Source organism: Pseudomonas sp. JE3303, assembly GCF_056312565.1.
Window position 1 is genome coordinate 55,860 of sequence record NZ_JBWGIF010000006.1, and the last position, 56,479, is coordinate 112,338.

A 56,479-nucleotide genomic window follows, 5' to 3' on the forward strand; every position below is an offset into this window, starting at 1 on the left:
TTAACGGGGTCTTCTGCCGTCAACCGCCGCGATCCAATACTTCCTATGCCGTTTATCCGTCATCCGCTGGCTTCATCGCGCGTGCTGCAGCTCCTGCTGGCAGTGGTCGTGAGCGTGGGCCTGCTGGTGCCAGGGCTCGCCGAGGCACGGCTGCCGGGACCGCAGCAAAGTGTGCCGGCCAGCAAGGCCCGCGACCTGGCGCAGATCCGCAGCAGCAAGGTGCTGCGCGTGCTGGTCAACCAGAGCCGCAACAGCTCCGGCATGGTGAAGGGCGAGCCGGTAGGGGTGGAGCATCACCGCTTGCGGGCGCTGGAGCACTATCTCAATGCGCGCCTCCCTGACAGCAAGCACATTCGGGTGAAGGTGATCCCCCGGGCGAAGGAGCAACTGCTTGCCGCGCTGCAGCGCGGGGAGGGCGACCTTGCCGCGCCAGGCGAGCTGCTCGACCCCACCTCACTGCGCGGCTTGAGTGCTACTGCGCCGCTGACGGCCCCTGTCTCGCTGACACTGGTGGGGCGCAAAGGCGAGCGCGGCTTCGCTCGGGTAGAACAGCTTTCCGGGCGGACCATCGCCCTGACCACGGCCAGCGCCGCCGGCCCGGTGCTGGAGGAAATCAACCGCAAGCTGGCCCAGCGCAAGCGTGCCCCGGTCAAGGTGGAGTGGGTCGATCCGACCCTTGCCGTCGAGGACGTGCTGGAGATGGTGCAGGCGGGCATCTATCACCTCACCGTGGTCGAGCAGCCGATTGCCCAGCGCTGGTCGCGGGTGATGCCGCGCCTGCGCCTGAACACCCGCTTGCAACTGGCCCCGCCGGACGCCATGCACTGGTACGTGCGGCGCGACGCCAGTGTGTTGCTGGTGACCGTGGACCAGTTCCTCAAGGGCTACCGTGCGCCGGCCAACCAGGACGCGGCCTTCGAGCGCATCTACCGGCGCCAGTACCGGGTCCACAACCCCTTGGCGCGGGTCGAGCGCAAGCGGCTGGAGTCGGTACGGCCAGTGTTGCAGAAGCACGCCGCGGCCCAGCAGATGGACTGGCTGAACCTGGCGGCGCTGGCCTACAAGGAATCGACGCTCAACCCCAAGGCGCGGGGCATGGGCGGCGCCCATGGGCTGATGCAGATGACCCCGGCCGCCGCGCGCCGGGTCGGGGTCAGCAATACCGGCAACGTCGATGGCAACGTGCAGGCCAGCGCCCGCTACCTGGCACTGATCCGCCGCAAGTTCTTCGCCAGTCCCCAGCTCAACGAGCGCGAGCGCATGGCGTTCATTCTCGCGGCCTACAACCTTGGTCCCGAGCGGGTCCAGGCCATGCGCGCCGAAGCGCGGCGGCGCGGGCTGAACAGCAACCAATGGTTCTTCCAGACAGAGCGGATCGCCATGGAGCAGGTCGGCATGGGGCCGGTGAACTACGTCAACAGCGTCAACAAGTACTACCTGGCCTTCAATCGCGAACGCGGCAAGCTGGAGCGCACGACCAGGCGCAGGTAGCAGGCGTGCGGTTTTTGCCCGTGTCTGGTTGACAGTCCGCCCGCGCCTTCTCTAGGATGCTGCTTGCGCCGATTTAAACAGCTACTTGCGGGGCGCGGGATAGGCCTCGGGGCCCTCCGAAATACCGCTAAAGCGCTGGTTCGGTGACGCCTCCCACCGCTGCCCAGCGGGATTTGCGAGGCGGAGATTCCCCCATGAGTTGCCCACGTACCAGTGTCTGCCTGAGCCCCCTGACTGCCGCTCAGTCCTCGCGCACCCCGCGCATCCTGCTCGGCGGCCTGCACCAGCCCACCTTGTTGCGCCATCTCGATGGCTGGTCGCGCCGCAAGGGCCAGGCCCGGGCCTTTCTGATCCAGTTCACTGACAACGCCGCCCGCCTTGACCAGTACGCCAATGATCGATTCGATCTTGCGGTGATCCAGTCCCCGGCAGCGGCCGAGGCCGCCGCCGTGATTGGCCAACTGACCCGTGTCGCGCGCCAGGGCCTGATCACGCTGCGTTGAGGCTGAGGAGACAGCAGGTTGAGCACCAACATCATCACCACCGAAGGCCACTTGGCGCTCAAGACCGAGCTCGACCATCTGTGGCGCGTCTATCGTCCGGAGATCACCCAGAAAGTCGCCTGGGCGGCGTCGCTGGGAGACCGCAGCGAGAACGCTGACTACCAGTACAACAAGAAGCTGCTGCGAGAGATCGACCGCCGCGTGCGCTACCTGCGCAAGCGCCTCGAAGACGTCAAGGTGGTGGAGTACTCGCCTGAGCAGGAGGGGCGGGTGTTCTTTGGCGCCTGGGTCGAGATCGAGAATGAAGAGGGCGAGGTGAAGCGCTTTCGGATTGTCGGCTATGACGAAATCTACGGGCGCAACGACTACATCTCCATCGACTCGCCCATGGCTCGCGCCCTGCTCAAGAAAGAGGAGGGCGACGAAGCCGTGGTGCAGACCCCAGCTGGCGAAAACCTCTGGTGGATCAACCGGATATCCTACCCACAGCCCTAGGGTCTGCCGTACCTCAGCCCTCCCGCAACACCGTCAGCGGGCTGGCGTTGAGTGCCCGGCGGGTGCCGTAGACGCCGGCTCCGCCCACCAGCAGTGCCCCGATCAGTGGCAGCACCAGCAGCCACGGGTGCGGACTCCACTCCAGGGCGAACGCGTAGCGGTACAGCACCCAGGTGATCAGCTCGCATCCCAGTGCGGCGAGCAGGCCGCTGGCGGCGCCCAGCAGGCCGAACTCGATGCGCCGCGACTTGACCAGCAGTGCCCGCCCGGCACCCAGGGCGCGGAGCAGCGCACCCTGGCGGATGCGTTCGTCCAGCGTGGCCTGCAGGCCCGCGAACAACACCGCCAGGCCCGCTGCCAGCACGAACAGCAGCACATATTCGACCGCCAGGGTGACCTGGGCCAGGATGCTGCGCAGCTGCGCCAGCAGGGCGTCGACCTGCAGGATGGTCGCAGCCGGGAAGGCTCGTGACAGCGCGACGATCTCCTGGTCGTGGCCGGCGCCCAGATAGAAGCTGGTCAGGTAGGTCGTGGGCAGTCCCTGCAGCGTGCCGGGCTGGAAGATCATGTAGAAGTTGGGCTGGAAGCTGTCCCAGTGCACCGAGCGCAGGCTGGTGACCTGGGCCTGGCGCTCCTGTCCGCCGATGTCGAAGGTCAGGGTATCGCCCAGGGCCAGCTTGAGGCTGGTGGCCAGCTCGCTCTCGACCGACACGCCGGGAAGCTGATCCTCGATCGGCGTCGATTGCCACCAGTTGCCGGCCTCCAGTGCGTTGCCCTCGGGCAGTTCGGCGGCCCAGGTAAGGCTGAGGTCGCGCTGCACGGCGCGCTCGCCGGTCGACTCCTTGCTCACCAGTTCGCGGACCGGTTCGCCATTGATGTGGGTCAGGCGTCCTGGAATCACCGGGTACAGCGGAGCCGCGTTGGCGTGGATCTGCGCCAGGTGCTGGGCGAAGGGCTCGCGATCGTCGGGCAGGATGTTGAGGGCGAAATGGTTCGGCGCATCCTTGGGCAACTGGTCTTGCCAGGTGTCCAGCAGCTCGGCCCGCAGCAGGGCGACCAGGGCCATGGCCAGCAGGATCAGACCGAACGCCAGGGCCTGGCCAGCGGCGGCCAGTGGATGGCGCAGCAGTTGGCCCAGGCCCAGGCGCCAGGCGAGGGGGGAGCCTGCCAGCAGCCGGCGCAGGCTGCGCAGGCCGAGCAGCAGCAGGCCGCCCAGTACCACCGCGGCGATCAGTCCGCCCCCGAGAAGAGCGAAGGTCAGCAGCAGGTCCAGGCTCAAGCGCCACATGATCAGGCCCAGGGCCAGCAGCGCGGCGCCATAGACCAGCCAGCTGCTGGGCGGAACCGGCAGCAGGTCGCGGCGCAGTACGCGCAGTGGCGGCACCCTGCCCAGCGCGGCCAGCGGCGGCAGGGCGAAACCGGCCAGGGCCACGAGACCCGTACCAATCCCGGCCAATGCCGGCGCGATACCGCCTGGCGGTACGACACTGGGCATCAAGCCGTGCAGCAATTGGAACAGGCCCAGCTGTGCCAGCCACCCGATCAGGGCGCCGATCAGTGCGGCCACGCCACCGAGCGCGGCCAGTTGCAGGCTGAACAGCGCCAACGCCTGGCGCCGGGACAGGCCCAGGCAGCGCAGCAAGGCACTGGCGTCCAGCCGCCGGGCGGCGTAGCGGCTGGCTGAAAGGGCCACGGCCACCCCGGCCAGCAGCACCGCGACCAGGCTGGCCATGTTCAGGTAGCGCTCGGCCTTGCCCAAGGCACCGCCGATCTGCCGGTTGCCGTCGCGGGTGTCACGCAGGCGCTGGTTGGCGGCCAGGTCTTTCTCGACCGCCTGGCGGTACTGGGCAAGCGCCTCGACATCGCCGCGCCACAGGTCGCGGTAGGTGACCCGGCTGCCGGGCTGTACCACGCCAGTGGCCTCGAGGTCAGCCAGGTTGATCAGGACCCGGGGCGTCAGGCTGTAGAAGTTGCCGGCCCGGTCTGGCTCGTAGGTCAGCACCCGGCTCATGCGCAGGGATTTCATCCCCACATCGATGCTGTCGCCGATCTGCAGGCCGAGGGCGGCCAGCAAGCGCGGCTCGACCCAGGTCTCGCCGGGTGCCGGACCGCCGCCCGGGATTTCTTCGCCGTAAGGCGCAGGGGCGCTGCGTACCTGGCCGCGCAGGGGATAGGCGCTGTCCGCGGCCTTGATGCTCGAGAGTGCAATGCCCTCATCGGTGGCCACCACGCTCGAGAACTCCACCACGCGGGCGTGTCGCAGACCCAGCGCGGTACCGGCACTGATCTGCTGGGCCTGGGCTGGCGAACTGCCTTGCAGCACCAGGTCGGCACCCAGGAACTCGCTCGCGCGCAACTGCATGGCGCCGTTGAGGCGCGTACCGAAATAGCCGATGGCGGTGCTGGCGGCCACCGCCACCAGCAAGGCGAAGAACAGCACGCGCACTTCACTGGCGCGCAGGTCGCGCAGCAGTTGGCGCAGTGCGAGGCTGCACAGGCGGGTAAACGGCAATCGCGTCATCAGGGCTCCAGGGGGGTAACCAGGTGGCCGGCATCCAGGCGGATCAGGCGGCGGCAGCGGTGGGCCAGTCGTTCGTCGTGGGTGACCAGTACCAGGGTGGTGCCACGCTCCTGGTTGAGCTCGAACAGCAGGTCACTGATGCGTTCGCCGGTATGACTGTCGAGATTGCCGGTCGGCTCATCGGCAAAAAGTACCGCCGGTTGCGCCGCAAAGGCGCGGGCGATGGCCACGCGCTGCTGTTCGCCCCCTGACAACTGGCGCGGCGAGTGGCTCAGGCGCTGGCCCAGGCCTACGCGTTCGAGCAGGTTGCGGGCCTGCTCGCGGGCATCGCGCCGGCCATCGAGCTCCAGCGGCAGCATCACGTTCTCCAGGGCGTTCAAGCTGTCGAGCAACTGGAAAGACTGGAACACGAAGCCGACATGTTCGGCGCGAACGCGCGCGCGCTGGTCTTCATCCAGCGGCCCGAGGTCTTGCCCGGCGAGGATGACGCTGCCGGCGCTGGGCCGGTCGAGCCCGGCGAGCAAGCCGAGTAGGGTCGATTTGCCCGAACCCGACGCGCCGACGATGGCCAGGCTGTCGCCCTTCTCCAGCGACAGCGAAAGTTGATGGAGGATGGTGAGGTCGCCTTCCGCGCTGGGGACCACTTTGCTAAGGTTCTGCGCAACGAGAATGCTTGGGCCCATGGAGAATCCGATGCGAATGTGGTGGTTGAGTGCCGGTCTGGCCCTGTATTGCCTGAGCCAGAGCGCGGCAGCGGGTACGCTGCTGATCGTGGGGGATAGTATCAGCGCCGGTTTTGGCCTGGATACCCGTCAAGGCTGGGTAACCTTGCTGCAGCAACGGCTGCGGGACGAAGGTTTTGACGACAAGGTGGTCAATGCCTCTATCAGTGGCGACACCAGCGCAGGCGGTCAGGCGCGGCTAGCGGCGCTGCTTGCAGAGCACAAGCCCGAGGTGGTGGTGCTGGAGCTGGGTGGCAATGATGGACTGCGGGGGCAGCCACCACAGCAATTGCAACAAAATCTTGCATCGATGATCGATCGCTCCCGCGCAGCGGGTGCCAAGGTGCTGTTGCTCGGAATGCGCTTGCCGCCCAATTACGGCGTTCGCTATACCACGGCCTTTGCCCAGGTGTATGAAACCCTGGCGAGCGAAAAACAGGTGCCACTGGTGCCGTTCTTTCTCGAGGGCGTGGGCGGTGTGCCGGAGTTGATGCAGGCCGATGGCATCCATCCCGCGCAGGGCGCCCAGGGGCAGTTGCTGGAAAATGCCTGGCCAGCGATAAAACCCTTGCTCTGACGCTTTAATCGGGACCCGGTTTCGGCTAAGGTTGCGCCCCCGATCTGGAGCCCCCGATGCCGCGTCCCGCCTGGTCCCTGTATGCCTATCAATTGATCGAGCCTGATGAACAGCTCGACCTGTTCGCTTGCCAGGAAAGCCGCGTTCATCTTGTGACCCGTCAGCTCGAACTGGGCGGTGCCGCCGACCGGACGCTCTGTGGCGGCCTGCTGCCCGCGCAGCCGCGCTGGTCGATGGTGGAGCGCACGGTCTACCGCGACAGCCGCCTGTGCTCTCTGTGCCGTGCGATTCTCGAGGCGCAACGGCGCGGTACTCGCCCGATCTGGCCGGAACTCTGAGCGCCTTTCATCATCTGTAGTGCAGGTACAGGCCCGTTGTCTCCCGCTGGGGGAGGGGGCCGGTGTACAATTGCCGTCCTGACTTACCTGAACTTGCGAAGGATTTCCCGGATGTTGCCGCGCTTTCCCGCCGTCACCCGCTGCCTGTCCCTGGCTACCCTGCTGGCAGCCGGCCCCGCCGCTGCGCTGGAGTTGCCCCTGCCACCCCCCGGCGAAGACGTCGTCGGTCAGGTCCAGGTGATCAAGGCCAAATACGAAGATACCTTCGCCGACATCGGCACTGCCAACGATCTGGGCTACCTGGAGATGATCGCCGCCAACCCCGGTGTCGATCCCTGGTTGCCGGGCGCGGGGACCGAGATCATCCTGCCGACCCGCTTCGTCCTGCCTCCAGGACCGCGCGAAGGCATCGTGATCAACCTGGCCGAGTATCGCTTGTACTACTTCCCCAAGGGGGAGAACGTCGTCCACACCTTCCCGCTGGGCATCGGCCGTGAAGGATGGGGCTCGCCCATCGCCAACACCAAGATCACCGCCAAGACCCCGAACCCGACCTGGACACCGCCAGCCTCGATCCGCGCCGAGCATGCTGCCGACGGCGACATCCTGCCGGCGGTGGTACCTGCCGGTCCCGACAACCCGCTGGGCCCGTTCAAGTTCACCCTGGGCGTGCCGGGATACCTGATACACGGCTCGAACAAGAAGTTCGGCATTGGCATGCGTACCAGCCATGGCTGCTTCCGCATGTTCAACAACAATGTACTCCAGCTGTCGACGATGGTCCCGGTGGGTACTGCGGTGCGCATCATCAATGAGCCGTACAAGTTCGGCGTCAGTGGTGGAAAGGTCTATCTGGAAGCGCATACACCGCTGAACGATCAGGGTGATCCTTCGGTAGTCGACAAGCATACGGCGGTCATCAACGCCCTGCTCAAGCGTGAAGAGCTGGCCAACAGCCTGCGCATGAACTGGGACATGGTCCGTGACGTGGTGGCGGCCGAGGATGGCATGCCGGTCGAGATCGCTGTGCCGATCGAGCAGGCTGGCTCCGCGCCGATGGTGTCGAGCATTCCGCCCGAACTGCAGTAAGCGCGATGCTGTTACCTGGGGCCTGCTTCGCGCAGGCCTCGTTGTTTGTGCCGCGGGACTTCACGGCGGGCACAAAAAAGCCGACCCACAAGTGGGTCGGCTTCTCAACAATCCCGAGGGACCATTACTTGCGGCTGGCTTTGTCCAGCATGCGCAGAGCGCGCTCGTTGGCTTCGTCAGCAGTCTGCTGAGCCTTTTGAGCTGCAGCCATAGCGTCGTCAGCCTTGCGATAGGCTTCATCGGCACGAGCTTGGGCGCGAGCTGCTGCGTCTTCGGTAGCAGTCAGACGAGCTTCGGTTTCTTTGGATACGCTGCTGCAACCGGTAGCCAGAACTGCGGCCAGAGCCAGAGCAGAGAATTTCAGAACGTTGTTCATCGTGTTCCCCTTCAAGGACTTTCTAATCTATTAAATAGCCATCTCTCGGAAAAGAGAAAGTGGCCGGCGTACATAGTACCCATTACTTGTAGTAAGTAAACTGACAGAGCGCAAGAACTGCAAAAAAAATCTCGCTGGAACACGCGAGCGTCGGGGTTTGTAGCAAAACCGTGATGTACCCGACACAGGGGTTGCAAGCGCTTGTCGCAAGTGCCTTTTTGCTGAACTAAAGGTGACTTTAAGTGTCGGCCGTCGTCTTGTTGCTACAACATCCCACAACTGTAGATAGTCTAGTCGGCGGGCAGGGCGCGTTGCCATTATCGTATTTTTTGCGAATTTGCACCTTGAGCATTTCCGCTTGAGGCGCCTACTATTCGAAGATGCCGCACATTGCAGAACAAAGGGGTGTGCGGGACGGTCCAACGGGCAACAGGTGACGTGAACGTTCCTGCGCCGGATCAACATCGGTAAGGTAAAGGTCTGCAGATCAGGCCTGCGAGGAGTAGTGATGAGCGAAGCGTTGACCATCCACCATGACCAGGCCGGTCATCAGTTCGAGACCCATGTGGGCGGTCATCGTGCCTACCTGACCTACATGGACCTGGGCAAGCAGACGCTCGATATCTACCGCACCTTCGTCCCCAACGCGTTGCGCGGGCGGGGCATTGCGGCGGCGCTTACCGAGAAGGCGCTGGAGTATGCAGAGCAGATGGGCTACACCGTGATCCCGTCATGCTCCTACGTCGAGCGTTACATGGAGCGTCAGCAGCGCCATTCGAAAAAGGCCTGATCGCAGCCTCACACCAGAACGCCGGGCAAGTGCCCGGCGTTTTTTTTGCGGCTCGATCAGGCGCGCTGGCGCTTGGGCAGTACGTCCTTGAGCTTGGCGTGCATGCTTCGCAGGGTGTTTTCGGTGGCGCTCCAGTCGATGCAGGCGTCGGTGACCGAAACGCCGTACTGCAATTCGTCCAGGTTCTTGGGGATGGCCTGGCAGCCCCAGTTCAGGTGGCTCTCGACCATCAGGCCGATGATCGACTGGTTGCCTTCGAGAATCTGGTTGGCGACGTTCTCCATCACCAGCGGCTGCAGGGCCGGGTCCTTGTTGGAGTTGGCGTGGCTGCAGTCGACCATGATGTTCGGCTTGATCTTCGCCTTGTTCAGGGCCTGCTCGCACAGCGCGACGCTGACCGAGTCATAGTTCGGCTTGCCGTTGCCACCGCGCAGTACCACATGGCCGTAGGCGTTGCCCTTGGTGGTGACGATCGACACGCCACCTTCCTGGTTGATACCCAGGAAACGGTGCGGGCTGGACACCGACTGCAGGGCGTTGATCGCCACGGTCAGGCCGCCGTCGGTGCCATTCTTGAAGCCTACCGCCGAGGACAGGCCCGAGGCCATCTCGCGGTGGGTCTGGGATTCGGTGGTACGGGCGCCGATCGCCGACCAGCTGATCAGGTCCTGCAGGTACTGCGGCGAGATCGGGTCGAGCGCTTCGGTCGCGGTCGGCAGGCCCTTTTCAGCCAGATCCAGCAGCAATTGGCGACCGATGTGCAGGCCGTCCTGGATCTTGAATGAGTCGTCCAGGTACGGGTCGTTGATCAGGCCTTTCCAGCCAACGGTGGTGCGCGGCTTCTCGAAGTACACGCGCATCACCAGGTAGAGGGTGTCGGAGACTTCGGCTGCGAGCACCTTGAGGCGCTCAGCATATTCGTGAGCGGCCTTGAGGTCATGGATCGAGCAGGGGCCGACCACCACGAACAGGCGATGGTCCTTGCCGTCGAGGATATTGCGCACCACTTCGCGGCCGGCAGTCACGGTCTGCAGGGCTTTGGCGCTGAGAGGGATCTCCTTCTTGAGCTGATCGGGGGTGATCAGGGTCTCGTTGGAGGCAACGTTCAGGTCGTCGATCGGTAAATCAGCCATCGTTTACTCGTCAGGTCACGGGTGCCGGCCGCCAGCATTCCCCGTGCGGCCCAGCAGCAAGAATATACGCAGCGGGGAGCGGAACCTTAGCGCGTTCACGGGGACGCCACAAGACTGAAAGCATGCGCTCTGCGCAGGTGGCGTCCGATCGACAAGCTCTCCGGAAATCAGCACTTGTACACTGGCGCACCAGCACGCCAGACGGCAAGTCGAGCGCCCATGGCGCTGCTAAGCTCAAACTTGCTCTGCCGCAGTGGCAGTCGAGGAGGGCGAATGATCCGATCCATGTTGTACGCCACCGACCTCGGTGTGTATGCGCCATTCGTGATGCAGCATGCGTTGGTGATGGCGAGAACCTTTGGTGCAGAGCTGTACGTGATTCACGCCGTAGAACCCATGGGGCAGTTCGCCGAATCCCTCCTGCAAAGCTATCTCGACGAGCGCACCCTGGACCAGTTGCACAGCCAAGGCGTCAACACGGTCATGGCCAATATCGAGCAGCGGGTGCTGGCCAATTTTCGCGATGAGCTGGGCGAGGAAGCAGACCTTGCATTGATCAAGGCGGTACGGGTGCGCCAGGGTGATCCGGCGTCGGTGATTCTTGAGCAGGCACAGCGCCTGGATGTCGACCTGTTGATCTTTGGCAGCCACTGCCAGGGCGCGGGCGCCGAGGTTCCGCTGGGGCGCACGGCGGTGCGTTTGCTGCAACTGTCACCGGTACCTATCTATATGGTGCCCTTGGCGCAGCATCTGGGGCGAAGAAAAGAGTGAGGTGGCGCCCCGCCACTTCTAACGCCCGTTTGACGAAATTGTTCTAGATTTATTCTTCAAACCACTAATATAGTTATAAATGCGTCGCTGCCGCCGGTGACACCCAGCTGATTTGAGGGATACCTATGAAGCTTCAACAACTGCGCTACATCTGGGAGGTAGCGCACCATGACCTCAACGTTTCTGCCACGGCGCAGAGCCTCTACACCTCGCAACCTGGGATCAGCAAGCAGATCCGCCTGCTCGAGGACGAGTTGGGCGTCGAAGTCTTTGCCCGTAGCGGCAAGCACCTGACCCGCGTCACCCCAGCCGGTGAGCGCATCATCACCACTGCGGGAGAGATCCTGCGCAAGGTCGAGAGCATCAAGCAGATCGCACAAGAGTTCTCAAACGAGAAGAAGGGCACCCTGTCGATCGCCACTACCCACACCCAGGCACGCTACGCGCTGCCGCCGGTGATCAGTGGCTTCATCAAGCAGTACCCCGAAGTCGCCTTGCACATGCACCAGGGTTCGCCCATGCAGATTGCCGAGATGGCTGCCGACGGCACCGTCGATTTTGCCATCGCCACCGAAGCGCTGGAGCTGTTCGGCGACCTGATCATGATGCCGTGCTACAAGTGGAACCGCTGCGTCGTGGTACCCCAGAACCACCCGCTGGCCAAGTTGCCCAAGCTTACCCTCGAGGCCGTGGCCGAGTATCCGATCGTCACCTACGTGTTCGGCTTCACTGGCCGCTCCAAGCTGGACGAGGCGTTCAACCACCGCGGCCTGACCCCGAAGGTGGTCTTCACCGCCGCCGACGCCGACGTCATCAAGACTTACGTGCGCCTGGGCCTGGGCGTGGGCATCGTTGCCGGCATGGCGGTCGACGCCAAGCTCGACAGCGACCTGGTTGCCCTGGATGCCAGCGAGTTGTTCGAGCCTAGCATCACCAAGATCGGCTTCCGGCGTGGCACCTTCCTGCGCGGCTTCATGTGCGACTTCATCGAGAAGTTCGCGCCGCACCTGACCCGCGAAGTCATGGCCAAGGCGATCCAGTGTCACAACAAGCAAGAGCTTGAAGAGCTGTTCGCGGGGGTTGAGTTGCCGGTGCATTGATTGATTGGCATGACTTGAGTCTTGCAACGCCCATGAGATCGAGCGCCGCGCGGGCGGCGCTCGATTTGCGCAACGCCACAAGGCCCCAAGCGCACGGCGCTCGATTTATGCGGCGCCACAAGGCCCAAGCGCACGAGTCGCTCGATCCCAAGAGCCCTGCAAGGCTCAAGCCTTGCTGATCAAATTCCCAGCATGCAGCCCACATTCCTTCTGCGTGGACTCTTCCCACCACCAACGGCCTTCGCGCTCGTGCTGGTTGGGCAGGACCGGCCGGGTGCACGGCTCGCAGCCGATGCTGATGAAGCCGCGTTCGTGCAGGCTGTTGTACGGCAACTCGAGCATGCGGATATAGCCCCAGACTTCAGCGCTGGTCATCTGGGCCAGAGGGTTGAACTTGTACAGCGGGCGCTCCGGTGTGGAGAAGGCAGCGTCGATTTCAAGCGCCGGCACCTGGCTGCGGGTACCCGGGCTCTGGTCGCGGCGCTGGCCGGTGGCCCAGGCGCTGACGGTACTCAGCTTGCGCCGCAACGGCTCGATCTTGCGGATCCCGCAGCACTCGCCATGCCCATCCTTGTAGAAGCTGAACAGGCCCTTTTCCTTGACGAAAGGGTCCAGCTTGCTGCGGTCAGGGCTTAGGATCTCGATCGGCAGGTTGTACTGCTCACGGACTTGATCGATGAAGCGGTAGGTTTCCGGATGCAGGCGGCCGGTGTCCAGGCTGAACACCTTGACCTGCTTGTTCAGCTTCCAGGCCATGTCCACCAGCACCACGTCTTCGGCGCCACTGAAGGAAATCCACAGGTCGTCGCCGAAATGCTCGAAGGCGAGCTTGAGGATGTCTTGCGGGGACTTGCTGGCATACGTCGCGGCCAGGGCGGCGACGTCGAACGGTTGGCTCATCAGGCGGCTTCCATACATTTATGTGGCGCTTGGCGCTCGTAATGAACAGATATTACCAAATATTGGCGCACAGGCCTGCCTCGCCTACAAACCCTGCAGCGTTTCCATCAACACACGCACCTTGGCGATCGACTCTTCATACTCTGCCTGCCACTGAGAATCGGCCACGACCGCTCCGCCGCCCCAGCAGCTGACCTGGCCGTCCTTGACCAGCAGGCTGCGGATGGCGATGGAGCTGTCCATTTCGCCGCGCACGTCCACGTACAGCAGCGATCCGCAGTACAGCGCGCGGCGCGTGGGTTCCAGTTCGTCGATGATCTGCATGGCTCGAATCTTCGGTGCGCCGGTGATCGAGCCGCCCGGGAAGCTGCCGCCAATCAGGTCCAGTGCGTCCTTGCCGGCGGCCAGGCGCCCGGTGACGCTGCTGACCAGGTGGTGCACGTTTGGATAGCTCTCAAGGCTGAACAGCTCCGGCACTTTCACCGAGCCGATCTCGCAGGTGCGGCCCAGGTCATTGCGCAGCAGATCGACGATCATCAGGTTTTCCGAGCGGTCCTTGCGGCTGTCCAGCAGCTCGGCGGCGTTGCGTGCGTCTTCGGCAGGGTCCGCAGCGCGGGGGCGGGTACCCTTGATCGGCCGGGTTTCGACCTGGCCCTGGCTGACACGAATGAAGCGCTCTGGCGAAAAGCTCAGCAACGCACTGCCGTCGGCCAGCAGCTGGAAGCCGGAGAACGGTGTCGGACAGGCACGGCGCAGTGCCTGGTAGGCATGCCACGGGTCGCCCTGGCAGGGGGCGCGAAAACGCTGGGTCAGGTTGATCTGGTAGCAGTCGCCCGCCTGGATGTAGTGCTGTACCCGGTCGAAGGCGCGTTGGTACTCACCCGCATCCAGGTCTCCACGCATGGGGGAAAGCAGCTTGAAGTGCGTGGTCTGCGCCGATGGCGGTGCTTCGAACAACGCTATCAGCCGTTGCCGCTCGGCCTCATCGAGGCTTGGATGGAACACCAGTTGCGTGGTTCGCATCAGGTGGTCGCTGGCCAGTGCCCACGCGTACAGCCCCAATTGCGCATCCGCCAGCCCCAGGTCATCGGTGGCAAGGCTCGGCAGCTGTTCCAGGCGCCGCCCAAAGTCATAGCTCAGGTAGCCGATCAGTCCGCCAGCAAATGGCAGCTCGACGCCATCAGGCATTTGCGCCTCACCCAGCTGCGCCAGGCTCTCGCGCAGGCGCTGCAGGTAAGCCAGTCCGCTTTCATCCGCTGCGGCCTGCAGATGCTGCAACGGCCAGGCGCTGAGCAGGTCGAAGCGCCCGCGTTCGGCGCCCGGGCGGGCACTGTCGAGCAGCACGGCGCCGGGCGCATGGCGCAGGCGGGCAAAGCAGACGGCAGGGTCGGGCTGATAGGGCAGGGGGTGGAGCGTACAGGTCGGCATGCGAATGGACGGCAATGGGAGAGGAGGCGATTGTAGTCTGCCGCGTGCCGCGCTCCTAGCATCGAGCGCGACATTCAGCCCCTGAACCCGCGCCTGCCACCAGGCGTGCGCGGGTCCATGGCCGGATCAGAGGCCGGGCACGTGACCGAACAGGCCTTGGGCGACCCGTACGCGCTGCTCGGCATCTTCCGTTACGCCGTCCTTGGCCAGCGCCTCGATATGCGCCTCGATGGCGTGTGTGCGCTGGGTCAGGCCGCAGTCGTTGGCGATCTGGATGTTCAGGCCGGGGCGGGCGTTGAGCTCGAGAATCAGCGGGCCCTTGTCCTGGTCCAGCACCATGTCGACGCCGATGTAGCCCAGCCCGCAGAGCTCGTAGCAGCCTGCGGCCAGCTTCATGAAGCCGTCCCAGTTGGGCAGTTGCACACCGTCCACCGCATTGGTGGTGTCCGGGTGCTTGCTGATGATGTTGTTCAGCCAGGTGCCGCGCAGGGTCACGCCGGTGGCCAGGTCCACGCCCACGCCGATGGCGCCCTGGTGCAGGTTGGCCTTGCCGCCGGACTGGCGCGTCGGCAGGCGCAGCATGGCCATCACCGGGTAGCCCATCAGCACGATGATGCGGATATCGGGCACGCCTTCGTAGCTGATGCTCTTGAAGATCTGGTCCGGGGTGACCCGGTACTCGATCAGCGCGCGGTCGCGGTGCCCGCCAAGCGAATACAGCCCGGTGAGGATGCTCGACACCTGGTGCTCGATCTCCTCGTGGCTGATGATCTTGCCCGACACTGTCCGGTAGCGGCTCTCGAACCGGTCGGCGATCACCAGGATGCCGTCACCGCCAGCGCCTTGCGCTGGCTTGATGACGAAGTCGCTGCGCCCGCCGATGATCTCGTCGAGCTTGTCGATTTCCTTCTCGGTGGAGATCACTCCGTACATTTCCGGCACATGGATGCCGGCCGCGAGCGCACGCTCCTTGGTGATGATCTTGTCGTCTACGATCGGGTACAGGTTGCGCTTGTTGTACTTGAGGACGTAGTCCGCATTGCGCCGGTTGATACCCATGATGCCCCGCGCTTCCAGGGCTTTCCAGGTCTTGATAAGGCCAAACATCAGGCGTCAGCCTTCAGGAAAGCCTTGAAGCGTACGAGCTCGGTGAGGCGGTAGCCGCGGTAGCGTCCCATCGCCAGCATGAAGCCCACCAGAACCAGCAGCACTGCAGGGAAGGTGAAGACGAAATACACCAGCTCCGGCACCATCATCAGCAGGTGCGCCACCGACGCGGCGAACAGGGTGCCGACAGCCACCTTCATGGCATGGCCACCGCCACGCTCTTCCCAGGTGATCGACAGGCGCTCGATGGTCATGGTCAGAATCACCATCGGGAACAGCGCAACCGACAGCCCGCGCTCGAGTCCGAGCTTGTGGCTGAACAGACTGATGGCCGCGATCAGCACCACCACGAAGGTCAGTACCACCGACAGGCGCGGCAGCATCTGCAGCTTGAGGTGCTCGAGATACGATCGCAAGGACAGGCCCAGGGCCGTGATCACCGTGAACAGGATGATGCCGAAGCCCAGCTGGGTCTCGCGGAAGGCGAGGGCGATCAGCACCGGGGTAAAGGTACCCAGGGTCTGCAGGCCGATCAGGTTGCGCAGCACCAGGATCACCAGTACGCCGATCGGGATCATCACCATGATCATGAACGTCTGCTGTGTTTGCAGCGGCAGGCCGTACAGCGAGTATTCGAGGAAGTCGGCGTCGGTATTCTCGTCGGTCAGCTTGGCCAGGCGGATGGCGTTCATCTCGCTGTTGTTCATGCTGAAAGTGACGTTGGCTTTCTTGCCGCCATCGACAGTGATCAGGTTGTCATCGCCCGTCCACCACAGCAGGCGGTCATTGGGCAGGCCTTGTTCGCCGGTATCCGGGTTGAAGTAGAGCCAGTCGTTGCCATTGAAGCTGCGCAGCCACAGTTCAGGCGTCTGCGGTACGTCGGCCACCAGGCGGATGGTGTGGACCTTTTCCATCGGCACGTGGGCGATGGACAGCAGCAGGTCGATGACCTTGGCCTTGTTCAGGGCCGAAGTGTCGCCGGCCAGCAGCAGCTTGACGTTGTCGTCGTTGAGGTTGTTGACCCGCTTGATGGTCTCGCCGACAAAAGTCTCGACATCGGCCGAGTGCTGGCGGATAGGCGCCATCAGGGCCTCGGCGGCGATCTTCTCGGGCCCCTCGACGGCCAGGCTGTCACGGAAGGTCGGGCCTTTGACCGTGGCTTTCTCGGTGCTGTAGCGCTTGGTCAGGACCAGGCGGTAGTAGAGAGTCTGGTTGCCACTGGCGCGACGGGCCGACCAGGTCACCTTGCGGTTGCCGTCGGCACGGTTGACGCTCACGCCGTAGTTATTGGAGATGAAGCTCTCGTTGAGGCTGACGTAGTCGCGGTTCAGTGGCGGCACGAACATCTGGATCTTGACCGGATCCTTGGAGCTGGCGACGAACTCGACCTTGGCGTCGATGTTCCACAGGTCGTCGGTCTCGTCCTCGGTCACCGGGATGCCGAGGAAGAAGATCTGATAGGCCGTGACCATTACGCCCAGCAACACCAGTACGGTGATCAGGACTTTCAGATGGAGGGTAAGAGAGCGCATCGGATCTACTCTGCGGTGTGAGCGTCAGTGGCACAGGCAGGTTTGCCGGCCGCGTATTTAAGGCTTGGGTCGACCAGGGCATCGAAGTGCTTGAGCGCCTCTGAACCGACCAGCAGCGGGAACTGGAACGCGCTGCGGTCGGTGAGGTTGACTTCGATGGTGCGCAGGTTGCGGCCCATGCAGATGTTCAGTTCGATCACGGGCCGGGCAGTGTAGGCCTTGCCCTCGTCCGGGTTGAAGTCACCGGCGCGTCGCTTGATCTTGCTCACGCGGGCCAGGGGTCGTTCTATCGGATGCGAGTGGGCGGCGTCAATCGCCAGGTAGAAGCGTACCCAGCTCTCGCCATTGCGCTTGAAGCGCTTGATGTCGCGGGCACTGAGCGAGGCGGTCTTGGCGCCGGTGTCGAGCTTGGCGGCGACTTCGAGGTCCAGATCAGCCAGGCGGGCATATTCGTTGAGACCGTACACGGTCTTCTCCACCGCCTGGCCAATGGCCGGCAGCAAGGAAAGGCAAAACAGCAGTAGAAGGGGTGTGAGTCTCATAATCCTGGCGCGGTGCTGTGCGGTGTTCGTGGCAAGGCGACTGGGCAGTACTGCGCAAGCTCCTCGTTGATCTGTCGACAGTATGAAACTCTCGGCAGACACACTATCCATACTCCGTAGGAGGCGCGGCATTCTATCACGATGAGGTATTGACGCCAGCGGGTCGCAATCTGACAGCACTGGCGGTGGATAAGTTCGTCATTAGACGATTGTCGACAATACCGAAGTTGTCTTTGACTTAGTCCTCCATTAAGGCTAGTTTTCACGCCATTGATCATCAAGGTGTCGACAATATGTCGGAAGCAACTCATGCCGTCCTCTCCGGACACGACGAAACCGAGACCCTGTCCGAAAACGTCTTCAGGCGTATCCAGTCGGCCATCGTCAAAGGCGAGATCGCACCGGGCAGCAAGATCTCCGAGCCAGAGCTGGCGCGCACCTACGGCATCAGCCGGGGCCCGCTGCGCGAGGCCATCCATCGCCTGGAGGGCCAGCGCCTGCTGGTGCGGATACCGCATGTCGGAGCGCGCGTCGTGTCGCTGAGCCACGCCGAGTTGATCGAGCTCTACGAAATCCGCGAGTCGCTCGAAGGGATGGCCTGCCGTCTGGCCGCCGAGCGCATGAGCGTGGCCGAGATCGATGAGCTGCGTCGGGTGCTGGAGACCCATGAGCAGGATGCCCGCTTCCAGGCCGGCATCGGCTACTACCAGCAGGAAGGCGACTTCGACTTCCATTACAGGATCATCCAGGGCAGTGGCAACCGCACCCTTGTGCAGATGCTCTGCGGCGAGCTGTACCAGCTGGTGCGCATGTATCGCATCCAGTTCTCGGCCACGCCCAACCGGCCACGCCAGGCATTCGCCGAGCACCACCGGATTCTCGATGCCATCGCCGAACGTGACGGCGAACTGGCTGAACTCCTGATGCGCCGGCACATCGGCGCGTCCAAGCGCAATATCGAGCGTCATTATCAGGACGCCAACAACAACAGCCCGAGGTGAGTCATGACCCAGAAAAGCAGTCCCGGCCAGCGCTTTCGAGACGCAGTCGCCGCCGAGCATCCGTTGCAGGTGGTCGGGGCGATCAACGCCAACCACGCCCTGCTTGCCAAGCGCGCAGGCTTCAAGGCCATCTACCTGTCGGGCGGTGGGGTGGCGGCGGGGTCCCTGGGCCTGCCGGACCTGGGCATCACCGGCCTGGATGACGTCCTGACCGATGTGCGGCGCATCACTGATGTGTGCGACCTGCCGCTGCTGGTGGATGTCGACACCGGTTTTGGCGCCTCGGCCTTCAATGTGGCGCGTACCGTGCGCTCGATGAACAAGTTCGGTGCCGCGGCGATTCATATCGAGGATCAGGTCGGCGCCAAGCGCTGCGGCCATCGTCCCAACAAGGAGATCGTCAGCCAGCAGGAAATGGTCGACCGCATCAAGGCCGCCGTCGATGCCCGGCTCGACGACAGCTTTGTGATCATGGCGCGTACCGATGCCCTGGCCGTGGAAGGTCTCAATGCCGCCCTGGACCGCGCTGCTGCCTGCATCGAGGCCGGTGCGGACATGATCTTCCCCGAGGCGATCACCGAGCTGTCCATGTACCAGACCTTCGCCGACCGCGTGCGCGCGCCGATCCTGGCCAACATCACCGAGTTTGGCGCCACGCCGTTGTACACCACCGAAGAGCTGGCCTCGGCCGGGGTGTCACTGGCGCTGTACCCGCTGTCGGCATTCCGTGCCATGAACAAGGCAGCCGAAAACGTGTACGCCGCGCTGCGCCGCGATGGCACGCAGAAGAACGTGGTCGACACCATGCAGACGCGGATGGAGCTGTACGACGCCATCGGTTATCACGCGTTCGAGCAGAGCCTGGATGCGCTGTTTGCGCAGAAGAAGGGTTGAGGGTGTCGGTGCCCTGACCGACACCCCCGATTAGCCAAGAACATCTCATAACAATTTAAAAAATGGAGAACCACCATGGCCGAAGCAAAACAACTCAGCGGCGCAGGCCTGCGAGGACAGGTCGCAGGACAGACCGCACTCTCGACGGTAGGTCAGGCCGGCGCCGGCCTGACCTACCGTGGCTATGACGTGCGCGAGCTCGCTGCCCACGCCGAATTCGAGGAAGTCGCCTACCTGCTGCTCTACGGCGAACTGCCAGGCCAGGCCGAGCTGGACGAGTACAAGACCCGCCTCAAGGCGCAGCGCGACCTGCCCCAGGCGCTGAAGGAAGTGCTCGAGCGCATCCCCGCCACTGCCCATCCGATGGACGTGATGCGCACCGGCTGCTCGGTGCTCGGCACCCTGGAGCCCGAGCACACCTTCGAGTTGCAGCGGGAAAAGACCGACCGCCTGTTGGCCGTGTTCCCGGCGATCATGTGCTACTGGTACCGCTTCAGCCATCACGGCGTGCGCATTGCCTGCACCAGCGACGAGCCCACCCTTGGCGGGCACTTCCTGCACCTGTTGCATGGCAAGAAGCCCTCCGCCCTGCACGTCAAGGTGATGAACGTCTCGCTGATCCTCTACGCCGAGCACGAATTCAACGCCTCGACCTTCACCGCCCGTGTCTGCGCCTCGACCCTGTCCGACCTGTTCTCCTGCGTCACTGCGGCCATCGGTACCCTGCGCGGCCCGTTGCACGGCGGCGCCAATGAAGCGGCGATGGAGCTGATCGAGCGCTTCGGCAGTCCTCAGGAAGCGGTGGCCGAACTGCTCAGGATGCTTGAGCGCAAGGACAAGATCATGGGCTTCGGCCATGCCATCTACAAAGAGTCCGACCCGCGCAACGAGGTGATCAAGGGGTGGTCGAAGCAGCTGGCCGACGAGGCGGGCGATACCGTGCTGTACCCGGTGTCCGAAGCCATCGACCAGACCATGTGGGAGCAGAAGAAACTGTTCCCCAACGCCGACTTCTACCATGCCTCGGCGTACCACTTCATGGGCATCCCGACCAAGCTGTTCACCCCGATCTTTGTCTGCTCGCGCCTGACCGGCTGGGCGGCGCACGTGTTCGAGCAGCGTGCCAACAATCGCATCATCAGACCGAGCGCCGAATACACCGGCGTAGAGCAGCGCAAGTTCGTGCCAATCGAGCAACGCTGAGCCTCGACGGCGTTACGCCGTCTCCTGCAGGAGCGCCGAACCGCCGCTCCTGCAGGACCCCACCGTGATTGAGTCCTGAGCCCATGAACCAGAATTATCGCAAGAACCTTCCAGGTACCGACCTTGACTACTTCGACGCCCGTGCGGCTGTCGAGGCGATCAAGCCCGGTGCCTACGACCGGCTCCCGTATACCTCACGCGTACTGGCCGAGAACCTGGTGCGCCGGTGCGACCCGGCCACCCTCGACGCCTCGCTGGAGCAGTTGATCGAGCGCAAGCGCGACCTCGACTTCCCCTGGTTCCCCGCGCGCGTGGTGTGCCACGACATCCTCGGCCAGACCGCGCTGGTCGACCTCGCCGGCCTGCGTGATGCCATTGCCGACATGGGCGGCGACCCCGCGCAGGTCAACCCGGTGGTGCCGGTGCAACTGATCGTCGACCACTCGCTGGCGGTTGAATGCGGCGGTTTCGATCCGCAGGCCTTCGAAAAGAACCGCGCCATCGAAGACCGTCGCAACGAGGACCGCTTCCACTTCATCAACTGGACCAAGAAGGCCTTCAAGAACGTCGAGGTGATCCAGCCCGGCAACGGCATCATGCACCAGATCAACCTGGAGAAAATGTCGCCGGTGATCCATAGCGATCGCGGCGTAGCCTACCCCGACACCTGCGTCGGCACCGACAGCCATACACCGCATGTCGACGCCCTCGGCGTGATTGCCATCGGTGTCGGCGGCCTGGAAGCCGAGAACGTCATGCTCGGCCGCGCCTCGTGGATGCGCCTGCCGGAGATCGTCGGCGTGGAGCTGACCGGCAAGCTGCAGCCCGGCATTACCGCCACTGACCTGGTACTGGCCCTCACGGAGTTCCTGCGCAAGCAGCGGGTGGTTGGCGCCTATCTCGAGTTCCATGGCGAGGGCGCCCGCGCGCTTACCCTGGGCGACCGCGCGACGATTTCCAACATGGCCCCGGAATATGGCGCCACGGCGGCGATGTTCGCCATCGACCCGCAGACCCTCGACTACCTGAGGCTGACCGGCCGCGAAGACCAGCAGGTAAAACTCGTCGAGACCTACGCCAGGACCGCTGGCCTGTGGGCCGACAGCCTGGTCGATGCCGACTACGAGCGCGTGCTGCGCTTCGACTTGGCCAGCGTGGTCCGCAACATGGCAGGGCCGTCCAACCCCCACGCGCGCGTGGCCACCAGCGACCTGGCGGCCAAGGGCATCGCCGGGGCATGGGACGACGTGCCCGGGCAGATGCCGGATGGCGCCGTGATCATCGCCGCGATCACCAGTTGCACCAACACCAGCAACCCGCGCAACGTCATCGCCGCAGGTCTTCTGGCGCGCAATGCCAACCGACTCGGCCTGACCCGCAAGCCCTGGGTGAAGTCGTCCCTGGCGCCCGGTTCCAAGACAGTGAAGCTGTACCTGGAAGCGGCGGGCCTGGAGCAGGAGCTGGAGCAACTGGGCTTCGGTATCGTCGCCTTCGCGTGTACCACCTGCAATGGCATGTCTGGCGCGCTGGACCCGGCGATCCAGCAGGAGATCATCGACCGCGACCTGTATGCCACCGCAGTACTCTCGGGCAACCGCAACTTCGACGGGCGCATCCATCCCTACGCCAAGCAGGCGTTCCTTGCCTCGCCACCGCTGGTGGTGGCGTATGCCATTGCCGGGACCATCCGCTTCGATATCGAGAAGGATGTGCTGGGCGTAGTCGACGGCAAGGAGATCCGCTTGAAGGATCTCTGGCCAACCGACGAAGAAATCGACGCAGTGGTGCGCGCCGCCGTCAGGCCGGAGCAGTTCCGCCAGGTCTACATCCCCATGTTCGCCATCGAGGAGGACACCGGCCCCAAGGTCGCTCCGCTGTACGATTGGCGCTCGATGAGCACCTACATCCGCCGCCCCCCGTACTGGGAAGGCGCCCTGGCGGGGGAGCGCACCCTCACCGGCATGCGCCCGCTGGCGGTGCTGCCCGACAACATCACCACCGACCACCTGTCGCCCTCCAACGCCATCATGGCCGACAGCGCGGCAGGCGAGTACCTGGCGAAAATGGGCCTTCCCGAGGAGGACTTCAACTCCTACGCCACTCACCGCGGTGACCACCTGACCGCCCAGCGAGCCACCTTCGCCAACCCCAAGCTGTTCAACGAGATGGTGGTACAGGATGGCAAGGTCAGGCAGGGCTCGCTGACGCGCCTCGAGCCAGAGGGGCAGGTAACCCGCATGTGGGAGGCGATCGAGACCTACATGCAGCGCAAGCAGCCATTGATCATCGTTGCCGGTGCCGACTATGGCCAGGGCTCGTCCCGCGACTGGGCTGCCAAAGGTGTACGCCTGGCCGGCGTCGAGGCCATCGTCGCCGAAGGCTTCGAGCGTATCCACCGGACCAACCTGGTGGGCATGGGCGTGCTGCCGCTGGAGTTCAAGCCAGGCGTCGACCGCAAGACATTGGGCATCGACGGCAGTGAAGTCTACGATGTGATTGGCCAACGTACTCCGCAGGCGACGCTGACCCTGGTGATCACGCGCAAGACCGGCGAGCGCCTGGAGGTCCCGGTCACCTGCCGGCTGGACACCGCCGAAGAAGTTTCGATCTACGAAGCGGGCGGTGTGCTGCAGCGCTTCGCCCAGGACTTTCTGGAGGCCAGTGCATGACACACGCAGCGCAAATGAAGATCCCTGCTACATACATGCGGGGCGGCACCAGCAAAGGCGTATTCTTCCGCCTCCAGGACCTGCCGGCCTCGGCCCAGGCCCCCGGCCCGGCCCGCGACGCCCTGATGCTTCGGGTGATCGGCAGCCCCGACCCGTACGGCAAGCAGATTGATGGCATGGGCGGTGCCACCTCGAGTACCAGCAAGACCGTCATCCTGTCGCCTGCCAGCCAGCCTGGCCACGACGTCGACTACCTGTTCGGCCAGGTCTCGATCGACCAGGCCTTCGTCGACTGGAGTGGCAACTGCGGCAACCTGTCGGCGGCGGTGGGTGCCTTTGCCATCAGCGCGGGCCTGGTCGACGCCGCGCGCATCCCCCATGACGGCATCGCCACCGTGCGCATCTGGCAAGCCAATATCGGCAAGACAATCGTTGCCCATGTGCCCATCACCCAGGGCGAGGTCCAGGAAACCGGCGACTTCGAGCTCGATGGGGTGACATTCCCGGCAGCCGAGGTCCAGCTTGAATTCCTCGAACCGGCCGCCGACGACGATGGCCAGGGAGGCGACATGTTTCCCACCGGCAACCTGGTCGACGAGCTGGACGTGCCGGGCCTGGGGACCATCAAGGCCACCCTGATCAATGCCGGCATCCCGACCATCTTCGTCAATGCGGGCGAGGTCGGCTACGACGGCACCGAGCTGCAGGATGCGATCAATGGCGACGCCGATGCACTGGCACTGTTCGAGACCATCCGCGCCTGGGGTGCGCTGCGCATGGGGCTGATCGGGACGATCGAGGAGGCTGCGGGACGCCAGCACACCCCCAAGGTGGCCTTCGTCGCGCCGCCGCTTGGCTATGCCGCCTCCAGCGGCAAGAACGTGCAGGCCGAGGACATCGACCTGCTGGTGCGGGCACTGTCGATGGGCAAGCTGCACCACGCCATGATGGGCACTGCGGCAGTCGCCATCGGGACCGCCGCAGCGATACCAGGGACGCTGGTAAACCTGGCGGCCGGTGGAGGCGAGCGTTCTGCCGTGTGCTTCGGGCACCCATCCGGCACCTTGCGAGTGGGCGCAGAGGCGCATCAGGTTGCAGGGAAGTGGGTCGTGACCAAGGCGGTCATGAGTCGAAGTGCGCGGGTGTTGATGGAGGGCTGGGTGCGTGTGCCTATGGAGGATTTGGCGGCATGTAAGTAAGCGCATCGCATTTGATCACGCGCCGCAGAGAAGATGGCCGCTGCTCCTGTGTAGGCAACTGGTGTCTGTCTCTTCCTCGACCAGCCCAGCCTAATTCAAGGCTGGGCTTGGTCGTCGCGGTTCGCCTGATACAGGGCAAGTTCATACACCTGAACGTGACCACGAGCCACGATGCCCTCACTGGGCGATTCTTTCAGGCATGAGTGGATTGCTGCACGCTCGTGCAGCTTTTAGCGCCGACATGCCGGGAGAATGGAAAATTCCCACATTCAATGAGTTGAAGGGCTACATCTGTTTCGGAAGTTTTTCTCAAGCAACAACTCCCTCATCCTATCGATCGCGCGCCGTTGATCCACTAACGTCTGCTAGCTAGTCCTGAGCTGACTGACAGCTTAGAAAAGCAATTCATATCTGCATAAGTGAGTGGCTTGTTGATGGTGACGTGGAAATCCTGGATTAAGATGATGCAGGCGTTAGAGCCGCATAAGCGGGTCAGGTGCATGTTTTTTGCCGGTTGTGCTTTTCTTCAGTTCATACCTTTGTATTGGATGAACTGGGAGGAAGAGTCCGAGCCGATCGTTGCACCTTTGATGCGGATTCCAGCTTCTCTTGCATCCAAACCTGAAAGATGGGAGTACGACAGGTCGATTCACACATTCAGGATTGCTTACAAAGATCCAGATGGGCACGTAGTCAGGCGCCGAGTTTATGTGCGCAAGGGGCGTTATGATGCAGCCAATATCAATGCGGCTACACCTTTGTTTGTGGAAATCGAAAAGGCATCGTCCGGTCCAATAGTCAGGAGCTTGTCGACAAGTGATGAAGTATTGTATGACTCTTCTCTCAGGCAATATGTGAGCGAAACAGAAAACTGGAAATGCCTCGAAGGAATTGTATTTTTTTCTATGCTAAGTTTCGCTTCATTCGTCGCAGCGGGTGTGATGCATTGGCAAAACCGGAGACAGAGAAAGCAGCAGTCAGTCCTCGGTTCATAGCCCAGTGCCAGTCAGTTAAGCCAATTGGCGCCGCTTTGCGATCCCAACATACCTGCAAGCATGAACTCCGATAATCCAGACTGACAAAAAAGCCCCGGCATCGCTGCCGGGGCTCTGGTCTTGCAGGCTACGCCTTACGCCTGGACAACCGGGATGTTGGCATTGGCTGCCGCATCACGGAACTCGGCGATCTGGTCGAAGCTCAGGTAGCGGTAGACGTCGGCAGCCATGCTGTCGATGTCCTTCGCGTACTCCATGTACTCCTCGACGGTCGGCAGCTTGCCGATGATCGACGCCACTGCGGCCAGCTCGGCCGACGCCAGGTAGACGTTGGTCGCGTCACCCAGGCGGTTCGGGAAGTTACGGGTCGAAGTGGAGACCACGGTGGAGCCAGTCTGCACACGTGCCTGGTTACCCATGCACAGCGAGCAGCCTGGCATTTCCATGCGCGCGCCAGCCTTGCCGTAGATGCCGTAGTAGCCTTCCTCGGTCAGCTGGTGGGCGTCCATCTTGGTCGGCGGAGCCAGCCACAGACGGGTCGGGATACCACCCTTGACCTTCTCCAGCAACTTGCCGGCAGCGCGGAAGTGGCCGATGTTGGTCATGCACGAACCGATGAACACTTCGTCGATCTTCTCGCCCTGGACACTCGACAGCAGGCGGGCGTCGTCCGGGTCGTTCGGCGCGCACAACACAGGCTCCTTGACGTCGGCCAGGTCGATTTCGATGATCTCGGCGTATTCGGCATCGGCGTCGGCCGACAGCAGCTCGGGGTTGGCCAGCCAGGCTTCCATGGCTTGCGCGCGGCGCTCCAGGGTGCGTGGGTCGCCGTAGCCTTCGCCAATCATCCAGCGCAGCAGGGTGATGTTGGACTGCAGATACTCGGCGATGGCCTTTTCTGGCAGCTTGATGGTGCAGCCTGCGGCGGAACGCTCAGCCGAAGCGTCGGACAATTCGAACGCTTGCTCGACAGTCAGCTCGTCCAGGCCTTCGATTTCCAGGATGCGGCCGGAGAAGGCGTTTTTCTTACCTTTCTTCTCTACAGTCAGCAGGCCCTTCTGGATAGCGTAGTAAGGGATGGCATGCACCAGGTCACGCAAGGTGATGCCTGGTTGCAGCTTGCCCTTGAAGCGCACCAGGATCGACTCTGGCATGTCCAGCGGCATGACGCCGGTGGCGGCGGCGAAGGCCACCAGGCCGGAACCGGCCGGGAACGAGATGCCGATCGGGAAGCGAGTGTGCGAGTCGCCGCCGGTGCCGACGGTGTCCGGCATCAGCATGCGGTTCAGCCAGCTGTGGATAATGCCGTCGCCAGGACGCAGGGACACGCCGCCACGGGTGCGGATGAAATCCGGCAGGGTGTGGTGGGTGTTGACGTCGATCGGCTTCGGATAGGCCGCAGTGTGGCAGAACGACTGCATGACCAGATCGGCCGAGAAGCCCAGGCATGCCAGGTCCTTCAGCTCGTCGCGGGTCATCGGGCCAGTAGTGTCCTGGGAGCCGACGGTGGTCATCCGTGGTTCGCAGTAAGTACCGGGACGCACGCCCTGGTTTTCAGGCAGGCCGCAGGCCTTGCCGACCATCTTCTGCGCCAGGGTGAAGCCCTTGCCGGTATCGACGGGTGCTTCAGGCAGCTTGAACAGGTCGGTCGCGCCCAGGCCCAGTTCGGTACGCGCCTTTTCGGTCAGGCCACGGCCGACGATCAGCGGGATACGGCCGCCAGCGCGGACTTCGTCGAGCAGCACTTCGGTCTTGAGCGCGAAGGTGGTGACCAACTCGTCGGTGCCATGACGGCGCACTTCGCCCTTGTATGGGTAAACGTCGATGACGTCGCCCATGGCCAGGTCGGTGCAGTCGAATTCGATCGGCAGGGCGCCGGCGTCTTCCATGGTGTTGTAGAAGATCGGGGCGATCTTGGTACCGAAGCAGAAGCCGCCGGCGCGCTTGTTCGGCACATGCGGGATGTCGTCGCCGAAGAACCACAGCACCGAGTTGGTGGCCGATTTACGCGAAGAACCGGTACCTACCACGTCACCGACGTAGGCAACCGGGAATCCTTTGGCACGGACTTCCTCGATCTGCTTGAGCGGACCGATCGAGCCTGGCTGCTCTGGAGTGATGCCGTCGCGGGCCATCTTCAGCATGGCGAGTGCGTGCAGCGGGATATCAGGGCGCGACCAGGCGTCCGGGGCAGGGGACAGGTCGTCGGTGTTGGTTTCGCCCGGCACCTTGAACACGGTCAGGGTGTACTTGTCGGCGATGGCCGGCTTGCCGGTGAACCACTCGCCAGCAGCCCAGGAGTCGAGCACGGCCTTGGCGTGGGCGTTGCCCGCCTTGGCCTTTTCGGCGACGTCGTGGAAGGCATCGAACATCAGCAGGGTGAACTTGAGCTGTTCGGCGGCGACGGCGCCCAGTTCGGCGTCATCCAGCAGCTCGACCAAGGTGGCGATGTTGTAGCCACCTTGCATGGTGCCCAGCAGTTCGGTGGCGCGCTTGCGGTCGATCAGGGGGGACTTGGTCTCGCCCTTGGCAACGGCAGACAGGAAGCCGGCCTTGACGTAGGCAGCTTCGTCGACACCTGGCGGTATGCGGTTGGTGATCAGGTCGACGAGGAAGGCTTCTTCGCCCGCTGGCGGGTTTTTCAGCAGCTCGACCAGGCCTGCAGTTTGTTCGGCGTTAAGCGGCTGGGGCACGATACCCTGGGCGGCACGCTCTTCGATGTGTTTGCGGTAGGCTTCAAGCACAGTTATTACCCTCATCAGTGGTCCCAAAGGAGTGTCCGGGACGCTCATCCAGAAATTCCGGCACCCGTGCGCAATACGGCTTTTTGAGCCGCCCAGCCAGGGTTGCAGGAAATCCTTACAGAAGCTGCTTTCAAAGTTTTACGCCTGCAGAACGGAGGGCTGATGAGGGCTGGCGCGAAGCAACCGCTGTGCGTTTGCATCGAGCCAACACCGTTCTACTGGATCTACTGTGCTCGTGACGCTTTGAAAACAGCTTCCAACGGACATTGCTGCCTTTGAAAAGGCCGGCCGATTCTACGGCAAAACCTCGACAAAGGTAAGGCAGGTGCGAGGACTTTAACGAGTGACCCCTGTTAGACAAAGGGCTAACATACGCGTCTGTCTCACCGCCAGGCCGTTGTTTTTCCATGTCCAATCAGTCAATCAAAACCCCCTGCGTCGGGCTGTGTTCCACGGTCTACGGGGATCTGGTGTGCCGCGGCTGCAAGCGTTTCCACCACGAAGTGATCCACTGGAATGGCTACAACGAAGACGAAAAACGCGCGGTCTGGCTGCGCCTCGAGCTGCTGCTGGTGCAGGTGATGGAAGCCAAGCTCGAAATATTCGACACCGCGCGCCTGCGCCTGCAACTCGAGCAGCGAGCCATCCGCTTTTTGCCCAATCAGTCGCCGTATTGCTGGGCCTACCAGCTGATCGCCCGTGGCGCGCGGGTGATCCGCGACATCGAAGCCTACGGCATGGTGCTCATGCCGGAATTTCGAGACTGGGAGCTGCCGCGCCTGCGCGATGCCATCGACCGGGAGTTCTTTCTGCTTTCCGAGGCGCACTACCAGCGCTACATCGCCCCTGCGTTTCTCAAGGATGCCTTGGAGTAGCGGGTTTCCCGCTGCCCCCGGTGGAAACCCTCGGCTAGGTTCACGCTTGCCATCAACCGTGCAAGAGCGTTCCCATGAGTTACTACGAATTCCAGCCAGACCTGTGCTTCGTCGCCCGATGCTACTGGCAGAGCAGCGATCATCAGTTTCAGCCACAAGATCTGGACAAGGACACCGATTGGCTGAAGCCCCTGTGGACCAAGCTCAACGACACCATGACGTGGGACACCAAGGATGGCTGGCTATTTGCCGGCCGTCATCGCCTGCGCAGCCTTGCCGAACGGCTCATCGGCGAGAAGCTTGAAATCAATCACTTCTGGTTCGGGGTCTACCAGACCGGCGACGCGTACGACTACGAGATCCGCACCGCCTACGTTGGCAACGAGGCCAGTGAGTGGCCGAACCTGGAGCGGCGGCTGGACGTGAGCCGCAACGGCTACCTGGGTTTCTACCATACCGGAGTGCCGGCCGGGGAAGACCCACTGGCGAACGGAAGCATGATCTGGCGGCTGGAAGGCTTCGACCCGGCGGGCGCCGCAGTTGGCGATCTGACAAGCAACGTCAGGCTGGTCAGCTTGCACGGTGGCCGCGCCAGGCGCCTGTTTGAGGACAACCGCTATTACCTGAACACTCACGATGGCGAGGAAGGGCGGATCATCCTGCAGATTACCCACCTGCCGGTACCGCCGCATCCCAGCCCCCGGCGGGATTAGTCGCCGGTGTATTCGCAGCCGCTGGTGCAGGTCTCGTGGATCCGCACCTTGGACAATTCAGGCAACAGCGGCTTGACCTGTTCCCAGATCCACTTGGCGATGACTTCGCTGGTGGGGTTTTCAAGGCCTGGGATATCGTTGAGGTAGTTGTGGTCCAGCTGCTCGTAGATCGGCTTGAACACGGCCTTGATCTCGGAGAAGTCGCGGATCCAGCCAGTATGTGGATCGAGCGGGCCAGTCAGGTGCAGGGCGACCTTGAACGAATGGCCATGCAGGCGGCCGCACTTGTGGCCCGGGGCGACGTTAGGCAGGCGGTGGGCCGATTCGAAAGTAAATTCCTTGAAGATTTCCACGCTGTATCAACTCTGTAGAACCAATGCTGGCATGCAGTTTAACAGCATGACCGCTACAGCGGTTGCAGATGCATGCGCTATCATGCCGCCAGTTGTTTTCAGCTTGAGTTAAGGGCCGGGAGGGTAATCTTGATCCCGTAGACAACTTGACCCATTCGATGGAGACACATCATGAAAACCCTGACTGCCCTGTTTACCGCCGCGACTCTGACCTTCGGCGCCAACGTTGCGCTGGCCAAGGACGTCCAGCTCGACCAGGCCGTCAAGCTGGTCAACGACAAGACCATCAAGCCGCTCGACGAGCTCAAGGCCGCGGCACTGGCCAAGCACCCTGGCGCGACCGTCACCGACACCGAGCTCGAAGACAGCTACGGCCGCTACATCTACAAGGTGGAGCTGCGTGATGGCCAGAACGTCGAATGGGACGTCGACCTCGACGCCAAGACCGCTGAAGTGCTCAAGGACGAACGGGACAGCTGATGAGCCGAACGCACTGCACGGCGCGGTTCCTGATTACCGCGCTGTTGGCCGGCGGTTCGCTGGCCGCCTCGTCGCTGGCCTTGTCCCGTGACCTTGACCAGGACGAGGCCCTTGAGCTGCGGCAAAAGGGCATCATCCTGCCGCTCGAACAGCTGCTCGAATCCGCCATGGGGCGTTACCCCGGGGCGCGATTGCTGGAGGCGGAGCTCGAAGAGGACGATGACCGCTACCAATACGAAGTCGAACTGCTGACACCCGCCGGCGTGGTGCGCGAGATCAAGCTCGACGCCAGCACCGGGGCATTGCTCAAAGACGAGGAAGACGACTGAATGCGCCTGCTATTGGTGGAGGACAACGTCCCCCTGGCCGACGAACTGACCGCCAGCCTGCAGCGCCAGGGCTACGCCATGGACTGGCTGGCAGATGGCCGTGATGCGGTGTACCAGGGCCAGAGCGAGCCCTACGACCTGATCATCCTTGACTTGGGCCTACCCGGCCTGCCAGGCCTCGAGGTGCTCAGCCAGTGGCGTGCCGGGGGGCTGGTGACACCCGTGCTCATTCTCACCGCACGCGGCTCCTGGGCCGAGCGCATCGAGGGGCTCAAGGCCGGCGCCGATGACTACCTCAGCAAACCCTTCCACCCCGAAGAACTGCAACTGCGGATCCAGGCGCTGTTGCGCCGCGCCCGTGGCCTGGCCAACCAGCCGACACTGGAGGCGGCCGGGCTGCACCTTGACGAGAGCCGCCAGTGCGTGACCCGCGAAGGCGTCGATATCCAGCTGACCGCCGCCGAGTTCCGGCTGCTGCGCTACTTCATGCTGCACCCCCAGCAGATCCTCTCCAAGAGCCACCTCGCCGAGCACCTCTACGATGGCGAGACCGAGCGCGACTCCAACGTACTTGAAGTACACGTCAACCATCTGCGCCGCAAGCTGGGGCGCAGCGTCATCGAGACCCGCCGGGGCCAGGGCTATCGCTATGCCGGGAGCGGCGAGTGAAGTCGATCCAGGCGCGCCTGAGCCTGGGGCTGATCGCGGTACTGGTGGTGGTTGGCCTGGCACTGGCGCAGTTGAGCCTCTGGTTGTTCGAGGCTGGCCTGCAGCGTTACCTGGAGACCGGCCTGCGCAAGGAAAGCGAAAACCTGCTGGTGGCACTCGTGCATGGTCCGAATGGCATCCAGCTGGATGAGCGGCGTGTGTCCTCGGCGTACCAGCGGCCGTTCTCAGGGTATTACTTTCGCATCGACTTCGACGAGGGCCACTGGCGCTCGCGCTCGCTGTGGGACCTCGAAATGCCCCGGCCAGGCGAACCTGGCCTTGAAGCAGGACTGGAACTGGGCCCGGAAGGCCAGCAACTGCTGGTGCTGCGTGCCGATTACCGGCGCCTGGGCAAGGCCATCTCGATCAGCGTGGCCCAGGACTACTCGCCCGTGCGCGACGGTTTTCGGCGCATGCAGCAGATCGGGCTGGGCCTTGGCCTGCTGGCGCTGATCCTGATCCTGGTGCTGCAACGCATTACCGTCAAACGCTCGCTGCGACCGCTGGACCGCGCCCGCGAGCAGATCGCGCAACTGCAGCAAGGTCAGCGCTCGCAGCTCGATACCCACGTTCCCAGCGAACTGGAGCCGCTGGTGGCGCAGATCAACCACCTGCTTGCGCATACCGAGGACAGCCTGCGCCGCTCCCGCAACGCCCTTGGCAACCTTGGCCACGCCTTGAAAACCCCCCTGGCGGTGCTGCTCAGCCTCGCGTCCAGCGAGCGCCTGCGAGACCTGCCCGAAGTTCGGGCGCAACTGCGCGAGCAACTGCAGCAGATCCAGCAACGCCTGGAGCGTGAGCTCACTCGTGCGCGGCTTGCCGGTGATGCGCTGCCCGGCGCGCAGTTCGACTGCGACGCCGAGCTGCCAGGCCTGCTGGCCACGCTCGGGATGATCCATGGCGAAGGGCTGCTGCTCGAGGCCGACGTCGCCCCGGGCCTGCACTTGCCATGGGACCGGGAGGACCTGCTGGAACTGCTGGGAAACCTGCTCGACAACGCCTGCAAGTGGGCCGACAGCGAAGTGCGCCTGGGCATCGCAGCGACCGCACAGTGCTACCAGCTGTGGGTGGACGATGACGGCCCGGGCATCCCGCAGGAGGCGCGCCAGCAGGTATTGGAGCGCGGCTCGCGGCTGGACGAGCAGGTCAACGGCCACGGCCTTGGCCTGGGCATCGTGCGCGACATCGTCGATGCCTGGGGTGGTCAACTGATCCTGCTCGAAAGCCCTCTTGGAGGGCTGCGGGTAAGCCTCGGGCTGCCCCGCAAGGCCCGCTGAACCTGCCTGAATCCACCTGGCTGCAAAAAAATTGCAGTCCAGGCGCAGTTTTTTGAATTGGCCCCCGCTGCACCGTCCCGGCACAATCGCCGCGCAATGTTCACAGTTTCCATCTCCACGGACGGAACCCTTTGCGCGACTGCCGATGGCAGCGCAGAGCCCAGGCAGGTTGCGCTGGGCTTTCTTTTTTACCAGATAAGCCGATCGCCGCCATGTCTTCCCCTCGCTCCGCAAGTCGCCTGCAACGCTGGTTGCCTCCACACCTGAACATCCCCCCGAAAGAATGGCTGCGTGCCGGGATTGGCGCCTTGATCGGCCTGTTTCTCGCCGGCTGGCTCTGCAGCATGGTGTTCGGCAACTCGGTGGCCCTGCACCTGCTGGGTCCGCTGGCGGCCTCTGCGGTACTGGTGTTCGCCGTGCATTCCGGGCCGCTGGCGCAACCCTGGCCGGTACTCGGCAGCTATGCCAGCGCGGGTGCGGTGGGCCTGGCCATGCGCTACGGTTTCGGGGCCGAGCTGTGGGTTGCCGCTGCTGCCCTGGGGCTGTCCATCGGGGTGATGTGCGTGCTGCGCTGCCTGCATCCACCCGGCGGCGGTGTGGCCGTAAGCGCGGTGCTGGCCGATGCCGGCCTGGTGTCGCTGGGCGACCACCTGCTCCAGCCGATCATGCTCAATGCCTTGATCCTGGTCGCCGTGGCGATCCTCTACAACCGTCTGACGGGCGTTCGCTATCCCAAGCGGGCAATGCCGCGAAAGGACCTGCACCACACCCATGATCCATTGCCCGGGGCGCGCGTCGGTGTCAGCGGCGAGGACCTCGACCAGGCGCTGGAAGAGATCGGCGAGTTCGTCGACGTCACCCGGGATGAGCTGGAGCGGATCATCCAGGCCACCGAGGAACACGCGCTGCAACGCAGCCTCGGCGGTATTACCGCGGCTTCGGTGATGTCCCGCGATGTACAATTCGCCTCACCGCGAACCACCCTCGAGCAGGCCTGGAAAATGCTCGAGGGCCATCATCTCAAGACGCTGCCCGTGCTCGATGAAGGGCGGCTGGTGGGTATTGTCAGCCTCAGCGACCTCGTTGGCCCGGCCATGGCCCGTGGCGGGTTCAGCTGGCGGCGCAAGCCGGTGCGCATGGCCCAGGTCATGAGCCGCCGGGTAGTCAGCGTCGGCAGCCAGCATCCGCTGGAGCGCTTGCTGCCGCTGCTCAGCGAGCAAGGCCTGCACTGCCTGCCGGTGCTCGACGGCGACAGCCTGGTAGGGGTCATCACCCAGACCGACCTGATCGCCGGCCTCAAGCGCCACCTGCTCAGCAGCGCATCGCGTTCAGACCAGCGGGTCCCAGCGCTGTGACCAGTCACAGGCCTCGCTCGACACCAGTCCGCGGAGGAGCCTGAAGGCCTGCTGCAGGGCTTCGCTGTCGCGCTCGCGGGCATAGACCAGAAATGTCGGGTAGGTGAATTCAGGCGCTTGCGGCACCCGCTCGAACACCCCATTGTCCAGATAGGCCTGCACCACGCGGGTACGGAAGTAGCCGCTGCCGCCCTGGTCGAGGATGAATTGCAGGGCCAGCGGACCCAGGTTGAAGCTCAGGGCCGGGCGCGCGCAGTCGGGCAGGGCGGCGTCGTGCTGGCGCCGGAACGCCTCCCCCCAGTCGATGTAGATATACGGCTCCGGCTGGCCGACCCGGCGCACGCGGATCAGTTTTTCCTCCATCAACTGCTCCACCTGAAGCCCGGGGCCGTAGGTCGGCTGGTAGACCAGCGCGGCATCGAGCAGGCCCAGCTCGACCTTGCGCAGCAACGACTCGCCGTCACTCACCTCGCTGCGGATCGCGTGGCTGGGCAGCTCGCGGTGCAGCGCACTGACCCAGTCGAGCATCATCGGATTACCCAGGCTCACTTCACCGCCAAGGTGCAGCACCTGCTGGCGCCCAGGCGGCAGTGGCAGGTCACGGCGGGCCGCTTCCCAGGTCTGCACCAGCAGGTTGGCGTAGGGCACGAACGCCTCCCCGTCACGGGTGAGGCTGGCGCCCGTGCGGCTGCGGGTGAACAACAGGCAACCCAGCTGCTGCTCCAGGCGTTGCACCCGCGCGGTGATGGCGGTCTGTGACACATGCAGGCGCTCGGCCGCCGCGACCAGGCTGCCGCAACGCACGATTTCCAGGAAGGTACGGGCCTGATCGATGTCCATGGCATGCTCGAAGGAACGGAAGTCGCTCATTCTAGAGCTTTCGCACCGAAATGGGGCGCAACTTAAACCGTCCGAACCATTGCGCCTTGCTTTACTCACATCTTCAAAGCGAATCGATGACAGGAATGCGCGATGGAGCCAGAAATGAGCAAACGCGACGACGACTACGTTCAGTGGCTGAAAGGCCAGTCCATGCTGCAGGCCGCCCGCGACCGGATGCACCTCTACTCAGGTCAGTCCCGCATGTGGCAGCACCCCTACGCTGAAACCCGCGCCCGGGACGCCAGCGCCATCGCTTCGGTGTGGCTGACAGTCTACCCGGACTCGATCATTACCGAGGAGGGCGGCTCGGTCTTGCAGGCCCTGGCCCACGAGCGCCTGTGGCATTCGCTTTCGCAACTGGGCATCCAGGGCGTGCACACCGGGCCGCTCAAGCGCTCCGGCGGCATCACGCAGCGCAGCTTCACGCCCAGCGTCGATGGCAATTTCGACCGTATCAGCCTGGACATCGACCCGCGCTACGGCAGCGAGGCCGAGCTGGTCTACCTGAGCAAGGTAGCCTCGGCGCACAACGCCGTGACCATCGACGACCTGATTCCATCGCATACCGGCAAGGGAGCGGATTTCCGCCTCGCGGAAATGGCCTTCGCGGATTACCCAGGCCTCTACCACATGGTCGAGATTCTGGAGGCCGACTGGGGTCTGCTGCCCGATATCCCGCCAGGGCGCGATGCCGCCAACCTCACCCCCCAGATGTGCGATGAGCTCAGGGCCCGGCATTACATTGTCGGGCAGTTGCAGCGGGTGATCTTCTTCGAGCCCGGGGTCAAGGAGACGGACTGGAGCGCCACGCCCCCGGTGCTGGGCGTCGATGGCAAGTACCGCCGCTGGGTGTACTTGCACTATTTCAAGGAAGGGCAGCCGTCGCTGAACTGGCTTGACCCCAGCTTCGCCGCCCAGCAACTGATCATCGGTGATGCCCTGCATGCCATCGACGTGCTCGGGGCACGGGGCTTGCGCCTGGACGCCAACGGTTTTCTCGGTGTCGAGTGCCGGCCCGAAGGACCGGCCTGGTCGGAAAGCCACCCGCTTTCGGTCACCGGCAATCAACTGGTCGGCGGCATGATCCGCAAGGCTGGCGGCTTTAGCTTCCAGGAGCTCAACCTGACCCTGGACGACATCGCCAACATGTCCCATGGCGGAGCGGACCTGTCCTACGACTTCGTGACCCGTCCTGCCTACCAGCATGCCCTGGTGACCGGTGACACCGAATTCCTGCGGCTGATGCTGCACCAGATGCATGTGTTCAAGATCGACCCGGCTTCGCTGATCCACGCCTTGCAGAACCACGACGAACTGACCCTGGAGCTGGTGCATTTCTGGACTTTGCATGCCAACGAGAGCTACCTCTACAAGGGCCAGACCTTCCCGGGTGCCATCCTGCGCGAGCATATCCGCAGTGAAATGTACGAGGCGTTGGCCGGGGAGCATGCGCCCTATAACCTCAAGTTCGTCACCAACGGCGTGTCTTGCACCACGGTCAGCATCATCACTGCGGCCCTGGGCATTCGCGACCTCACCCGCATCAGCGAAGAGCAGAAAACGCTGATACAGAAGGTCCACCTGCTGCTGGCCATGTACAACGCCTTCCAGCCGGGGATCTTTGCGTTGTCCGGATGGGATGTGGTCGGCGCGTTGCCGCTGATGCCCGAGCAGGTCGAGCACCTGATGACCGAGGGCGATACGCGCTGGATCCACCGGGGTGCCTATGACCTGGCCGACCTGGCGGCCGACGCCGAGGTGTCCGCGGAAGGTTTGCCCAAGGCACGCATGCTGTATGGCAGCCTCAACGAGCAGCTGAACGATCCCGACAGTTTCGCCAGCAACCTTCGCAAGATGCTCGCCGTGCGCCAGGCATACGCGTTGGCCAGCAGCCGGCAGATCCTGATCCCCGAGGTCAGCAATCCGTCGTTGTTGCTGATGGTGCATGAACTGCCAGCAGGCAAGGGCACCCAGATCACTGCGCTCAACTTCGGGCCCCACCCGCTCACAGAAGACCTGTACCTGCCGGACATTGGCCCCGGCGTCGTGGTCGACATGATCAACGAACGGCTCGAAGGAGAGCTCAGCGAGGCTGGCCAGCTGACCATCAACCTCGATGCCTACGAAGGCCTTTCGTTGCGCATCGTCGGCAGCGCCGGGCCTGGCCTGAGCCATTCGCCGGGCGCATGACCGCAGGCGCCGGCCCGGCACGTGACGTGGATGCGTGGCAGGCCGGCCATGTCGGCTCCACCGGTTAGCCGCATCGAGTGCGATAGGTTCTGCATGACTACCGGGATGCTGGCAGGAAGCGTAGGCTGGAAACGCACCGGCCCGCCATGAAGGCGGGCCGGTGGTATAGGCAGGGATCAGCGGCGACGGAACAGCGGCAGCGGCTCGTCGGCGGCGCCCTGGTAGGTTACTGAAAAGTCCTTCAGGCCTTCCAGTGCCTCTTCCGGGCTCTTGTCGGCGCGGATGGCGAACGCATCGAAACCGCAGCGGGCCAGGTAGAACAGCTGGTCCCGCAGAACGTCACCGATAGCACGCAGCTCGCCGGTGAACTTGTAGCGGTCACGCAGCAGGCGCGCATTGGAGTAGTTGCGCCCGTCGGTGAAGGCAGGGAAGTTCAGGGCGATGACCTGGAAGCTGGCAACGTCTTCACCGATTTCCTCGGCTTCCTCGTCGCTATCCAGCCATACGCCAAGGCCGCCATCGCGGGCCTTGAGCGCATGGGCATGGTCACGCCACAACTGCAGGGGGACGATATAGTCGTCGCAGTTGGTCAACTCGTCCAGGGTGACGTCCTTGGGCAGCAGGTGCCAGGTTTCGTCGACCAGCTGGTTGTTCTTAATTATTCGCTGCATAGACGCGTTCCTTGAAGGGGTCGATGCCGATACGCTGGTAGGTGTCGATGAAGCGCTCTTCCTCGGTGCGCTTTTCGACATACACCGAAATCAGCTTGTCGATCACATCCGCCATCTGGTCCTGTGCGAACGATGGGCCGAGGATCTTGCCGAGGCTTGCATTGCGTGCGGCATTGCCACCGAGCGAGACCTGGTAGAACTCCTCACCTTTCTTGTCCACGCCGAGAATACCGATGTGACCAACGTGGTGGTGGCCGCAGGCGTTCATGCAGCCGGAAATGTTCAGGTCAAGTTCACCGATGTCGAACAGGTAGTCTAGGTCGTCGAAACGGCGCTGGATGGCTTCGGCGATCGGGATCGACTTGGCGTTGGCCAGCGAGCAGTAGTCGCCGCCAGGGCAGCAGATGATGTCGGTCAGCAGGCCGATGTTCGGCGTGGCGAAGCCCAGGTCGCGCAGCTCCAGCCAGAGTGCCTGCAGCTGGCGCTGCTCGACATCGGCCAGAATGATGTTCTGCTCGTGGGAGGTCCGCAGGAAGCCGAAGCTGTAGCGGTCGGCAAGCTCGGCGACGGCGTCGAGCTGCTTGTCGGTCAGGTCGCCTGGGGCAACGCCGGTCGGCTTGAGCGACAGCGTCACGGCAACGTAGCCAGGGCGCTTGTGCGCGCGGGTGTTGCGCGATCGCCAGCGGGCGAAACCTGGGTTTTGCAGGTCGTGCTCCGCGTAGTCGACGTTTTCCAGCGCCAGGTACTCGGGGTCGATGAAGTGGCGCGAGACGCGCTGTACTTCAGCCTCGGTCAGGGTGCTGCTGCCGCCGCGCAGGTAGGCCATCTCGGCCTCGACCTTCTCGGCGAACACTTCAGGCGTGAGCGCCTTGACCAGGATCTTGATCCGCGCCTTGTACTTGTTGTCACGGCGGCCGTAACGGTTGTACACGCGCAGGATGGCGTCCAGGTAGCTGATCAGGTCCTGCCACGGCAGGAACTCGTTGATGAACGAGCCGACCACTGGCGTACGGCCCAGGCCGCCGCCGACCAGCACGCGGAAGCCCAGCTCGCCGGCCTCGTTGTGCACTGGCTCAAGGCCGATATCGTGCACTTCGATGGCGGCGCGGTCGTCCCGGGAGCCATTCACGGCGATCTTGAACTTGCGCGGCAGGTAGGCGAATTCCGGGTGGAAGGTGGTCCACTGTCGGATGATCTCGCACCAGGGGCGCGGGTCGATCACTTCGTCTGCGGCAACGCCCGCGAACTGGTCGGTGGTGGTGTTGCGCAGGCAGTTGCCACTGGTCTGGATCGCGTGCATCTGCACGGTCGCCAGCTCCGCCAGGATCTCGGGAATGTCTTCCAGGGCAGGCCAGTTGTACTGCACGTTCTGCCGGGTGCTGATGTGTGCGTAGCCTTTGTCGTAGTCGCGGGCGATCTTCGCCAGCAGTCGGACTTGGCGCGAGTTCAGCTGGCCGTAAGGCACAGCGACGCGCAGCATCGGGGCAAAACGCTGGATGTATAGGCCGTTCTGCAGGCGCAGAGGGCGGAATTCTTCTTCGCTCAGTTCACCGGCCAGATAGCGGCGGGTCTGATCACGGAACTGCTTTACGCGGTCCTCGATGATCCGCTGATCGTACTCGTCGTATACGTACATAAGGGTCCTGTCTCAGGCTGCATGCAGCTAATCGCGCGCACGGCCGCGCACTCCGTAGCGGAGCCGTGGAAGGATAGCAGGGTGCGTTTATGCGCTAAAGTGATGTTTTTGCATATGAAAAGAACCATATGGACTAACTGGTGCCGGCGTGTAATTCCCCTGCTTGAGGAGTGGTCATTCGTGGGCTTAACTGCTGGGGGTGAAGTGCATTCCGATAACACAACAAGAGGCGATGCAATGGGAAATTCAACCAAGGTCCGCAAGTCCGATAGTACCGTGGACGCCTGGGCGATCCTGGCCTTGATCGTGCTGGTGGTCGTGACGGCGGTGTACTGGGTCAGCCACCAGTAAGGTGCATGGCCAGTTGCACCAGGCCGATCAGCAGCAGGATGAACACCAACGTGAAGCCCGCGCCCAGCGCGATGAAATGGCTCGCCTTGCCATGGGTGAAATCACGTGCGCGGTTCTTGCCGCTCTGCACGCCGAAGGCGGCGGCAAGGACGCTGTGCAGCATCTGCCAGAAGGTTGGGGGTTTGCCTGGGTCCTGGTCTGACATGGGTGTCTCCTGAGGCAGGGCGATCAGGAGACATTGTAGACCCGGCGATGTCGCCTGTAGCCTTAGCTGTCATACCCCAGGTTCGGCGCCAGCCAGCGCTCGGTGACACTGAGGTCCTGGCCCTTGCGCTCGGTGTAGCTCTGGACCTGATCCTTGTCGACCTTGCCCACGGCGAAATACTGCGCCTGCGGATGGGCGAAGTACCAGCCGCTGACCGCCGCTGCGGGGAACATGGCGAAGTGCTCGGTCAGGAACACGCCGCTCTGGCCGGTTTCGCCGATGGCGGTGCCATCGAGCAGGCGGAACAGGGTTTCCTTCTCGGTGTGGTCCGGGCACGCCGGGTAACCCGGGGCAGGGCGGATGCCGCTGTACTGCTCCTTGATCAACGCTTCGTTGCTCAAGTGCTCGTCCTTGGCATAACCCCAATAGTCCTTGCGCACCTGCTCGTGCAGCCATTCGGCGCAGGCTTCGGCAAGGCGGTCGGCAAGGGCTTTGACCATGATCGAGTTGTAGTCGTCGCCCTTGTCCTGGTACGCCTTGGCCACTTCCTCGGCACCGATGCCGGCGGTAGTGATGAAGCCGCCCACATAGTCGGTGAGGCCGCTGTCCTTGGGCGCGACGAAGTCGGCCAGCGAGAAGTTCGGCTTGCCGTCGGGCTTGATCGTCTGCTGGCGCAGGTGGTGCAGGGTCGCCAGCGCCTGGCCGTCGTCGCCGTAGACTTCGATGTCGTCGTCCTTGACCTGGTTCGCCGGCCAGAAGCCGAACACCGCGCGCGCGCTGATCAGCTTCTCGTCGATCAGCTTGTCGAGCATCTCGCGGGCATCCTGGTACAGCGCGGTAGCAGCTTCACCCACCACTTCATCGGTGAGGATGCGTGGGAACTTGCCGGCCAGGTCCCAGGAAATGAAGAACGGCGTCCAGTCGATGTACTCGGCCAAGGTGCGCAGGTCGATGTCCTGCAGCACCTTCACGCCCGTGAAGCTGGGCACCGCCGGGGTATAGCCGGCCCAGTCATACCTGGGCTTGGCAGCGACCGACTGGGCGTAGTTCAGGCGCTCGGTGCGGGCGCTGCGGTTGGCAGTGCGCTCGCGCACCTCGATGTAGTCCAGGCGGGTCTTTTCGACGAAGCCTGGCTTCAGCTCCCTGGACAGCAGCTGGGTCGCCACGCCCACGGCGCGCGAGGCGTCGGTGACGTAGACCACCGCATCGTTGCTGTACTTGGGCTCGATCTTCACGGCCGTGTGGGCCTTGGAGGTGGTCGCGCCGCCGATCATCAATGGCAGGTGGAAGTCCTGGCGCTGCATCTCGCGAGCCACGTGCACCATCTCGTCGAGCGAGGGGGTAATCAGGCCGGACAGGCCGATGATGTCGCACTTCTGCTCGCGCGCGGTCTGCAGGATCTTCTCGGCCGGCACCATCACACCCAGGTCGACGATGTCGTAGCCGTTGCAGCCCAGCACGACGCCCACGATGTTCTTGCCGATGTCGTGCACGTCACCCTTGACCGTGGCCATGAGGATCTTGCCCTTGGCTTCAGGCTTGTCGCCTTTTTCGGCCTCGATGAACGGGATCAGGTGGGCCACGGCCTGCTTCATCACGCGTGCCGACTTGACCACCTGGGGCAGGAACATCTTGCCCGCGCCAAACAGGTCGCCGACGATGTTCATGCCGCTCATCAGCGGGCCTTCGATCACTTCGATAGGGCGCGCGCACTGCTGGCGGCACTCCTCGGTGTCTTCGACGATGTGTGCGGTGATGCCCTTGACCAGCGCGTGCTCCAGGCGCTTCTGCACCGGCAGCGAACGCCAGGCTTCGTTCTCGACTTCCTTGGTGGCGCCGCCACCCTTGTAGTCATCGGCGATCGCCAGCAGGCCGTCGGTGCCTTCCGGGGTGCGGTTGAGCACCACGTCTTCGACCTTCTCGCGCAGCGCGGGCGGGATCTCGTCGTAGATCTCCAGCTGTCCGGCGTTGACGATACCCATGGTCAGGCCATTGCGGATGGCATGGAACAGGAACACCGAGTGAATCGCCTCGCGCACCGGATTGTTGCCGCGGAACGAGAACGACACGTTGGACACGCCGCCGGAGGTCAGGGCGTAGGGCAGGTGGTCGCGGATATAGGCGCAGGCTTCGATGAAGTCGACGGCATAGTTGTTGTGCTCTTCGATACCGGTGGCAACGGCGAAGATGTTCGGGTCGAAGATGATGTCTTCTGGCGGGAAGCCCACTTCATTGACCAGAATGTCGTAGCTGCGCTTGCAGATCTCGCGCTTGCGTTCGGCGGTGTCGGCCTGGCCGACCTCGTCGAAGGCCATCACCACCACGGCGGCACCGTAGCGCTTGCAGAGGCGGGCGTGGTGCTTGAACGCCTCGACGCCTTCCTTCATCGAGATCGAGTTGACGATGCCCTTGCCCTGGATGCACTTGAGGCCCGCTTCGATCACTTCCCACTTGGAGGAGTCGATCATGATCGGCACCCGGGAAATGTCGGGCTCGCCCGCGATCAGGTTGAGGAAGCGCACCATGGCCGCCTGGGAATCGAGCATCCCTTCGTCCATGTTGATATCGATCACCTGCGCGCCAGCTTCGACTTGCTGCAGCGCCACTTCCAGGGCTTCGGTGTAGTTTTCCTCACGGATCAGCCGGGCAAACTTGGCCGAACCGGTGATATTGGTGCGCTCGCCGACGTTGACGAACAACGAGTCGCGGTCGATGGTGAACGGCTCAAGGCCCGACAGGCGGCAGGCCTTCGGGATATCCGGGATCGGCCGGGGGGCGTACTTGGCCACAGCGTCGGCGATGGCCTGGATATGTCCTGGAGTAGTGCCGCAGCAACCGCCAATGATGTTGAGGAAGCCGCTGGCCGCGAACTCCTCGACCACCACCGCCATTTCGGCCGGGGTTTCGTCGTACTCGCCGAAGGCGTTCGGCAGGCCGGCGTTGGGGTGAGCTGAAACATGGGTGCCGGCCTTGGTCGACAACTCTTCGAGGTAAGGGCGCAGTTCCTTGGCACCCAGGGCGCAGTTCAGGCCGACCGAGATCGGATTGGCATGACGCACCGAGTTCCAGAATGCCTCGGTGGTCTGGCCCGACAAGGTGCGGCCAGAGGCGTCGGTGATGGTGCCGGAGATCATGATCGGCAGCTCGACGCCGTCGTCCTCGAACACCTGCTGCACGGCGAAGATCGCCGCCTTGGCATTGAGGGTGTCGAAGATGGTCTCGATCAGGATCAGGTCGGCGCCGCCCGCGATCAACCCGCGGGTGGCTTCGATGTAGTTCACCACCAGCTCGTCGAAGGTGACGTTGCGGTAGCCCGGGTCGTTGACGTCCGGGGAGATCGAGCAGGTGCGGCTGGTCGGGCCGAGGACGCCGGCGACGAAGCGCGGGCGGTCCGGGGTCTCGAGGGTCTTAGCGTCGGCAACCTGGCGGGCGACGCGCGCGCCTTCGACGTTCAGCTCGTACGCCAGGCCTTCCATGCCGTAGTCGGCCTGGGAGATCTGCGTAGCGTTGAAGGTGTTGGTCTCGAGAATGTCGGCGCCGGCATCCAGGTAGGCTTTCTCGATGGCCGCGATGATGTCCGGCTGGCTGAGCAGCAAAAGGTCGTTGTTGCCTTTGACATCGCTTGGCCAATCGGCGAAGCGCGTGCCACGATAGTCGGCTTCCTCCAGGCGGTAACTCTGGATCATAGTACCCATGCCGCCATCGAGGATCAGAATGCGCTCTTTGAGGGCGTGCTGAAGTGCTTGGTAACGAGCGCTGCGGTCAGACATAGGACTACCTGGTCGGGCAAAAACAGAAGGTGCGGGATAATAGCAAAGCTGCGCGCTTTTTAGGCGTGTCGGGCTTTTACATGAATCCTGTTCATGTTGACGCATTCCACCGGCCGGTAGACCACGTGATAGCTCAAGAACCCAGGACACACGGTACATGGTGCATCGTTTACTTGCCGGCCTCTTCGCCCTGCTGATCAGCGGCGCGGTGCTCGGGCAAGCTCCCCCATCAAGCCCGGTGATTTCCTACACCCGGGACATCCAGCCGATCTTCACCGAGAAATGTGTCGCCTGCCATGCCTGCAATGACGCGGCCTGCCAGCTCAACCTGGGCAGTGCCGAAGGCGTGCAGCGTGGCGCCTCGAAGATCCCGGTGTACCAGGGCGACCGCAGTACGGCGCAAGCCCCTACTCGCCTGTTCTACGACGCCCAGGGCGAGCAGGCATGGCGCGGCAAGAGCTTCTATTCGGTGCTCGACAACCAGGGCAGCCAGGCCGTGCTGATGGCGCGCATGCTTGAACTGGGCCACCAGAATCCGCTCGAGCCCAATGCCAAGCTGCCTGATGACATCGCACTGGGGCTCGATCGCGCCAACATGTGCCCGCTGCCGCAGGAGTTCGACGGCTACGCCGGGGCTCACCCCAAGGAAGGCATGCCGCTGGCCGTGACCGGCCTGACCGACGCCGAATACCAGACCCTGCAGCGCTGGTTGGCGGCTGGCGCGCCGGTCGAGCAGGCGCCGATCCAGCCCAGCGCGGGCGAGGCCCGGCAGATTGCCGAATGGGAAGCGCTGTTCAATCGCCCAGGCTCCACCGAGGCCCTGGTCGCGCGCTGGCTGTACGAGCACCTGTTCCTGGCACATGTCCATTTCGTTGGAGGCGAGCCAGGCCACTTCTTCCAGTGGGTGCGCTCGCGCACGCCGAGCGGCAAGCCGGTCGACATCATCGCCACGCGCCGTCCCAACGACCCGCCAGGCACCGACTTCTATTACCGCCTGATGCCGGTGCAGGGTGTAATCGTGCACAAGACCCATATCACCTATCCGATGGGCCCGCAGAAGCTCAAGCGCATCAAGCAGCTGTTCTACAGCGGTGACTGGCATGCCTCGGCGCTGCCAGGCTACGGCCCGCGCCGGCGCTCCAATCCCTTCGAGACCTTCGAGGCGATTCCGGCGGTGGCGCGCTACCAGTTCATGCTCGATAACGCCGAATACTTCGTGCGTACCTTCATCCGCGGCCCGGTGTGCCGCGGACAGATCGCCACCGACGTGATCCGCGACAACTTCTGGGTGGTGTTCCAGGAGCCCGCGCATGACCGCTATGTGACCGATGCCGCGTATCGAGGCCAGGCCACGCCGTTGCTGGCGATGCCAGGACAGATCGACGACGTCGGCAGCGTCCTGAGCCTGTGGCACGCCTACCGCGACAAGCGCAATGACTACGAGAACCTGCGCCGCGAAACCTATGCAGAGCTGCCAGTGCCAGGCTGGTCGACGCTCTGGGCCGGCAGCGACAACGCACTGCTGAGCATCTTCCGCCACTTCGACAGTGCCTCGGTGACCAAGGGGCTGATCGGTGATGTGCCGCAGACCCTCTGGTTGTTCGACTATCCGTTGCTCGAACGCACCTACTACCAGCTGGCGGTCAACTTCGACGTGTATGGCAACGTCTCGCACCAGGCGCAGACCCGCCTGTATTTCGACCTGATCCGCAACGGCGCCGAGGTCAATTTCCTGCGCCTGATGCCTGCCGCCCAGCGCGGCGCGATTCTCAGCGATTGGTACCAGAACAGCGGCAAGGTGAAGATGTGGATGGACTACGAGTCGATCGACACCGAGACCCCCAGTGGCCTCCAGCTCGACGCTCGTGATCCGAAGCGCGATTTCGGTCTCAAGCTGCTGCAGCGCAGTGGCAGCCTCAATGCCTCGCCCGACCCGATCAACCGTTGCAACGGCGCCTATTGCTCGCGGCCCGGAATCTCCGAGGCGATGCGTAACGTCGAGCAATCACTGAGCCGCCTGGTCTCGCGACCCGCTGCGGGCCTCAAGGTGATCAACCAGCTGCCCGAGGCGACCATGCTGCGCATCGAAGGGCAGGGCGGCGAGCGGCTGGTCTACAGCCTGCTGCGCAACCGCGCCCACAGCAACGTCGCCTTCATGCTGGGGGAGGTCCATCGGTATCAGCCGGGTCTGGACACCTTGACGCTGTATCCCGGCGTGCTCAGCAGCTACCCGAACTTCATGTTCAATATCCCTGCGGACGAGGTGCCCGAGTTCGTCGAGGACATGGAAGCGGCCCGCGACGACGCCGCCCGGTTCGAGCGCATCGTCCGGCGCTGGGGTGTGCGACGCACGAATCCGCAGTTCTGGACCTACTTCCATGACCTCAGCCGTTACATCCAGGAAACAGAGCCGCTGGAAGCCGGTGTGCTGGACATGAACCGCTACGAAAACCTCTGAAGCGATGACCGCCGGTAAGGTCATCTGACCTTTACCGGCATTCTGCGGTCCGACCCTGCGAGCGGCCCTGGTTGCCACCAGGGCTTGAATGGGCTTCAACGCAGGTAATGGCATGCTGTATTCGCTTCAGGCTCTTCGGGCGCTCGCCGCCTGGGTGGTGGTTTGTCACCACTTCATGCAGATCTTCTTCGACTTCCACGCCACAGGGCCCGTCGGCCAGTTTCTCAGCGACCGCGGCGCGGTCGGGGTGGATGTGTTCTTCGTCATCAGCGGGCTGGTCATCTACCTGTCGACCCGCGACAAACCCATGGCCCCCCAGCGCTTTCTGCTCAACCGGGTGCTACGCATCGTGCCCGCCTATTGGTTCTACACGCTGCTGATGGCTGCCCTGCTGCTGGTAGCGAGTCGCTGGATGCCCCATCAGACGATCGAGTTGCAGCACTTCCTATTGTCGCTGCTGTTCATCCCCGCCGAGAATCCGGGTGGATATGGCATGTATCCGACGCTCAATGTCGGCTGGACGCTGAACTTCGAGATGTTCTTCTACCTGCTGTTCTCGCTGGTGTTCCTGGTGCGACAGCGTTATCAGCTGCTGCTGGTGACCGCAGTGCTGCTGGTGGCCAGCGAGGTGCTCAGTCGTGTCGGTGTGCTCAGTCATTTCTATGCCAACAACATCATCTACGAGTTCCTGCTGGGAATCGGCATCGGTATCGCCTACCGGCGCGGGCTGATCCTGGAAGGGCTGTGGCTGCCGCTGGCGGTACTGGTGGCGGCTGGCCTGGCCATCTACCACCTCGACGCCTCGATGCGCCTGCTGCACTGGGGCCTGCCGAGCGCAATGATCGTACTGGCATGCGTCGCCCTGGAGCCGTACTTCAAGGGCAACCAGATGCTCAAGTCGCTGGGTGATTGCTCGTATTCGGTGTACCTGATCCACGTCCTGGTGCTGTATGGCGGCTGGTTCGCCAGCCAGCGGCTCAAGCTCAATCCTTATGCGACTTTCGCCGTATGCGTGCCGGTGATCGCCGTGGCCTCACGGCTGAGCTACGTGTGGCTGGAGCGCGGACTGTACCGGCGCATGAGTGCCTGGTGCGAGGCGCGACGCACGGCGGAGCCAGCGCTGACGCTATCCCGAGTCAATTACTAGGACTTTGTTCAGGGGCCAGGTTGGCGTAAACTGCCGGCAAGTCTGAGAGGAACTTCCATGAGCGCTATAACCATTACCGACGCCGCCCATGATTACCTGGCCGATCTGCTGTCCAAGCAGAACACACCGGGCATTGGCATTCGCGTTTTCATCACACAGCCGGGCACCCAGTACGCTGAAACCTGCATCGCCTATTGCAAGCCCGGCGAAGAAAAGCCCGAAGACCAGGCCGTGGGCCTGAAGAGCTTCACCGCCTACCTCGACTCGGTCAGCGTGCCGTTCCTGGAGGACGCGCTGGTCGACTACGCCACCGACCGCATGGGCGGCCAGTTGACCATCAAGGCACCGAACGCCAAGGTGCCGATGGTCAACGCCGACAGCCCGATCAACGAGCGCATCAACTACTACCTGCAGACCGAGATCAACCCGGGCCTGGCCAGTCACGGCGGCCAGGTCAGCCTGATCGACGTGGTCGAGGACGGCATTGCGGTGCTGCAGTTCGGCGGCGGCTGCCAGGGTTGCGGCCAGGCCGACGTGACCTTGAAGGACGGCATCGAACGTACCTTGCTCGAGCGTATTCCTGAGCTCAAGGGTGTCCGTGACGTGACCGACCACACGCAGAAAGAAAACGCGTACTACTGATCGGCGCTGACTCTGCTCCTTAGCAACAAACTGTTACGGATTCAACCCCTGCGACAACACGCCGCAGCCCGTATTTCAAGGGCTGCAGGCTCTTCACCCATGTGTCGGGTAGAAGGCAGGGGGGGCTCATGCCAGAATGCCCCCGCTTTTTGACCGGCCCTGCCCAGGGGTCGGCACCTTCCCTCCAAAGGATGGTTACATGACTGATTTACTGACCCGGCGCGCCGTTGTGGCCGGGATGGGAGTCCTTGGGCTTGGCATGTTGGCCGGTTGCAGCCCTGCGCGTGGACTCGAGTTCAAGTACGGCAAGAACATGAGCAACGAGATTCTCGGTCGCTCCTTCAAGCTCAAGGACACCCAGGGCAACGTGCGCGCGCTGTCCAGTTACTACGGCTCGATGCCGATGTTCTTCTTCGGTTTCACCCAGTGCCCGATGGTCTGTCCGACCACGCTGGCGCGTGCGGCGCAGATCAAGAAGCTAATGGGCCGCGATGCCGGGTTCCTGCAGGTGGTGTTCATCACCCTTGATCCTGAGCGTGACACGCCTGAAGTGCTCGACGCCTACGTCAAGGCCTTCGATCCCTCGTTCACTGCGCTGACGGGTACCCCGGAAGAAATCGACGCAGTGGCCAAGGAATTCAAGGTGTTCTACGAGAAGGTTCCGGTGGGCGATACGTACACCATCTCGCACACGTCCACCAGCTACGTGTACGATTCACGCGGCACCTTGCGCCTGAGCCTCGGCCATTCGCTGAACGCCAAGGAATGCACCGAAGACCTGCTCGCTCTCATGGAGATCTGCTAGATGGCTCTGTCGATCCAACCGTTCAAGCGTGGCCTGGCAACCCTGGCCCTGTGTGCCCTGGCGTTGCCCGCGCTGGCCGAAACCACCGTCAGCGCCGCCTGGGTGCGCGCCAGCGTGCCGCATCAGCAGGCCACGGGTGCCTTCATGACCCTGACCTCCAGCGAAGACAGCAAGCTGCTCAGCGTCGCTTCCCCGGTAGCCAAGACCGTGCAGATCCACGAAATGACCATGAATGGCGACGTCATGGGCATGCGCGAAGTGACCAGCGTGGTGCTGCCTGCCGGCAAGCAGGTGAGTCTTGATCCGAGCGGTCTGCACGTGATGCTCATGGGGCTGGTCGACCAGGTCAAGGAAGGCCAGCAAGTCCCCCTGACTCTTACCATCGAAAACAGCAAGGGCCAGCGTCAGACGCTGGAAATCCAAGCACCGGTGCGCCCCCTGACCGCAGGCGCCGGGCATGAGCACATGCACCAGCATTGAATGCGGCAGCGTGGCTGATGCGGTAATCCCCTTCAGCGAAACCGCGGCAGCGGCCTGTCGGTATTCAACGACGTCAATCGCTGCCGTACCTGCGCCTCTTCTGCTTCAAGCGCCTTCAGGTTGTCACGGATCTTGCCAGCTGCGGGCACATCGCCCTGCCGGTCGATCCAGTCGGCGATTTCCTTGCAGGTGCTGGTCAAACGGGATTGACGCTGATTGATCAACGTCAAAAGGGTCGTGAGCTCTTTTGCGGACATGATGGAATCCTCCATTTCAGCCCTGACAGTTTAGCAGCGCATGGCCATCTTGCCTGGGGGGAGAGCCTCCAGCAGATCTGGGCTGGCTTGGAGGAGCGGCTCTCGCGTGCCGGTCAGTGATTGCTCAGAAGCCGCTGCTCGGCCGCGGTGCAGCCGTTGATGTCCACGGCCTTCTGCAGCAAGGCCTGGCGATGCTGCGGGTCGAGATCGCCCAGCAGGCGGTAGACTTCCGCCTGGTAGTCGCGCTGGCGTCCCCATTGCATCTGCAGGCCCTGCGGGCGACTGCGGCTACAGGCCAGGCGCACGGCCGGCTGTGGATAATAGGGTGCGTACAACGTAGCCATTGCGGGGATGGATTCCATCGATGCACGGTACGCCTTGCTGGCGCGGTAGGACGCACACCAGGTGGCAATGGCCGGCGCCGGTGGGGCAAAGCCTTGCTGCAGGCTGGCTTGCAACAAGGGACAGGCAGCTTCGGGAATCTGGGTAGCCGGCAGGTACGTCATGTAGTAGAGCGCGAGCCGGTACTGCGCGACCGGGTGGCCAAGCGCGACAGACTTCTTCAGCAGGGCGACCGCGGTTGGCAAGGTGCGGGCCATCGCCTGGCCTTGGCGGCTCAGCTCCGGATCGCCGTCAGTGGCGCGCAGCGGGCTCGCATCTTCCTGGGTGTCGGCCTGCTCGAGCAAGGGCAATGCCTGGCGATACAGCAGGTCGGCATGCGGATCGATGTTGACTTCCAGCGCCTGGCTGGTGATCGGCAGGCAGGCAGCGAGCACGACAGGCATTACCCGTGCGCAGATCACTGCTGGGCCTGCGGCAAGGTGCGAAAGCCGGCGATGGCCGGGCAGTGGACGACTTCGATATTCATGGCAGTACTGTACGTCTCAGGCGAATCAGAAGCGACAAGGCCCTATTCTAGCCATGCATGCTCCGCGCCGAAACCCACTTCCATCAGTCTGTAACGAGCCGTATCGAAGTCGCCTTTCGATTCAAGTACTTTTCGTGCGCCAGGCCAAGCTTGGCGGTGATGACCTTGGCCAGGGCGTTGTTGCCCAGATCGTTGAAGTGCAAGCGGTCGATGAAGAGGTGTTCACCGAATACCGGGGAACTGCTGAGCATGCTGTTCATGTCATGGCAGTTGACCGGATCGCACTGGTTTCTGATGCGCTGGAAAAAAGCCGCGTGCAGTTGGTTGTCGAGCACCCCGGTGAGCAGGCGGTCGAAGTTGCGCGGGTGGGTGTTGAGGTTCCTGAGCATCTCCTGCTCGCCTGGGGGAGGCGTTTCCCGGCACCACGGCAACAGCGGCTGGAGAATGAAGGTGAGGGTAGCGTGACTGTCGGCGAGCAGGCGCTGCCATTGCAGCAGGGTGCGGGCGATGCTGTCGGCGGCGCGGGTCAGTCGCTTGTCCGGGGCCGACAAGGGCTCTATGGCAAGTGCCGGGCAGGTGCCGCGCGCAGGCACCAGCGCCTGGCGCAATCGCTGCATCAGTGATTCGGGACGCTCTTGCTCGAAGCGGTGCAGCCCTTCGTTGAAGGTATTGAGGAAATCCTGGTAAGCGCGTGCGCGCTGCGGATGCGGCTCACCAGCCAAGGCGTCGCTCAGCGCTTCATGGGCCAGGGTGTTGAGCCCGCTGAGCACCACCACATGGCCAAGCTGGCCGAAACGGTGCTGATGGTCGAGAAACATCATCAGCTCTTGCGTGGCGTTGTGCCCGCAGCCGGCCAGGCTCAACCAGACTTCTCCCGTGAGCATCGACAGGCAGGACGCCACCGTGTTCGCGTCGGAGCTGGCGCCGATGCCCAGGGCGGTGGAGCCGCCAACCAGCAGGTTGACGCGCGTCGAGCGGCCGCGTTCGGCCACCGAGAAACGCTGGCCCGCCAGGTAGCTGTATCGAAAGCCCAGGGCATCGGTGTTGATGGTGCCCGATCGATAGCCGCGCTCGTGCATGTACAAAGTGTACGGGGCGCGCCGGCTACCCAGCAGCAGGAACTGCTGGTAGTCCTGCTGCAAGGGCTGGGCGGGGTTCAGAGCGTCAGCTCCCGCACGTTATAGGCCAGGCCCACGCAGGCGATGAGCAACAAGGCAACGGCGGACGCCAGGCTGATCAGGCGGTTGTTCCGCTGCGACGCGATCTTGCCGATGGCGAAGATGTAAAGGCTGAGCACCGCGAAGTCGATGACGATCCAGAGCAGCGACAGCACCACCATGCTCTTGCCGAACGACTCGGTGATCTGGATGAACTGCGGGAAGAAGGAGATGAAGAAGATGATGTCCTTGGGGTTCGAGATGCCCACCATGAAGCCGTGCCACAGGCCGCCGCGATCCGGTTTCTCAGCGGACTCGACGGTACCTTGGGCAGGCAGGTTCCAGGCTTCGCGCAAGGTGCTCAGGGCGATATAGCCGATGAACAGGCAACCGAGCAGGCTCATGGCGCTGAGCCAGGCGCGGTCGATGGCCGCGCTGGTCATGATGATCCAGGCGGCGGCGCCGATCAGCACCAGCGAGGCCCAGTTGGTGCCCAGCGCGGTGAACAGCGCCTTGCGGGACCCGGAGGCGGCCGCGGTATTGACGATCAGCGCGACCACTGGCCCGGGGGTCGCGATCAGCAGCAGGACAGTGAGGGCATAAGTGGCGGTCAGGGCAGTATTCACGGTCAGTTCTCGATCTGTGTGTCAGGCGTTGCACGGTTATGGAAGGGGCACCGGGCCAGGTCTAGAGAGCCGGGCTCCTGAAGTTGGTACTGCTTCCATTCGAAGTTGTCGTCCTGGCCAAAAAAGCCAAGGCTGTCGGGCATGATCCCGTCGTTGTAATGGCGCACCCGTTCACGGATGCGTTCGCGAATCCGCTTGCCACTCTCGGTCTGTGCACTGGCCACTTCATCGAAACTTTCGCGCGGGTTGATGACGAAGACGATAGCGTTGCCCAAGTTGCGGCTTTTCATCTGTTGGTGTGCGGGAAAACTCATGTTGATGAACAGCGGCATGCCTGCATAACAGAACGACCACTGGTTATCCTCCGGGTCGGTCGGCACCGCCTGCGGCCAAGGGTGCGGGTCGCGTGCGTGGACCTTCTGCAGGACTGACCAGGCCAATGCCTGCTGCTCGGCCAGGGTGCTCAGGCCCGGGGTTTCGAGGAATGCCAGCAGGGGACTGCCTATGCGTTGCTTGACCGGCACCGGCTCGATGGTGCGTATGTAGTCGGCCAGGCCGATGGCAATGTCGTTCGCCAATTGTTCGGCACGGGCAAACACGATGTAGCACGTCCTGGCGGCAACAGCCTTGCGGCCGAACAGGCAGGGGAACTCCGGATTGGCAAGCAATGTCTTGAAATGTTGTACGGTCTGGAACGTCCAGTGATGTGGATGATCAGTATGTTCAGCGGCGAGCTCCAGCGCATCCAGGCGGTAGCAGTTTCCATAACCCGTAAACATGGTTGCCCCAGCAGTAAGATAACTTTATGAATGGTTATATGCAGTGTTGGTATATGTATTAATTATTTAGCTGCATTTTCGGAAAATCAGAATCCGTTGTAAAACGCCTGAAACTGTGACCTACTATTAGTCTCACTCATGATCGGAGCCGGCAATGTCGGAACGGATTCAGGCCCTGCACGCTTTGCGCGCCTTCGAAGTGGCGTCGCGCTACGGCTCCTTCACCCGGGCGGCGCAAGAGCTCGCGCTGACCCAGGGCGCGGTCAGCCATCACGTCAAGACCCTCGAGTCGATGTTTGGCTGCGATCTATTCGAGCGCCGTGGCCCCAAGCTCTACCTGACCGAGCACGGGCGCCTGCTGGCCCAGGAACTCAAGGTCGGCTTCAAGATCATCGAGAACGCCTGCGCATTGTTGCGCCAGGACCGCTACGGCCTGCGTCTCAAGGCGCCGTCCACCCTCACCGTGCGCTGGTTGCTGCGCGCCCTGGATGGCTTCAAGAAAGTCGATAACAGTTGCAGCGTGCAACTGGCGAGCGTGTGGATGGACATCGACACCGTGGACTTCTACTCAGAGCCCTTCGATTGCGCCATCCTGCTGGGCAACGGCCACTTTCCCGCCGATGTCGAGAGCGTCAAGCTGTTCGATGAGTGGCTGATCCCGGTCTGTCATCCCGACTACATGAGCAGCAGCGAGCCGGCGCTGTCGGCTCTGCAGGAGTGCGAAATCCTCCACCCTTCGCCCGACAGGCGCGATTGGCGGCGTTGGCTGGCACGCATGGATGCGCTGGACATCAACATCGACCAGGGGCAGGTGTTCGACACGCTCGACCAGGGGATTTCTGCCGCCGGGCAAGGGCTGGGGATTTCCGTGGCAGACCTGGTGCTGGCCAGCGCCGACCTTGCCGCAGGACGCCTGGTCACACCCTACAAGCATGCCGTGGCGACCGATGATGGCTACTACATGACTTGGCTCAAGGCCAGCCCCAAGGCCCGGCAGATGCACAAGCTGCGCGACTTCCTGCTGGGGCAGGTGCCGCCGCTGGCCCACAAGGACATCGATTTCCTCTATGGCTGAGGTGGCGGAGTTACAGCACGGCTTCCTCCTGACCCGGCATTGGCACGACACCGCCGAGGGCACCTGCGTGGAGTTCTGGCTGGCTACCGACCAGGGCGCTCGATGCGTACGCCTTGCCCCGCAGACGTCGGTGGCGTTCATTGCGGCGGAGCAGGAAGAGCAGGCGAGGGCGCTGTTGTGCGACGAGCCGGGTGCCGAGTTGCGGCCCCTGCAACTGCGCGACTTTGAACAGCGTCCTGTCATGGGTCTTTACTGTCCCCAGCATCGGCAGCTGATGCAGCTCGAAAAAAACCTGCGCGCCGCGGGCATTGATGTGTACGAGGCCGATATCCGCCCGCCAGAGCGCTACCTGATGGAGCGTTTCATTACCGCGCCCGTGCAGTTCAGCGGTACACCCGATGCCCAGGGCACCCTCTGCAATGCGCAACTCAAGCCTGCTGCCGACTATCGTCCAGCCCTGCGTCTGGTATCGCTGGACATCGAAACCACCGAGCGAGGCGAGCTCTACAGTATCGGCCTCGAGGGTTGTGGGCAGCGCGTGGTGTACATGCTCGGTCCCGCCAACGGCGACGCGGGCACGCTGGATTTCGACCTGCACTACTGCGACGACCGTGCCCAGCTGCTCGAGCGACTGAATGAGTGGCTGGCCCTGCACGACCCGGACGTGATCATCGGCTGGAACGTCGTTCAGTTCGACATCCGAGTGCTGCAGGAGCATGCAACGCGCCTGCAGGTGCCCTTGTACCTTGGCCGCGATGGTGCGCCACTGGCGCTGCGCGAGAAAGGTAGCCGCGCGCACGTTTTCGCCAATGTCCCTGGGCGCCTGATCATCGATGGCGTCGAGGCGCTGCGCTCGGCGACCTGGAGCTTTCCCTCGTTCAGCCTGGAAAACGTCTCCCGGACCCTGCTTGGCGATGGCAAGGCCATCGACACACCGTACCAGCGCATGGACGAGATCAACCGGATGTTTCGCGAAGACAAGCCGGCGCTCGCACGCTACAACCTCAAGGACTGCGAGCTGGTCACGCGGATCTTCGGCCACACGCGGCTGCTCGAATTCCTGCTGGAACGCGCCACCGTCACCGGCCTGCCGATCGACCGCAGCGGCGGCTCCGTGGCCGCGTTCTGCCACCTGTACATCCCGCTGATGCACCGCCAGGGTTTCGTGGCGCCCAACCTCGGCTCGCGCCCGGACGAAGCCAGCCCGGGCGGGTTTGTCATGGATTCGCGTCCCGGCCTCTACGAGTCGGTGCTGGTGCTGGACTACAAGAGCCTGTATCCCTCGATCATCCGCACCTTTCTGATCGACCCCGTGGGGCTTGTCGAAGGCTTGCGTCAGCCCGATGCGGAGCATGCGGTCGAGGGTTTTCGCGGGGCCTGGTTCTCGCGGACCCGGCACAGCCTTCCCGCCATTGTCGAGCGGGTATGGCAAGGGCGCGAGGCGGCCAAGCGCGAGGGCAATGCACCGCTGTCGCAGGCGCTGAAAATCATCATGAACGCGTTCTACGGCGTACTGGGCTCCAACGGTTGCCGATTCTTCGACCCGCGCCTGGCCTCGTCCATCACCCTGCGCGGGCACGAGATCATGCGCCGCACCCGTGAGCTGGTCGAGGCGCAGGGCTTTGACGTGATCTACGGCGACACCGACTCGACCTTCGTCTGGCTCAAGCGCGCTGTCGACGAAGACGAAGCCTCGCGTATCGGCCGTGGGCTGGTGGAACTGGTCAACCGCTGGTGGCAAGGGCACCTGCGCGAAACCCTGGACCTGGACTGCGCCCTAGAGCTGCAGTTCGAGACCCACTACAAGCGGTTTCTGATGCCGACCATCCGTGGCACCGACGAAGGCAGCAAAAAGCGCTATGCCGGCCTGGTGCAGCGTGCCGAGGGCGAGGACGAGATGGTCTTCAAGGGCCTGGAGTCGGTGCGCACCGACTGGTCGCCGCTGGCGCGCGAGTTCCAGCAACAGCTGTATGGGCGGATCTTCCGGCGTCAGCCTTACCGCGACTGGTTGCGCGAATACGTGCGCTGCACGCTGGCCGGCGAGCAGGACGACCTGCTCATCTACCGCAAGCGCCTGCGCAGGCCGCTCGCCGACTACGAGCGCAATGTCCCGCCCCATGTGCGCGCCGCGCGCCTGGCCGATGAGTACAACCTGCTGCACAAGCGCCCCCGGCAATACCAGCGCGGCGGCTGGATCCGCTACGTGATGACCACGTCCGGCCCCGAGCCGCTTGAAAACCGCCAGTCGCCGATCGACTACGACCATTACC

At 63.3% G+C, this 56,479-nt stretch carries 51 protein-coding genes (1 of these 51 running past the window's edge); 30 read left to right on the forward strand and 21 right to left on the reverse strand.

Features of this window, described 5'->3' with window-relative positions:
* The first annotated feature begins 45 nt into the window (after positions 1-45).
* From AC0ZZU_RS10025 to greB, 3 genes are all read left to right on the forward strand, one after another.
* On the forward strand, positions 46-1,491 hold the full coding sequence (locus AC0ZZU_RS10025) for an MltF family protein (protein WP_476340396.1): 1,446 nt from the start codon (positions 46-48) through the stop codon (positions 1,489-1,491).
* A 194-nt stretch (positions 1,492-1,685) separates the two neighbouring features.
* Entirely contained in the window at positions 1,686-1,994 is a 309-nt protein-coding gene (locus tag AC0ZZU_RS10030; protein ID WP_476340397.1) for a hypothetical protein, read from the forward strand.
* Positions 1,995-2,012: 18 nt separating this feature from the next.
* Entirely contained in the window at positions 2,013-2,489 is a 477-nt protein-coding gene (greB, locus tag AC0ZZU_RS10035; RefSeq protein ID WP_476340398.1) for a transcription elongation factor GreB, read from the forward strand.
* Positions 2,490-2,502: 13 nt separating this feature from the next.
* Here the strand turns inward: greB and AC0ZZU_RS10040 are convergent, their stop codons facing one another.
* On the reverse strand, positions 2,503-5,010 hold the full coding sequence (locus AC0ZZU_RS10040; protein WP_476340399.1) for an ABC transporter permease: 2,508 nt from the start codon (positions 5,008-5,010) through the stop codon (positions 2,503-2,505).
* A complete protein-coding gene (locus AC0ZZU_RS10045) occupies positions 5,010-5,693 on the reverse strand; it encodes an ABC transporter ATP-binding protein (RefSeq protein WP_476340400.1) in 684 nt (227 codons plus the stop codon). Before AC0ZZU_RS10045 ends, AC0ZZU_RS10040 begins: the two co-directional genes overlap by 1 nt.
* Positions 5,694-5,703: 10 nt before the next feature.
* On the opposite strand from AC0ZZU_RS10045, the gene AC0ZZU_RS10050 reads away from it, so the two are divergent.
* The 3 genes from AC0ZZU_RS10050 to AC0ZZU_RS10060 all read left to right on the forward strand — a co-directional run bounded on the left by AC0ZZU_RS10050 (position 5,704) and on the right by AC0ZZU_RS10060 (position 7,736).
* Entirely contained in the window at positions 5,704-6,309 is a 606-nt protein-coding gene (locus AC0ZZU_RS10050) for an arylesterase (RefSeq protein WP_476340401.1), read from the forward strand.
* 56 nt (positions 6,310-6,365) lie between these two features.
* On the forward strand, positions 6,366-6,647 hold the full coding sequence (locus tag AC0ZZU_RS10055; protein WP_476340402.1) for a hypothetical protein: 282 nt from the start codon (positions 6,366-6,368) through the stop codon (positions 6,645-6,647).
* Positions 6,648-6,758: 111 nt separating this feature from the next.
* Positions 6,759-7,736 carry a L,D-transpeptidase family protein gene (locus tag AC0ZZU_RS10060; RefSeq protein ID WP_476340403.1) on the forward strand — a complete coding sequence of 326 codons (978 nt, stop codon included), beginning with the start codon at positions 6,759-6,761 and terminating at the stop codon, positions 7,734-7,736.
* 124 nt (positions 7,737-7,860) lie between these two features.
* On the opposite strand, the gene AC0ZZU_RS10065 is transcribed toward AC0ZZU_RS10060, so the two are convergent.
* Positions 7,861-8,112 carry an Lpp/OprI family alanine-zipper lipoprotein gene (locus AC0ZZU_RS10065; protein ID WP_003250288.1) on the reverse strand — a complete coding sequence of 84 codons (252 nt, stop codon included), beginning with the start codon at positions 8,110-8,112 and terminating at the stop codon, positions 7,861-7,863.
* Between the two features lie 508 nt (positions 8,113-8,620).
* Here AC0ZZU_RS10065 and AC0ZZU_RS10070 point away from each other — a divergent pair.
* Positions 8,621-8,902 carry a GNAT family N-acetyltransferase gene (locus AC0ZZU_RS10070; protein WP_476340405.1) on the forward strand — a complete coding sequence of 94 codons (282 nt, stop codon included), beginning with the start codon at positions 8,621-8,623 and terminating at the stop codon, positions 8,900-8,902.
* 56 nt (positions 8,903-8,958) lie between these two features.
* Here the strand turns inward: AC0ZZU_RS10070 and AC0ZZU_RS10075 are convergent, their stop codons facing one another.
* Positions 8,959-10,035 carry a 3-deoxy-7-phosphoheptulonate synthase gene (locus AC0ZZU_RS10075; RefSeq protein ID WP_476340406.1) on the reverse strand — a complete coding sequence of 359 codons (1,077 nt, stop codon included), beginning with the start codon at positions 10,033-10,035 and terminating at the stop codon, positions 8,959-8,961.
* A 273-nt stretch (positions 10,036-10,308) separates the two neighbouring features.
* Between AC0ZZU_RS10075 and AC0ZZU_RS10080 the strand changes: the two genes are divergently transcribed.
* Complete coding sequence (locus AC0ZZU_RS10080) at positions 10,309-10,806, forward strand: universal stress protein (protein ID WP_158460788.1); 498 nt, start codon at positions 10,309-10,311, stop codon at positions 10,804-10,806.
* Positions 10,807-10,931: 125 nt separating this feature from the next.
* Positions 10,932-11,906 carry an HTH-type transcriptional regulator CysB gene (gene cysB / locus AC0ZZU_RS10085; RefSeq protein ID WP_158460787.1) on the forward strand — a complete coding sequence of 325 codons (975 nt, stop codon included), beginning with the start codon at positions 10,932-10,934 and terminating at the stop codon, positions 11,904-11,906.
* Between the two features lie 165 nt (positions 11,907-12,071).
* Here the strand turns inward: cysB and AC0ZZU_RS10090 are convergent, their stop codons facing one another.
* The 5 genes from AC0ZZU_RS10090 to rloA form a co-directional block, all read right to left on the reverse strand.
* On the reverse strand, positions 12,072-12,806 hold the full coding sequence (locus AC0ZZU_RS10090; protein ID WP_476340407.1) for a phosphoadenylyl-sulfate reductase: 735 nt from the start codon (positions 12,804-12,806) through the stop codon (positions 12,072-12,074).
* A gap of 84 nt (positions 12,807-12,890) precedes the next feature.
* Entirely contained in the window at positions 12,891-14,234 is a 1,344-nt protein-coding gene (gene pabB / locus AC0ZZU_RS10095) for an aminodeoxychorismate synthase component I (RefSeq protein ID WP_476340408.1), read from the reverse strand.
* A 126-nt stretch (positions 14,235-14,360) separates the two neighbouring features.
* Positions 14,361-15,341, reverse strand: a complete 981-nt coding sequence (locus tag AC0ZZU_RS10100) for an alpha-L-glutamate ligase-like protein (protein WP_476340409.1) — start codon at positions 15,339-15,341, stop codon at positions 14,361-14,363.
* Positions 15,341-16,873 carry an osmotic stress tolerance membrane protein RloB gene (gene rloB / locus AC0ZZU_RS10105; protein WP_476340411.1) on the reverse strand — a complete coding sequence of 511 codons (1,533 nt, stop codon included), beginning with the start codon at positions 16,871-16,873 and terminating at the stop codon, positions 15,341-15,343. The genes AC0ZZU_RS10100 and rloB overlap by 1 nt, the downstream gene beginning before the upstream one ends.
* A 5-nt stretch (positions 16,874-16,878) precedes the next feature.
* A complete protein-coding gene (gene rloA, locus AC0ZZU_RS10110; RefSeq protein ID WP_476340412.1) occupies positions 16,879-17,415 on the reverse strand; it encodes a retropepsin-like aspartic peptidase RloA in 537 nt (178 codons plus the stop codon).
* 293 nt (positions 17,416-17,708) lie between these two features.
* On the opposite strand from rloA, the gene AC0ZZU_RS10115 reads away from it, so the two are divergent.
* The 6 genes from AC0ZZU_RS10115 to AC0ZZU_RS10140 all read left to right on the forward strand — a co-directional run bounded on the left by AC0ZZU_RS10115 (position 17,709) and on the right by AC0ZZU_RS10140 (position 25,376).
* Positions 17,709-18,416: a GntR family transcriptional regulator gene (locus AC0ZZU_RS10115; protein WP_476340413.1), complete on the forward strand. Its 708-nt coding sequence runs from the start codon at positions 17,709-17,711 to the stop codon at positions 18,414-18,416.
* Positions 18,417-18,419: 3 nt separating this feature from the next.
* Positions 18,420-19,310: a methylisocitrate lyase gene (prpB, locus tag AC0ZZU_RS10120; protein WP_476340415.1), complete on the forward strand. Its 891-nt coding sequence runs from the start codon at positions 18,420-18,422 to the stop codon at positions 19,308-19,310.
* A 75-nt stretch (positions 19,311-19,385) separates the two neighbouring features.
* Positions 19,386-20,513 carry a bifunctional 2-methylcitrate synthase/citrate synthase gene (prpC, locus tag AC0ZZU_RS10125; protein ID WP_476340416.1) on the forward strand — a complete coding sequence of 376 codons (1,128 nt, stop codon included), beginning with the start codon at positions 19,386-19,388 and terminating at the stop codon, positions 20,511-20,513.
* 83 nt (positions 20,514-20,596) lie between these two features.
* A complete protein-coding gene (acnD, locus tag AC0ZZU_RS10130; RefSeq protein WP_476340418.1) occupies positions 20,597-23,182 on the forward strand; it encodes a Fe/S-dependent 2-methylisocitrate dehydratase AcnD in 2,586 nt (861 codons plus the stop codon).
* Positions 23,179-24,381 carry a 2-methylaconitate cis-trans isomerase PrpF gene (gene prpF, locus AC0ZZU_RS10135; protein WP_476340419.1) on the forward strand — a complete coding sequence of 401 codons (1,203 nt, stop codon included), beginning with the start codon at positions 23,179-23,181 and terminating at the stop codon, positions 24,379-24,381. Before acnD ends, prpF begins: the two co-directional genes overlap by 4 nt.
* A gap of 500 nt (positions 24,382-24,881) precedes the next feature.
* Complete coding sequence (locus AC0ZZU_RS10140) at positions 24,882-25,376, forward strand: hypothetical protein (RefSeq protein ID WP_476340421.1); 495 nt, start codon at positions 24,882-24,884, stop codon at positions 25,374-25,376.
* A gap of 134 nt (positions 25,377-25,510) precedes the next feature.
* On the opposite strand, the gene acnB is transcribed toward AC0ZZU_RS10140, so the two are convergent.
* Positions 25,511-28,120 (reverse strand): bifunctional aconitate hydratase 2/2-methylisocitrate dehydratase, encoded by a 2,610-nt coding sequence (gene acnB / locus AC0ZZU_RS10145; protein WP_476340729.1) that lies wholly within the window; start codon positions 28,118-28,120, stop codon positions 25,511-25,513.
* Positions 28,121-28,527: 407 nt separating this feature from the next.
* On the opposite strand from acnB, the gene AC0ZZU_RS10150 reads away from it, so the two are divergent.
* On the forward strand, positions 28,528-28,995 hold the full coding sequence (locus tag AC0ZZU_RS10150; RefSeq protein WP_476340422.1) for a DUF1289 domain-containing protein: 468 nt from the start codon (positions 28,528-28,530) through the stop codon (positions 28,993-28,995).
* A gap of 74 nt (positions 28,996-29,069) precedes the next feature.
* Positions 29,070-29,708, forward strand: coding sequence for a hypothetical protein (locus AC0ZZU_RS10155; protein ID WP_476340424.1), 639 nt, complete (start codon positions 29,070-29,072; stop codon positions 29,706-29,708).
* Here the strand turns inward: AC0ZZU_RS10155 and queD are convergent.
* Positions 29,705-30,061: a 6-carboxytetrahydropterin synthase QueD gene (gene queD / locus AC0ZZU_RS10160; RefSeq protein ID WP_158460771.1), complete on the reverse strand. Its 357-nt coding sequence runs from the start codon at positions 30,059-30,061 to the stop codon at positions 29,705-29,707. The genes AC0ZZU_RS10155 and queD overlap by 4 nt on opposite strands.
* A 171-nt stretch (positions 30,062-30,232) precedes the next feature.
* On the opposite strand from queD, the gene AC0ZZU_RS10165 reads away from it, so the two are divergent.
* From AC0ZZU_RS10165 to AC0ZZU_RS10185, 5 genes are all read left to right on the forward strand, one after another.
* Positions 30,233-30,541: a PepSY domain-containing protein gene (locus AC0ZZU_RS10165; RefSeq protein WP_476340426.1), complete on the forward strand. Its 309-nt coding sequence runs from the start codon at positions 30,233-30,235 to the stop codon at positions 30,539-30,541.
* Positions 30,541-30,870 (forward strand): PepSY domain-containing protein, encoded by a 330-nt coding sequence (locus AC0ZZU_RS10170; RefSeq protein ID WP_476340428.1) that lies wholly within the window; start codon positions 30,541-30,543, stop codon positions 30,868-30,870. The genes AC0ZZU_RS10165 and AC0ZZU_RS10170 overlap by 1 nt, the downstream gene beginning before the upstream one ends.
* Positions 30,871-31,539 carry a response regulator transcription factor gene (locus AC0ZZU_RS10175; RefSeq protein ID WP_476340429.1) on the forward strand — a complete coding sequence of 223 codons (669 nt, stop codon included), beginning with the start codon at positions 30,871-30,873 and terminating at the stop codon, positions 31,537-31,539.
* Positions 31,536-32,855, forward strand: coding sequence for a sensor histidine kinase (locus AC0ZZU_RS10180; protein WP_476340430.1), 1,320 nt, complete (start codon positions 31,536-31,538; stop codon positions 32,853-32,855). The genes AC0ZZU_RS10175 and AC0ZZU_RS10180 overlap by 4 nt, the downstream gene beginning before the upstream one ends.
* A 212-nt stretch (positions 32,856-33,067) precedes the next feature.
* A complete protein-coding gene (locus AC0ZZU_RS10185) occupies positions 33,068-34,210 on the forward strand; it encodes an HPP family protein (protein ID WP_476340431.1) in 1,143 nt (380 codons plus the stop codon).
* Here AC0ZZU_RS10185 and AC0ZZU_RS10190 read toward each other — a convergent pair.
* A complete protein-coding gene (locus AC0ZZU_RS10190; RefSeq protein ID WP_476340731.1) occupies positions 34,184-35,050 on the reverse strand; it encodes a LysR family transcriptional regulator in 867 nt (288 codons plus the stop codon). The genes AC0ZZU_RS10185 and AC0ZZU_RS10190 overlap by 27 nt on opposite strands.
* Before the next feature lie 144 nt (positions 35,051-35,194).
* Here AC0ZZU_RS10190 and treS point away from each other — a divergent pair, with 144 nt between their 5' ends.
* Positions 35,195-37,282, forward strand: a complete 2,088-nt coding sequence (treS, locus tag AC0ZZU_RS10195) for a maltose alpha-D-glucosyltransferase (protein WP_476340433.1) — start codon at positions 35,195-35,197, stop codon at positions 37,280-37,282.
* 176 nt (positions 37,283-37,458) lie between these two features.
* On the opposite strand, the gene AC0ZZU_RS10200 is transcribed toward treS, so the two are convergent.
* The 4 genes from AC0ZZU_RS10200 to metH all read right to left on the reverse strand — a co-directional run bounded on the left by AC0ZZU_RS10200 (position 37,459) and on the right by metH (position 43,915).
* Positions 37,459-37,953 (reverse strand): DUF934 domain-containing protein, encoded by a 495-nt coding sequence (locus AC0ZZU_RS10200; protein ID WP_476340435.1) that lies wholly within the window; start codon positions 37,951-37,953, stop codon positions 37,459-37,461.
* Positions 37,937-39,589, reverse strand: a complete 1,653-nt coding sequence (locus AC0ZZU_RS10205; protein ID WP_476340437.1) for a nitrite/sulfite reductase — start codon at positions 39,587-39,589, stop codon at positions 37,937-37,939. The genes AC0ZZU_RS10200 and AC0ZZU_RS10205 overlap by 17 nt, the downstream gene beginning before the upstream one ends.
* Before the next feature lie 337 nt (positions 39,590-39,926).
* Entirely contained in the window at positions 39,927-40,145 is a 219-nt protein-coding gene (locus AC0ZZU_RS10210) for a DUF2970 domain-containing protein (protein ID WP_476340438.1), read from the reverse strand.
* A gap of 62 nt (positions 40,146-40,207) precedes the next feature.
* On the reverse strand, positions 40,208-43,915 hold the full coding sequence (gene metH / locus AC0ZZU_RS10215; RefSeq protein WP_476340439.1) for a methionine synthase: 3,708 nt from the start codon (positions 43,913-43,915) through the stop codon (positions 40,208-40,210).
* Between the two features lie 157 nt (positions 43,916-44,072).
* Between metH and AC0ZZU_RS10220 the strand changes: the two genes are divergently transcribed.
* The 5 genes from AC0ZZU_RS10220 to AC0ZZU_RS10240 all read left to right on the forward strand — a co-directional run bounded on the left by AC0ZZU_RS10220 (position 44,073) and on the right by AC0ZZU_RS10240 (position 49,447).
* Positions 44,073-46,373 (forward strand): fatty acid cis/trans isomerase, encoded by a 2,301-nt coding sequence (locus AC0ZZU_RS10220; RefSeq protein ID WP_476340441.1) that lies wholly within the window; start codon positions 44,073-44,075, stop codon positions 46,371-46,373.
* Positions 46,374-46,485: 112 nt separating this feature from the next.
* Positions 46,486-47,520: an acyltransferase family protein gene (locus AC0ZZU_RS10225; RefSeq protein WP_476340442.1), complete on the forward strand. Its 1,035-nt coding sequence runs from the start codon at positions 46,486-46,488 to the stop codon at positions 47,518-47,520.
* Positions 47,521-47,577: 57 nt separating this feature from the next.
* Positions 47,578-48,162, forward strand: a complete 585-nt coding sequence (gene nfuA / locus AC0ZZU_RS10230) for a Fe-S biogenesis protein NfuA (protein ID WP_158460756.1) — start codon at positions 47,578-47,580, stop codon at positions 48,160-48,162.
* A 199-nt stretch (positions 48,163-48,361) separates the two neighbouring features.
* The gene (locus AC0ZZU_RS10235) at positions 48,362-48,967 is read left to right on the forward strand and encodes an SCO family protein (RefSeq protein WP_476340444.1); all 606 of its coding nucleotides are present in this window, start codon (positions 48,362-48,364) and stop codon (positions 48,965-48,967) included.
* Between the two features lie 6 nt (positions 48,968-48,973).
* Positions 48,974-49,447: a copper chaperone PCu(A)C gene (locus tag AC0ZZU_RS10240; protein ID WP_476340732.1), complete on the forward strand. Its 474-nt coding sequence runs from the start codon at positions 48,974-48,976 to the stop codon at positions 49,445-49,447.
* Positions 49,448-49,479: 32 nt separating this feature from the next.
* On the opposite strand, the gene AC0ZZU_RS10245 is transcribed toward AC0ZZU_RS10240, so the two are convergent.
* From AC0ZZU_RS10245 to AC0ZZU_RS10265, 5 genes are all read right to left on the reverse strand, one after another.
* Positions 49,480-49,704: a hypothetical protein gene (locus AC0ZZU_RS10245; protein WP_158460815.1), complete on the reverse strand. Its 225-nt coding sequence runs from the start codon at positions 49,702-49,704 to the stop codon at positions 49,480-49,482.
* A 113-nt stretch (positions 49,705-49,817) separates the two neighbouring features.
* The gene (locus AC0ZZU_RS10250; protein WP_476340445.1) at positions 49,818-50,489 is read right to left on the reverse strand and encodes a sel1 repeat family protein; all 672 of its coding nucleotides are present in this window, start codon (positions 50,487-50,489) and stop codon (positions 49,818-49,820) included.
* 166 nt (positions 50,490-50,655) lie between these two features.
* Positions 50,656-51,714 carry a hypothetical protein gene (locus tag AC0ZZU_RS10255; RefSeq protein WP_476340446.1) on the reverse strand — a complete coding sequence of 353 codons (1,059 nt, stop codon included), beginning with the start codon at positions 51,712-51,714 and terminating at the stop codon, positions 50,656-50,658.
* A 14-nt stretch (positions 51,715-51,728) separates the two neighbouring features.
* Positions 51,729-52,355: a LysE family translocator gene (locus AC0ZZU_RS10260; protein ID WP_476340447.1), complete on the reverse strand. Its 627-nt coding sequence runs from the start codon at positions 52,353-52,355 to the stop codon at positions 51,729-51,731.
* A 2-nt stretch (positions 52,356-52,357) separates the two neighbouring features.
* The gene (locus AC0ZZU_RS10265) at positions 52,358-53,134 is read right to left on the reverse strand and encodes a YqcI/YcgG family protein (RefSeq protein ID WP_476340448.1); all 777 of its coding nucleotides are present in this window, start codon (positions 53,132-53,134) and stop codon (positions 52,358-52,360) included.
* A 154-nt stretch (positions 53,135-53,288) separates the two neighbouring features.
* Here AC0ZZU_RS10265 and AC0ZZU_RS10270 point away from each other — a divergent pair, with 154 nt between their 5' ends.
* Together AC0ZZU_RS10270 and AC0ZZU_RS10275 are read left to right on the forward strand one after the other, a co-directional pair.
* Positions 53,289-54,209: a LysR substrate-binding domain-containing protein gene (locus tag AC0ZZU_RS10270; protein WP_476340449.1), complete on the forward strand. Its 921-nt coding sequence runs from the start codon at positions 53,289-53,291 to the stop codon at positions 54,207-54,209.
* Positions 54,202-56,479, forward strand: partial view of a DNA polymerase II gene (locus AC0ZZU_RS10275; protein ID WP_476340451.1) — the 5' portion only. It continues 95 nt past the right edge of the window; the window shows 2,278 of its 2,373 coding nt (coding positions 1-2,278); it begins with the start codon at positions 54,202-54,204; its stop codon lies off the right edge, out of view. Before AC0ZZU_RS10270 ends, AC0ZZU_RS10275 begins: the two co-directional genes overlap by 8 nt.

Bases quoted from the DNA above. Each gene is read 5' to 3' on its own strand.
- AC0ZZU_RS10270 (WP_476340449.1), top strand. From the start codon at position 53,289: ATGTCGGAACGGATTCAGGCCCTGCACGCTTTGCGCGCCTTCGAAGTG.
- AC0ZZU_RS10065 (WP_003250288.1), bottom strand. From the start codon at position 8,112: ATGAACAACGTTCTGAAATTCTCTGCTCTGGCTCTGGCCGCAGTTCTG.
- prpC (WP_476340416.1), top strand. From the start codon at position 19,386: ATGGCCGAAGCAAAACAACTCAGCGGCGCAGGCCTGCGAGGACAGGTC.
- rloA (WP_476340412.1), bottom strand. From the start codon at position 17,415: ATGAGACTCACACCCCTTCTACTGCTGTTTTGCCTTTCCTTGCTGCCG.
- prpF (WP_476340419.1), top strand. From the start codon at position 23,179: ATGACACACGCAGCGCAAATGAAGATCCCTGCTACATACATGCGGGGC.
- AC0ZZU_RS10060 (WP_476340403.1), top strand. From the start codon at position 6,759: ATGTTGCCGCGCTTTCCCGCCGTCACCCGCTGCCTGTCCCTGGCTACC.
- AC0ZZU_RS10045 (WP_476340400.1), bottom strand. From the start codon at position 5,693: ATGGGCCCAAGCATTCTCGTTGCGCAGAACCTTAGCAAAGTGGTCCCC.
- rloB (WP_476340411.1), bottom strand. From the start codon at position 16,873: ATGCGCTCTCTTACCCTCCATCTGAAAGTCCTGATCACCGTACTGGTG.
- AC0ZZU_RS10245 (WP_158460815.1), bottom strand. From the start codon at position 49,704: ATGTCCGCAAAAGAGCTCACGACCCTTTTGACGTTGATCAATCAGCGT.
- AC0ZZU_RS10185 (WP_476340431.1), top strand. From the start codon at position 33,068: ATGTCTTCCCCTCGCTCCGCAAGTCGCCTGCAACGCTGGTTGCCTCCA.
- acnD (WP_476340418.1), top strand. From the start codon at position 20,597: ATGAACCAGAATTATCGCAAGAACCTTCCAGGTACCGACCTTGACTAC.
- AC0ZZU_RS10165 (WP_476340426.1), top strand. From the start codon at position 30,233: ATGAAAACCCTGACTGCCCTGTTTACCGCCGCGACTCTGACCTTCGGC.
- AC0ZZU_RS10070 (WP_476340405.1), top strand. From the start codon at position 8,621: ATGAGCGAAGCGTTGACCATCCACCATGACCAGGCCGGTCATCAGTTC.
- AC0ZZU_RS10040 (WP_476340399.1), bottom strand. From the start codon at position 5,010: ATGACGCGATTGCCGTTTACCCGCCTGTGCAGCCTCGCACTGCGCCAA.
- AC0ZZU_RS10250 (WP_476340445.1), bottom strand. From the start codon at position 50,489: ATGCCTGTCGTGCTCGCTGCCTGCCTGCCGATCACCAGCCAGGCGCTG.
- AC0ZZU_RS10150 (WP_476340422.1), top strand. From the start codon at position 28,528: ATGTCCAATCAGTCAATCAAAACCCCCTGCGTCGGGCTGTGTTCCACG.
- AC0ZZU_RS10200 (WP_476340435.1), bottom strand. From the start codon at position 37,953: ATGCAGCGAATAATTAAGAACAACCAGCTGGTCGACGAAACCTGGCAC.
- AC0ZZU_RS10055 (WP_476340402.1), top strand. From the start codon at position 6,366: ATGCCGCGTCCCGCCTGGTCCCTGTATGCCTATCAATTGATCGAGCCT.
- AC0ZZU_RS10025 (WP_476340396.1), top strand. From the start codon at position 46: ATGCCGTTTATCCGTCATCCGCTGGCTTCATCGCGCGTGCTGCAGCTC.
- AC0ZZU_RS10210 (WP_476340438.1), bottom strand. From the start codon at position 40,145: ATGTCAGACCAGGACCCAGGCAAACCCCCAACCTTCTGGCAGATGCTG.
- AC0ZZU_RS10225 (WP_476340442.1), top strand. From the start codon at position 46,486: ATGCTGTATTCGCTTCAGGCTCTTCGGGCGCTCGCCGCCTGGGTGGTG.
- AC0ZZU_RS10080 (WP_158460788.1), top strand. From the start codon at position 10,309: ATGATCCGATCCATGTTGTACGCCACCGACCTCGGTGTGTATGCGCCA.
- cysB (WP_158460787.1), top strand. From the start codon at position 10,932: ATGAAGCTTCAACAACTGCGCTACATCTGGGAGGTAGCGCACCATGAC.
- AC0ZZU_RS10265 (WP_476340448.1), bottom strand. From the start codon at position 53,134: ATGTTTACGGGTTATGGAAACTGCTACCGCCTGGATGCGCTGGAGCTC.
- AC0ZZU_RS10090 (WP_476340407.1), bottom strand. From the start codon at position 12,806: ATGAGCCAACCGTTCGACGTCGCCGCCCTGGCCGCGACGTATGCCAGC.
- AC0ZZU_RS10155 (WP_476340424.1), top strand. From the start codon at position 29,070: ATGAGTTACTACGAATTCCAGCCAGACCTGTGCTTCGTCGCCCGATGC.
- pabB (WP_476340408.1), bottom strand. From the start codon at position 14,234: ATGCCGACCTGTACGCTCCACCCCCTGCCCTATCAGCCCGACCCTGCC.
- metH (WP_476340439.1), bottom strand. From the start codon at position 43,915: ATGTCTGACCGCAGCGCTCGTTACCAAGCACTTCAGCACGCCCTCAAA.
- AC0ZZU_RS10175 (WP_476340429.1), top strand. From the start codon at position 30,871: ATGCGCCTGCTATTGGTGGAGGACAACGTCCCCCTGGCCGACGAACTG.
- AC0ZZU_RS10115 (WP_476340413.1), top strand. From the start codon at position 17,709: ATGTCGGAAGCAACTCATGCCGTCCTCTCCGGACACGACGAAACCGAG.
- AC0ZZU_RS10100 (WP_476340409.1), bottom strand. From the start codon at position 15,341: ATGTTTGGCCTTATCAAGACCTGGAAAGCCCTGGAAGCGCGGGGCATC.
- AC0ZZU_RS10140 (WP_476340421.1), top strand. From the start codon at position 24,882: ATGTTTTTTGCCGGTTGTGCTTTTCTTCAGTTCATACCTTTGTATTGG.
- treS (WP_476340433.1), top strand. From the start codon at position 35,195: ATGAGCAAACGCGACGACGACTACGTTCAGTGGCTGAAAGGCCAGTCC.
- AC0ZZU_RS10050 (WP_476340401.1), top strand. From the start codon at position 5,704: ATGCGAATGTGGTGGTTGAGTGCCGGTCTGGCCCTGTATTGCCTGAGC.
- AC0ZZU_RS10030 (WP_476340397.1), top strand. From the start codon at position 1,686: ATGAGTTGCCCACGTACCAGTGTCTGCCTGAGCCCCCTGACTGCCGCT.
- AC0ZZU_RS10205 (WP_476340437.1), bottom strand. From the start codon at position 39,589: ATGTACGTATACGACGAGTACGATCAGCGGATCATCGAGGACCGCGTA.
- prpB (WP_476340415.1), top strand. From the start codon at position 18,420: ATGACCCAGAAAAGCAGTCCCGGCCAGCGCTTTCGAGACGCAGTCGCC.
- AC0ZZU_RS10170 (WP_476340428.1), top strand. From the start codon at position 30,541: ATGAGCCGAACGCACTGCACGGCGCGGTTCCTGATTACCGCGCTGTTG.
- AC0ZZU_RS10190 (WP_476340731.1), bottom strand. From the start codon at position 35,050: ATGGACATCGATCAGGCCCGTACCTTCCTGGAAATCGTGCGTTGCGGC.
- AC0ZZU_RS10235 (WP_476340444.1), top strand. From the start codon at position 48,362: ATGACTGATTTACTGACCCGGCGCGCCGTTGTGGCCGGGATGGGAGTC.
- nfuA (WP_158460756.1), top strand. From the start codon at position 47,578: ATGAGCGCTATAACCATTACCGACGCCGCCCATGATTACCTGGCCGAT.
- AC0ZZU_RS10075 (WP_476340406.1), bottom strand. From the start codon at position 10,035: ATGGCTGATTTACCGATCGACGACCTGAACGTTGCCTCCAACGAGACC.
- AC0ZZU_RS10220 (WP_476340441.1), top strand. From the start codon at position 44,073: ATGGTGCATCGTTTACTTGCCGGCCTCTTCGCCCTGCTGATCAGCGGC.